Here is a 57,201-nt window from a genome sequence, read left to right as displayed (position 1 = left end):
GGTCGTACTGGCAGAAAAATTGCGTCAGCAATCCCGCGCCGACAACATCATTCTCACCCTCGGGGCGGAAGGCATTCTGGTGCATGCCAAACCTGAAGCAGAGGGAGAAGAGGAATGGCTGACGGACAGATTGCCCGCCTTTAACATCTCACCAAAAGACACAGCCGGCGCCGGGGACAGCTTGATCACCTGCACATCAATGGCTATGGCGGTCGGCGCTGACATTTGGCAAAGCATGTACCTGGGCTCGATTGCCGCAGCCTGCCAAATCAGCCGTGTCGGCAACATCCCCTTGTCCTCTACAGACCTGATGCAGGAATTAAAAGATTTCTCCATCACGGACAAACTTCTTGCCTCGTCCAACCAACTAAAGACGTAACGGATTCTGTTTAATGCACTGATCCCTTGACGATCAGTTCACGAATGATCCGAATCGTATCGATATCCGCCGCTTCATAAGCTGAACGGCGGAACTGGTCGTAAAAGGCTTTTTCAGTACCGGCTTCTTCTTCCGGCGCGCCGTCGTCATATTCAAAACGCACGAACAGCGCCTCTTCCTCTGGCTCCTCAATCGTCATGCTCAGGCTGGATGTGGGGATCTCACCCTGCGCCGGCACGTGATAGTGCACACGTCGCAGCGTTTCATACGTCACGACGTCATGGATGCGCAATTCGCCATAGCGCAGCATGCGCTTGACCGCCGCGTCCGTCTTGTCGGACAGCACGCATTCGTCGAGATGCTCCATGAACAATTGCGGCGCTTCGGCGCGCATGACGAGGCCGCGCCACAGCTGTGCGCGGGTCAGATTGTCGATCAGCGGGTTGAGCGGATCGTTGATTTGAATCAAGTGATTGAATTTCATGCTTCAGGCCTGTTTCGGGATGCCGTTATTGTCCCACAGAAGGCCCGGCCGGGCAGGGCCGGCCTGCTACAATGGCGTGTTATCCCTCATCCCCTCCCCATCGATCCCTGCATGTCTTCCGCCCCCGCATTTGGTCTCAACGCCCCGCAAAGCGAAGCCGTTTTGTACATGAACGGCCCTTGTCTGGTGCTGGCCGGCGCCGGTTCGGGCAAGACCCGCGTCATCACGCAGAAGATCGCCCACCTGATCGAGAACTGCGGCTACGAATCACGCCACATCGCCGCGCTGACCTTCACCAACAAGGCCGCGCTGGAAATGCAGGAGCGCATCGCCAAGCTGCTCAAGGAACCGAAACAGGCCAAGCATCTGACGGTGTCGACCTTCCACTCGCTGGGCGTGAAGATCCTGCGCCAGGAAGCCAAGCACCTGGGGCTGAAGGATCGCTTTTCGATCATGGACAGCGACGATTGTTTTTCGCTGGTGCAAGATCTGGCGGTGACTACCGACAAGCAACTAATCCGCCGGATCCAGAATGCCATGTCGCTGTGGAAAAACGGCCTGATCGATCCCGAGCTTGCACTGAAGAACGCGGTCGATGAAGAAGAAGCCGTCGCCGCGCGCATCTACCGCAGCTATGTCGCCACGCTCTCGGCCTATCAGGCGGTCGATTTCGATGACCTGATCCGCTTGCCGGTCGAGCTGTTCCGCAAGAACGAGGAAGTGCGCGACCGCTGGCAGCGCCGCCTGCGCTACCTGCTGGTTGACGAATACCAGGACACCAACACCTGCCAGTACGAACTGGTCAAGCTGCTGGTCAGCGGCATCGGCAAGAAGCCGATGTTCACCGCCGTGGGCGACGACGACCAGGCGATCTACGCCTGGCGCGGCGCCACCATCGAGAATCTGAAGACGCTTCAGATCGACTTCCCCAATCTGCACCTGATCAAGCTGGAACAGAACTACCGCTCCAGCACGCGCATTCTGCAAGCCGCCAATTCGGTGATTTCCAACAATCCCAAGCTGTTTGAAAAAGCGCTGTGGTCGGAACACGGACTGGGCGATCCGGTCAAGGTGATGGCGATGGACGACGACGAAGCCGAAGCGGATCAGGTCGCGATCATGCTGTCGGCGCATCGTTTCGAGCGCCGTGCGAAATTCTCCGACTACGCGATCCTGTATCGCGGCAATCACCAGGCGCGCATCTTCGAAAAAGCCCTGCGGCGCGAACGTATTCCGTACGTGATGTCGGGCGGCCAGAGTTATTTCGACCGCGCCGAAATCAAGGACATCATCAGCTACCTGCGCCTGATCGCCAACCAGGACGACGACCCTGCCTTCATCCGCGCGGTCACCACGCCGCGCCGCGGCATCGGCCAGGCCACGCTGGAAGTGCTCGGCACGGTTGCCGGCCAATGGCAATGCTCGCTGTTTGAGGCGGTCTACAAGGGCTCCCTGGAAGACAAGCTGCCTGATAAACAATTGCTGCCGTTGCGCCAGTTCTGCGACTTCATCAACAATCTCGAATCGCGCGCCAGCCGCCCGGGCCCTTCCGGCAGCGGCGAGAACGCTGCGCAGGTGCTCGACGACATGATGGAAGCGATCAACTATGAAGGCTACTGCTATGACGCCTTCGACGAGCGCCAGGCGCAGAGCAAATGGCAGAACGTGGTGGAATTCACCAGTTGGCTCAAGGAGCGCGGCTGCGGCGGCAAGGACGGCGACCGCGACGAAAAGAATCTGCTGGAGCTGACCCAGATGGTCGCGCTGATGACCATGCTCGAAGGCAAAGACGAAGAGCAGGATGCCGTGCGCATGTCGACCTTGCACGCCTCCAAGGGCCTGGAATATCCGCACGTGTTTCTGATCGGCGTGGAGGAAGGCATTTTGCCGCACAAGGGCGATCCCGACGCGCCGGCAGAGACCATCGCCGCTCGCATCGAAGAAGAACGCCGCCTGATGTACGTTGGCATTACGCGCGCCCAGCGCAGCCTGCAGATCACCTGGTGCAAACGGCGCAAGCGCGCACGCGAATTCACCGCTTGCGACCCGTCGCGTTTCATCAAGGAAATGAACCTCGATGTCGGCGACGCCGTACCCAAGGAAGAGGAAAAAATCACGCCGCAGAACCGGTTGGCCAACCTGAAGGCGCTGCTGCAACAGCCGCGCAGCACGCCGACGCCGTCCAACGACTGACGCGCCTGCACCGCGTATAATTTTCTGCGGGGCAATGCCCCGGCTGCGAGATGACATCCAGGCATCCGCAGCCTCCGACAACAATAAGGAGGAGAAGACATGCTGTCCATTTTCAGGAAACCGTTTACCCGGTCCTATCGCTCACTACTTGCGCTGCTGACAGTGCTGTTGCTGGCATCTGCCGGCGCACAGGCGAGCAGCATCACCAACGTCGAATTCCAGTCGCCCGCGTTGGGACGCGCATGGAACTACAACGTCTACCTGCCGACCGGCTATGAAACATCCAACCTGCGTTACCCGGTGCTGTATCTGCTGCACGGCAATGACGGCCATCGCAATGATTGGCCGGTCAAGGGACGCATTCAGGCCACTGCCGACGCGCTGATCGCCTCCGGCGATATTCCCCCGGCCATCATCATCATGCCGGACGCCGGCACCACCTGGTTCGTTGACCTCAAGGAAAAAGTCGAGACCGCCTTTTTTGCCGATCTGATTCCACAAGTGCAGAAACGCTTTCGCACCCTGACCGGACGCGACGGTCGCCTGGTTGGGGGGCTGTCGATGGGCGGTTATGGCGCCATGCGTTTTGCGCTCAAGTATCCGGAAAAATTCCAGGCTGCCGCGCTGCTGAGCCCGGCCATCTACAATCCGGAGCCGCCGACCACCTCATCGGCGCGCTTCGTCAAGGTGTTCGGCTCGCCCGACTTTGATCCGGCCATCTGGAAGGCGCACAATTATCCGGCGCTGTGGGACGAATTTCTGAAGAAGAACATCAAAGTACCGATGTACATCAACTCCGGCGACGATGACGACTTCATGATCGAGAGCGAAGCCACCCAGTTCTACGCGCTGCTGCGCAAGAACAAGCAACCGGCCGAACTGCGCATCGTCAACGGCGCTCATGCCTGGCCGGTGTGGGAATCGACCATCGGCGATGCCCTCAAATACATTTTCCAGACCGTCCGACGCCCTGAGCAATAGGCTGCCGGCTTCAGCCTGTCCGCCGTGATACGGCGGACAGGCCCTCGCCCTCCCACATTTGTTGCACATTTTTCAATATCCCCGCATCGAAAACGCGATTGCACCTGATTTTGCGCTGCAAATGGCGTTGAACCGGACCGGAAACGTTTACAATCCTCCCCTTTCCGAAACCCCGGTGCGCTTGCGTAGCGGAGGCTTACCCGGTCCCTGTTTTCATCTGCTGTTCCTATTTTTACAAGGTTGGTCATGAACAAGTACTTCAAGCAATTCGCTCCCGCACTGGCGCTGGTCGCCGCCATCGCCGCACTGTCCGCCTGCGGCAAGAAGGACGAGCCGGCACAAGCGCCCGCTGCTGCTGCCGCCAAGGTCTACCTGGTCGGCGTGGAATCGGCTTACGCGCCGTTCTCGGCAGAGAATGAAAAGAAGGAAGTGGTCGGCTTCGATATCGATGTGATGAAGGCGCTGGCGCAAAAGATCGGCATCGAAGTGAAGTTCGTGCCGACGCCGTTTGAGGGCTTCTTCAACTTCCTGGCGCAGGGCGATCGCGACCTGCTGATCTCGGCCATCACCATCACCGACGAACGCAAGCAGACCGTCGATTTCTCCGAGCCCTACTTCGAGGCGAGCCAGCTGATCGCGGTGCCGGCGGCCGACGCCAAGGTGCAGAAGTTCGACGACCTCAAGAATCTCAAGGTCGGCGTGCAGAGCGCAACTTCGGGCGACGAGATCGTGCAGCAATTGCTGGGCAAGAACAATCCCAACATCAAGCGCCTTGACTCCACCCCGCTGGCATTGAAGGAACTGGAAACCGGCGGCGTTGACGCCGTGGTCGCCGACGACGCCGTGGTCAAGAACTACATCACCAACAACCCGTCGAGCAAGCTGCGCACCGTGTCGGACGCCAACTTCCCGAAAGAGTATTACGGTATCGCCGTGCGCAAGGGCAACACCGAGCTGCTCAACAAGGTCAACAAGGGTATGGCCGACCTGAAGGCCGACGGCACTTTCGACAAGATCAGCACGCAATACTTCGGCGCCAAGAAATAAGTTCGCCGCCTGCCGTAGTGCTACCGCCGCAACCACAGTGCGGCTGCGGCGCTACGGTATAATCCCGACAAATGCGCAGTCCGCCGGATTGCGCATTTTTCATGTCCACCATTCAATTTTCCGCCATGGATTTCCGCTGGAGCATCATCGAAGGCTACGCGCCGCTGTTCATCAAGGGCTTCTTCATGACGCTGGAAGTGGCCGTGATCAGCATTATCGCGGGCACCGTGATGGGCCTCTTGCTGGGCATGCTGCGGCTGGCCGACGTGCAGCACGGCGCGTGGAAATACATCCTGCGCGTGACCAAATGGATCGCGAGTTTTTATGTCGCCTTCTTCCGCGGCACGCCGCTGTTCGTGCAGATCCTGCTGATCCATTTCGCCGTGATGCCGGTGCTGATCCATCAGGACAACGGCCTGCTGATTTCCGGTGAACTGGCGCGCACCATCAAGCAGGATTACGGCGCTTTCGTGTCCGGCATCGTGGCCTTGTCCCTCAATGCAGCGGCGTACATCTCTGAAATCTTCCGCGCCGGCATCCAGTCGATCGAGCGCGGCCAGAGCCATGCCGCGTCAAGCCTCGGCATGGGCTATCGCCTGCGCATGCGTTACATCATTTTGCCGCAAGCGTTTCGCCGCATGCTGCCGCCGCTGGGCAATGAAGCCATCACGCTGCTCAAGGATTCCTCGCTGGTGTCGACCATTGGCCTGGCCGAACTGGCCTATGCCGCACGCACCGTGGCCGGCAGCTACTCGCGCTACTGGGAACCGTACATCACGATTTCGGTGGTGTATTTCAGCATGACGATTTGCCTGGCCATGCTGGTGGCCCGACTGGAAAAGAAATACAGTGCCCCATCCCGCCACTGACCCCGGACTCACGACGTCGGTCGCCATCATCGGCGGCGGTCCGGCCGGCCTGATGGCCGCCGAAGTGCTGGCCATGGCCGGCGTGCAGGTCGATCTCTACGACGCCATGCCGTCGGTGGGGCGCAAGTTCCTGCTGGCCGGCAAGGGCGGCATGAACATCACCCATTCGGAAGACCTCGACGGTTTCCTCTCGCGCTACGGTGCGCGCCGCAATGAAGTTGCCGCATTGCTCAAGGATTTCACGCCCGACGATTTGCGCGCCTGGATACACGGGCTTGGCATCGAGACCTTCGTCGGCAGTTCCGGACGCGTCTTCCCGACCGACATGAAGGCTGCGCCGCTGTTGCGCGCCTGGCTGCATCGCCTGCGCGAAGCGGGTGTGCGCTTCCACATGCGGCATCGCTGGCAAGGTTGGGATGCGGATGGCAAGCTGCGCTTCGCCACGCCCGAAGGTGAAATTTCCACGACCGCAGCCGTAGCGGCCACCATTCTTGCGCTGGGTGGCGGCAGCTGGAAGCGCCTCGGCTCGGATGGCGCATGGATGCCGCTGCTGGCCGAACGCGGCGTCGAGCTGGCGCCCTTGCAGCCATCGAACTGCGGCTTCGACGTCGACTGGAGCGAGCATTTCCGCAGCCGCGCCGCCGGCGAACCGCTCAAGACCATCGCCGCCACCGTCATGCTGAACGACGGCACGCCATTGCGCCGGCAAGGCGAATGCATCATCACCGACACCGGCATCGAAGGCGGCCTGATCTATGCGCTGTCGGCGCCGTTGCGCGACGCCATCACGCCATCGGCGCCGGCCACGCTGTATCTCGACCTGCTGCCGGACTGGCTGCCGGCGCGCGTGCTGAGCGAACTGCAGCATCCGCGCGGCGCCCGTTCGATGTCCAGCCATCTGCAAAGCCGGCTCAAGCTCAAGGGGGCAAAGGCGGCGCTGCTGCGCGAATGCACCAGCGCTGAAGATTTCCAGGACATGCACAAGCTGGCGCATGCTATCAAGGAATTGCCGCTCAAACTACGCGCGCCGCGGCCGATCGACGAAGCCATCAGCAGCGCCGGCGGTGTACCATTCGAGGCGATGCAAGATGCCGGCGAACATCACCTGATGCTGCGTCAATTGCCCGGCGTATTCTGCGCCGGCGAGATGCTGGACTGGGAAGCGCCGACCGGCGGCTACCTGTTGACCGCCTGCTTCGCCAGCGGTCGCAAGGCCGCGCAAGGCGCATTACGCTGGCTGGGCGAAACAGGGGCCAATACAGCGGCCGATACAGCGACCACAAAGGAGAACACACCATGATCGACGAAGAACGTCTGGTCGACATCGAATTGAAACTGACGCATCAGGAAGACACCGTCGATACACTCAACAAGATCGTCTACGAGCAGCAAAAGAAGATCGACGAACTCGAGAAGTTGCTGACCGCGCTGGCGCGGCAGGTGAAGGACGCCGCCAACAGCGCCAGCGAGCCGCGCAGCATCGAGAATGAAAGACCGCCGCATTATTGATGCGCGATGCGACGTGCGGCGATCCGCCGTCCTCAAACTACCCATCTCCGCCTCCTTTTCTTCATGACCGCCAACGCCCGCCGCATTGCGCACCTCGACATGGATGCGTTCTATGCATCGGTGGAGCTGCTGCGCTATCCGGAATTGCGCGGCCGGGCCGTGGTGATCGGCGGGCGCTCCGTGCACCAGCCGGTCATGCGCGACGACGGCACGCGCGAATTCTCCATCCTGCGCGACTATGTCGGACGTGGCGTCATCACGACCTCGACCTACGAAGCGCGCGCGCTCGGCGTGTTTTCCGCCATGGGCATGATGAAGGCGGCACAGCTGGCGCCCGACGCCGTCCTGCTCCCGGTGGATTTCGATTCTTATCGCCACTATTCCCGCTTGTTCAAGAAGGCCGTTGCCGGCATCGCGCCGTTGATCGAGGATCGCGGGATAGACGAAATCTATATCGACCTCAGCGAACATGAAGAAGAAACCCGCGCATTGGCCACGCGCATCAAGAACGCCGTCAACGAAACCACCGGCCTGTCGTGCTCGATCGGCGTCGCTCCCAACAAGCTGCTGGCCAAGATCTGCTCCGACCTGGAAAAGCCCAACGGCCTGACCATCCTGACCATGGACGACGTGCCAACGCGCATCTGGCCGCTGCCGGCGCGCAAGATCAACGGCATCGGTCCGAAGGCGGCCGAGAAGCTGACCGCGCTCGGCATCCTCACCATCGGCGACCTGGCGCGCACCGACGCAGGCCTGTTGCAGGATCATTTCGGCCGCAGCTATTCGGCATGGCTCGGCAATGTCGCGCAAGGCGTCGACGACCGGCCGGTCTCGACCAGTTCGGAGCCGAAGTCGATCAGCCGCGAAACCACTTTCGAACGCGACCTGCATGCGCGCCATGATCGCGACAAGCTGTCCGGCATTTTCACCGCGCTGTGTACGCGCGTATCGGAAGACCTGCATCGCAAAGGCTATCTCGGCCGTACCATCGGCATCAAGCTGCGCTATGCCGACTTCTCGACGGTGACGCGCGACGTCACCTTGCCGGCGTCGGTGAGCGACCCCGCCGCGATCCGCCGCGCCGCCGGCGAATGCCTGCGACGGGTGCCGCTGGAGCAGCGCATACGGCTGCTGGGCGTGCGTGTGGGGGCCTTGTCGAAGAACGACGGTACGCCCGAACGCGAGGATTTTTCGCAGGGTGAACTCGGGTTCGAGTAGCCGAATCAGGCTGCGCGCGGGCTGCGCCAGCGTACGCAGATAAAGTCGGCGGGAATATCGGAGGCCCCGCAAGCTGCGTGTAAAATGGACGCTTTTGCCCGAACGCCATGTGGTTTAAGAACCTTCAGATTTATCGCCTTCCGGCCCCTTGGGCCATCAGCGCCGACCAGCTCGAATCCAATCTCGCTCCGCAGGCGTTCGCCGCCTGCTCCAGCCTGGAAATGCAGTCGCAGGGCTGGGTTTCGCCGCGCGGCAACGAGCGCCTGGTGCATGTCGTCAACCGCCAGTTCCTGCTCAAGCTGGATACCGAAAAGAAACTGCTGCCGAGCACCGTGATCAATCAGGTGACCAAGGCGCGCGCTGCCGAGTTGGAAGAACAACAAGGTTTTGCGCCCGGCCGCAAGCAGACCAAGGAATTGAAAGAGCAAGTCACCGACGAGTTGCTGCCGCGCGCCTTCAGCATCGTGCGCAGCACCTGGACCTGGATCGACCCGGTCAATGGCTGGCTGATCGTCGATGCCGGTAGCCCCGGCAAGGCCGAAGAAGTGTTGAAGCTGCTGCTCAAGGCGATCCCAAAATTCCCGCTGGAAACGCTGCGCACCGTGCGCTCGCCCTTGTCGTCGATGACCGACTGGCTGGCCTCGGACGAAGCGCCGAGCGGCTTCACCGTCGATCAGGACACCGAATTGCGCGCCAGCGGCGACAGCAAGGCGACCGTGCGATTCGTGCGCCACACGCTGGAACCCGAAGACGTGCAGCGCCACATCGAATCGGGCAAGCAATGCACGCGCCTGGCGCTGACCTGGAACGACCGCGTGTCGTTCGTGCTGACCGAAAACCTGAGCGTGAAGAAGATCACGCCGCTGGACGTATTGAAGGAAGACAGCGACGTCACGTCGAAGAACGACGACGAACGCTTTGACGGCGACTTCATGCTGATGACCGGCGAAGTCAGCAAGATGCTGGCCGATCTGGTCGAGGCATTGGGTGGACAATTGCGCGAGAACGACGGTACTGCGGCATTGGCTGCTGCGGCCTGATTCATCTCTGCCAACGGACAACGCCGGGCGATCGCAAGATCGGCCCGGCGTTTTTCATTGTGCCCCGAGAATTTCCAGGCTATTGCACGACACGTTTTTTCTTCGGCGTAACCAGTACCGCATCAAGCGCCTTCATGGCGTGGCAAATAGTTCCGGCCAGACGGTCGCTGCTGACGCCGTCGCGCGCGCTCAGCGACAGGCCGTGCAGGACGGCGGTGTAGAAATCGGCCAGGCCGTCGATGTCGGCGTCGGCGCTCAATTCATTCTGCTCCTGCGCCTTGCGGAAGCGCTTGGCCAGCTCTTGCCGCTTCTTCTGGCGACGCACCGTCATTTCTTCGGCATGGGCGGCATTTTCGGGGGCGCAATTGATGGCCGAGACGACCACCATGCAGCCCTTGCCATTGGCCGGGTCGGCATACAGCGCGACGCTGGTTTGCAACATGTTGTGCAAATCCTCGCGCATGCCCTTGCCTTCTTTCAGCGCATTCATCGGACCGATGGCGGTGGTTGCCGAATAGAAATCGATGGCTTCGCGGAACAGCGCGTTCTTGTCGCCGAACGCGGCGTACAGGCTCGGCGCCTTGACGCCGATGGCGGCCGTCAGGTCGGCCATGGTGGTGCCTTCGTAACCCTTGTTCCAAAAAACCTGCATTGCCAGGCGTAGCGCTTCGTCTCGGTCGAAACTGCGCGGCCGCCCTCTTGTTTGCTGCATGGGAATTCTCCTTTTTTACAACGACTGCGTTGGATATCAGTGTTCAGTGTAGCTTAATATAACTTGAATTACAAAAATACCTTGACAACAATTTCGACCAAAACCTATTATGTAACACGCATTACATAAATACAGACTATGATGATGCGCAGGCTTTCCATCCTCGCAATTGTCTTGCAGGAAAGAATGCCGCCAGGCGAACCAGGGAAGGATTGAAGGCTGGATTTTTAGCCAGCATCAGTCAACCACGGCGAACAGCATAGGATGCCAAAATATGCGCATAATGTGACTCCGCCGCGATTGCTTTCTGCCGGTTCCATCCAACGATGCAACGAAAAGGAAAATGTCATGACACGCAAGACCCGTATAGAACATTACCGGAACATTGGTATCAGTGCGCACATCGATGCCGGTAAAACTACCACCACCGAGCGCATCCTGTTTTATACCGGCGTCAATCACAAGATTGGCGAAGTGCATGACGGCGCTGCGACCATGGACTGGATGGAGCAGGAGCAGGAACGCGGCATCACCATCACGTCGGCCGCCACCACCGCCTTCTGGAAAGGCATGGCCGGCAATTATCCGGAACACCGCATCAACATCATCGACACGCCGGGCCACGTCGACTTCACCATCGAAGTCGAACGCTCGATGCGCGTGCTCGACGGCGCGGTCATGGTGTACGACTCGGTCGGTGGCGTGCAGCCGCAGTCCGAAACCGTGTGGCGCCAGGCGAACAAATATGGCGTCCCGCGCATGGCCTTCGTCAACAAGATGGATCGCGTCGGTGCGGACTTTTTCCGCGTGCAGAAACAGATCGGCGACCGCCTGAAAGGCAACGCCGTGCCGATTCAGATTCCTATCGGTGCGGAAGATCATTTCCAGGGCGTGATCGACCTGGTCAAGATGAAGGCGATCATCTGGGATGAGGAAAGCCAGGGCGTGAAGTTCGAGTACCAGCCGATCCCGGTCGAGCTGGAAGAGACTGCGCGCGAATGGCACGACAAGATGATCGAACAGGCGGCCGAAGCCAATGAACAGTTGCTGGAGAAATACCTCAGCGGCACGCCCTTGACCGAAGAAGACATCAAGCACGGCCTGCGCCTGCGCACCATCGCCGGCGAGATCGTGCCGATGCTGGCCGGTAGCGCGTTCAAGAACAAGGGCGTGCAGGCCATGCTCGACGCCGTGATCGATTACCTGCCGTCGCCGATCGACGTGCCGGCGATCAAGGGTCACGATGAAGACGACAATGAGATTGAACGCCACCCTTCCGACGACGAAAAATTCTCGGCGCTGGCATTCAAGATCATGACCGACCCGTTCGTCGGCCAGTTGGTTTTCTTCCGTGCGTATTCGGGCATGATCAATTCGGGCGACACGGTCTATAACCCGATCAAGGGCAAGAAGGAACGCCTGGGCCGCATCCTGCAAATGCATGCGAACGAGCGCAAGGAAATCAAGGAAGTGTATGCGGGCGACATCGCAGCTGCAGTCGGGCTGAAGGACGTCACCACCGGCGACACGCTGTCCGATCCGGATCACGTGATCATCCTGGAACGCATGGTCTTCCCTGAGCCGGTGATTTCGCAGGCGGTGGAACCGAAGACCAAGGCCGACCAGGAGAAGATGGGCATTGCCCTGAACCGACTGGCGCAGGAAGATCCGTCGTTCCGCGTGCGCACCGATGAAGAGTCGGGCCAGACCATCATTTCCGGCATGGGCGAGCTGCATCTGGAAATCCTGGTCGATCGCATGAAGCGCGAGTTCAACGTCGAAGCTACCGTCGGCAAGCCGCAGGTGGCCTACCGCGAAGCGATTCGCAAGACGATTGAAGATGTCGAAGGCAAATTCGTCAAGCAATCCGGCGGACGCGGCCAGTACGGCCATGTGGTGCTGAAGCTGGAACCGCTGCCGCCCGGCACGGGCTACGAGTTCGTCGACGCCATCAAGGGCGGCGTGGTGCCGCGCGAGTTCATTCCGGCGGTCGACAAGGGTATCCAGGAAACACTGGGCAGCGGCGTGCTGGCCGGTTATCCGGTGGTCGATATCCGCGCGACGCTGACCTTCGGCTCTTACCATGACGTCGACTCGAACGAAAATGCATTCCGCATGGCCGGTTCGATGGCGTTCAAGGAAGGCATGCGCCGGGCCAGCCCGGTGCTGCTGGAGCCGATGATGGCGGTCGAGGTGGAAACGCCGGAAGACTACGCCGGCAGCGTCATGGGCGATTTGTCGTCACGGCGCGGCATGGTGCAGGGCATGGATGAAATCGCCGGTGGCGGCGGCAAGATCATCAAGGCCGAAGTGCCGCTGTCGGAGATGTTCGGGTACTCGACGTCATTGCGTTCGGCGACGCAGGGGCGCGCTACTTATACGATGGAGTTCAAGCATTATGCCGAGGCGCCGCGGCATGTGATTGAGCAGTTGAGTACGGAGAGGAAGGGGAAGTGAGTTTCCTTTAATCGCTAATCTTTCTTAGCTCTTTGTACGACGCAAAAGCCCCGCTTGGTTTGCACCAAGCGGGGCTTTTGCTTTTGTGGGGCATTGGGGCTCGCCCACGTTCCGCGGGCCGCCGATTCGCTTGCAAGCGAATCCCTTCTCGCCCCGCCGAGAGCCGCGCAGGCGGCTCTCTCCGCTCCGCTAGTTCGTTTTCCCTTCGGGAAAAAAGTGACGGCACAAACAAAAATGCCTGCTTAGTTTGCACTAAGCAGGCATTTGTGTTTTGGCGGAGCGGACGGGGCTCGAACCCGCGACCCCCGGCGTGACAGGCCGGTATTCTAACCAACTGAACTACCACTCCAGATCTGGTTTTCAGTCTCGCTGAAAGACCGCAATTATAGCGGAGCTTTTCCAGGAATTCCAGTACTTTTCTACAAATTAGCCCTGAAATTTACCTTCAAACGCCAATTTGCTCAGCGGCTCGCGCGGAGACGGCAGTTCGCGGGCTTGCAGGCCTTCCGGCAGGATCGATTTGTCGCCGATTTTGCCGATCGCAACTGCAGCTTCAATGGCGAAGTCAGCGGGAATGCCCAGCTCGGTGCGGGTTTTTTCCTTGTCGAAACCTGCCATGCCGTGTGCGTGCCAGCCCGACAGGCTCGCTTGCAATGCCAGGTAGGCCCAGGCCGAACCGGCGTCGAAGGAATGCGTCGGCGCAGGGCCCGGCGCAGCGGCGCCAGGCGGCGTGAAGGTAGTCTTGGACAGCACGATGATCAGCACCGAGGCCTTCTCCGCCCAGCTGCGGTTGAAGTCGTTGAGCAGGCCCAGCAGGCTGTCCCATTGCGGCGTACCGCGACGCGCGTAGACGAAGCGCCATGGCTGCGAATTGTAGGATGACGGCGCCCAGCGTGCGGCTTCGAGGAAACTCAGCACGGTTTCTTCGGAGATGTCGGCGCCGGTGTAGGCGCGCGGCGACCAGCGATTCAGGAATTGTGGATCGATGGGATGATCGGCAACGCGTGGGTTGGTTTGCGACATGAAGACTCCTGAAAAATGGGAAAGATGCCCTGCTGCGACATCGGGCAGAGGGGCATCTTAGCAGTTGTTTTCCCGCTCTGCAGGCGGCGTAAAAAAGTACGTCGGCATAGCGCCGGTTTGCATTTCTCAACAGACAAACGAGGCGCGAAAACAGGTCCGGACGTGTGCAGAACGACACATTGATGTGTCGCAAAACCGCCACCGTATTGCGCCGGCAAACCACCGTGCTACCATTCCCACACAAAAATGAGATGGAGACAAACGATGAACATACTCAGAGAAGCCGAACGCGAAGTCTGGGTCGATGGAACGATTTACCAGTTCAAATCGAAAGTGGAAGCCAGCGGCTTCGAAGACATGTGCCGCGCCATCGGCAAGCTGCACAACGCGCTGCAGCTGTATCCACCGGCGGCCATCCTGCAGACTGCGCCGCACGATCGCTCCGAAGAAGTCTGACGCGACACCTTCCCGCTGTTGGCGTCGCCCAGAAAAAAACCCGCGGCCTTGCGGCACGCGGGTTAAATCCAATCCTCAGGGGGGTGATGAATTGGAGGGGAGGGAGTGCTCAAGATAACGTCCCCTTCCCTGTCCACCTATGGTTTTTACACCCTGTAACACTCGTTACAGGATTGTGTTCGCATACTTCTCCGCAGGTCGTTTCCGGTTACTTCCCGATACAGAAACGCGAGAAGATCACACCGAGCAAATCGTCCGGCGTGAACTTGCCGGTGATGCTGCTTAAACGCTCCTGCGCCAGGCGCAATTCTTCCGCGAACAAATCCAATGACTTGTCGCTGGCCTGGTTGTCGACCGAGGCGTGCATGGCGGCGCTTTCCAGATAGTCGCGCGCCGCCTTCAGGGCGATCAGGTGGCGTTCACGCGCGAGGTAGCGTGATTCCACAGTCTGCTGCCAGCCGGCGATGCGCAGCAACTCGCCGCGCAGCAGGTCGATGCCGACCTGATCGGTGGCCGACAGATAAATGTGCGTGGCGTCCGTCATCTTGTCGACTGCCGGCTTGTGGCCGGAGCGGTCGATCTTGTTCCAGATGCGGATGACCGGCACGCCGTCGGGGAAACGCTCGGTGATCTTTTCATCTTCCAGTGTCGGACCGCGGTCGGCGTCGAGCATGTGCAGGATGACGTCGGCCTTGGCGACTTCACCCCAGGTGCGTTCGATGCCGATGCGCTCGACTTCGTCGGGACCGCTGCCATCTTCATCGGCTTCGCGTATGCCGGCTGTGTCGATGATGTTGAGCGGCATGCCTTCGATCTGGATGGTCTCGGTGACCTTGTCGCGCGTGGTGCCGGCAATCGGCGTGACGATGGCGACGTCGGAGCCGGCCAGGACATTCAGCAGCGACGACTTGCCGACGTTGGGCTTGCCGGCCAGGACGACGTTGAGGCCGTCGCGCAGCAGCGCGCCTTGCGAGGCGTGCATGAAGACGTCGTCGAGCGTGGCGCGGATTGCCGCGAGCTGGCCGCGCGCGTCGGATTGCTCAAGGAAGTCGATTTCTTCTTCCGGGAAATCCAGCGTTGCCTCGACCAGCATGCGCAGGTTGGTGACTTTGTTCACCAGATCGTGGATGACTTTGGAGAACGCGCCCGACAGCGATTCCGAGGCCGACTTGGCGGCTGCCTCCGTCGATGCTTCGATCAGGTCGGCGACCGCTTCGGCCTGCGCCAGGTCGAGCTTGTCGTTGAGGAAGGCGCGCTGGGTGAACTCACCCGGTTCGGCCAGGCGCAGGCCGATGTCGATGCCCGCTTCAAGGCAGCGCGCCAGCAGCATTTGCATGACCACCGGGCCGCCGTGGCCTTGCAGCTCCAGCACATCTTCGCCGGTATAGGAATGCGGCGCCTTGAAGTAGATCGCCAGGCCCTGGTCGATCAGGCTGCCGTCGGCACGTTTGAACGGCAGGTAGCTGGCGTGGCGTGGCGCCAGCGTGCTTTCATCCTTGCCGCAGATGGCCTGCACCACCGGCCACAGATTTTTACCGGAGAGACGGACCACGCCGATGCCACCGCGTCCGGGGGCGGTGGCGATCGCGGCGATGGGAGAAGTATCGAGAGTCATGATGCGCACTACTTTTCAAAAAATAGGAAAACAGGGACGAAAAAAAAGCCCGTGAAAATCATGCCACGGGCTTTTTCGACTAACAAGTGACTTACAAGCAGGTCGTTAAGCCTTGCCTGTCTGCATCTTTCTGGTGATGACCCATTGCTGCGTGATCGACAGGACGTTGTTCACGACCCAGTACAGCACGAGGCCGGACGGGAAGAAGAAGAACATCACCGAGAACACGATAGGCATGAACATCATGACCTTGGCCTGCACCGGATCCGGAGGAGTCGGGTTGAGCTTGGTCTGGATGAACATCGACACCGCCATCAGCACCGGCAAGATGTAGAACGGGTCAGGTGCGGTCAGATCGTGGATCCAGCCCAGCCATGGCGCGCCGCGCATTTCGACGCTGGCCAGCAGCACCCAGTACAGCGAAATGAACACCGGGATCTGGATCACGATCGGCAGACAGCCACCCAGCGGATTGATCTTCTCGGTCTTGTACAGCGACATCATTTCGCGGTTCATCGCCTGCGGATCACCCTTGTGACGCTCGCGGATCGCGGTCATCTTCGGCGTGACGGCCTTCATCTTGGCCATGCTGCGATAGCTGGCGGCCGACAGTGGGAAGAACACCGCCTTGATCAGCATGGTCAGCAGGATGATGGTCCAGCCCCAGTTGCCGACGTAGGCATGGATATGGATCATCAGCCAGAAGATCGGCTTGGCGATGATGGTCAGCCAGCCATAGTCCTTGACCAGTTCCAGGCCCGGTGTGGTCTTTTCCAGCACGGACGATTCTTGCGGACCGGAGTACAGGCGCGCGTCCATGGTGACGCTGGCGCCCGGAGCAACCGCGCCCAGCGGCAGGATGTTGCCGACGGCGTACAGGTTGGTGCCGATCTTCTTGGTGAAGATGTCGCGCTGCGCTTTTTCAGGCGGAATGATGGCCGACACGAAATAGTGCTGCACCAGCGCGATCCAGCCGTTGTCGGCCTTGTTGGCGTGCTGTTCCTTGCCTTCTTCGATCTTCTCGAAGGTCAGCTTCTGGAATTTGTCGGTATCGGTGTACACGGCAGGACCGGTAAAGGTGCTGTAGAAGTGCGATTCGCCGCCCGGCTTGTTGCCGTCGCGCACCAGTTGCAGGTACAGCGAAGGATTGATCGCTGCGGCGCTGTCATTGGTGACGGTGTGCTTCAGGTCGATCGAATAGTCGCCGCGCTTGAAGGTGTAGGTCTTGGTCAGCTTGACGCCGTTTTCCTGCGCTTCCAGCACCAGTTGGACTTCGTTGCCGTTGTCCAGCGCGCGTGCGCCCGGCTTGGCGGTGAAGATCGACTTGTGGGTCGGGAACGGGCCGCCGATCAGGCCGGATTCAGCCAGATAGGTGTGGCCGGCGCTCGAATCGAACAGGACCAGGTTCTTGGTCGGGTCGACGGTGTCGCGGTGTTTCAGCAGTTCCAGACGCTTGAGCTCGCCGCCGACGGTATCGATGTCGGCTTTGACGACGTCGGTCGTGATGGTGATGGTCTCACCCTTGGCGGCAGGCAAGCCGCCTGCAACGTCGGCTGCACCTGCAGTCGTGCCTGCAGCTTGCGGCACGGAAGACTTGGACGGGTCAGCGCCGGCGGCAGCCGGAGTCGCCTCTTGGGTCGTCGTCGGGAAAAACATCGACGGCTTGCCGTTATGACGTTGCCAGCTATCCCAGAGCAGCAGCAGGGAAAACGAGAAGACAACCCACAGGACGGTACGTTTGATATCCATAAGAGTATTGACCAATAAATCAGGAGTGGCTGCAGCCGCCAGCGGCAACAGTGGGAGAGGAGGAATCTGATGTGGAGGACTCAGGTACCGGATCGAGTCCGCCGGGATGCCAGGGATGGCATTTGCACAGGCGCTTGCCGGCCAAGACGCTGCCCTTCCATGCGCCGTGGAGGCGGATGGCTTCGGCGGCGTAGTCGGAACAGCTGGGATAAAAACGGCAATTCTGCCCGAGATAAGGGCTGACTCCCAGCTTGTAGGCGCGTAACAGCAGGAGTAAAGGCGTTTTCATCACGTATTTTCCGGCTTCCTGGCAAACGCGGTCGCGTTCAGCAAAAATGCAAACAACTGTGACAACTCGTCGCGCAATTCCGCTTTGAGTCTGGCGTTGGTCGCCGGTCCGCTCTTGCTGTTGACCGGTTTCGACAAACGCACGATGCAATCTATCTGGGGCAATGCCAATGCCGTTTGCCGGAACAATTCGCGGGTAACGCGCTTGATCGTGTTCCGGGTGACCGCGCGCGGCGCCATGCGTTTGGCGGCGACGACACCCAGACGCGCTAGCGGCAGGTCGTTGTTGCGCGCGTACAGGACGAAATGGGCAGTCCGATACACCGGTCGCAAACGAAAAACGGATGAAAACTCATCCGTTTTAACGATTCGCTGATCGCGTGAGTAGAGATAGGAACGATCGCCTGTCACACAAACAGCAGTGCTCTGCGCCGGCTATGTATCAAGCAGCCAGACGCTTGCGGCCTTTTGAGCGGCGTGCGTTGATGACAGCGCGGCCACCACGGGTTGCCATACGGGCACGGAAACCATGGGTACGCTTGCGACGCACGACGGAAGGTTGGTAGGTACGTTTCATGTTGGACTCGCTTACTTAATCAATAATCGGCAAAAATACATCGGAATCTCCGCGGAATTTCTGTTTTCTGCGCGTGCCTCTTCTTGTAGATCAGAGAGGCATTTAAGAGCCGAAACCGCAAGGCCACAGCACGAACGCAATTCAACGGATGGTGAACCCTGAATTAGACTGCATTTTTCACTTGTTTGTCAATGACTTATCTACTCCGGGCTTTCTCGGCAGATGGCTTGCGAACGCCCTCGGGACGGGGTCGGGGGCGTTTTCCCCAGCAAGTTCATCGAGGCCATCTATCAAAAAGATCGCAAAGCTTGCTGGAAAGCTATCGAGTTAGGCGTTGCGAAGTGGTCACATGGTAAAAAAGCAACGTTTCAGGCATGCAATTGAAAAAAGATTTCGGCGCCATTTTGGCCGATACCGCATCGGCTCCTATTTCCATCCTGTCGATGGGGTATTTCCCGGCATCAAACTTGCACTGCCTCTTGCGACGGTTTTCGATGCTAAAAAATGCGCGCCGGGCGATGTCCGCCGACCTCATCCGACAAGCGCGCAAAGCCTGCCCCGATTCGCTTGCAAGGCCGCACGCCTGAATTACGTAACAAGGTCAACCGCAGATGACGCTCAACCATTTAATGAACAGGGGAATAGCAAAAACTACGGCGCACAATTTCGATGCTTTTGCATATCGAAAAGCTGGCTCCGAAAACGGCAGTTGTTTTCGACTACGGGAAAATCATTTAGCAGTACGCTGAAACAAAAGCAGCACAATGACTTCAGAAAAAAAGGAATAGAATAAAAACGAAAATTTTGTTTTCCGGTCCAAGTTCATAAGGACGCGTGCAGCTTCACTGCGTTGCAAAACGCATGGCGAACGCATTGAAAATTTCAATGCCGCGCATGATCGTAAAGCCTGCTGAAAGTGGTCAGGAGCTGACGCTCAGGAAACCGCGGTCGATAACTCTAAAAACATAACGCACGTATTCAATTTGTTGTCTCATTGAAGTTACGGAGGTGGTATGGATATCTACAGCAGCTTTGCGAGTCGCTTTGACAAAACCAGAGAAGAAGAATTTTCGCTTGAAGAGTATCTGAGTCTTTGCAAGAACGATCCGGCTGTGTACGCATCGGCCGCAGAACGCATGCTGATGGCGATCGGCGAACCTGAGAAAGTCGACACACGCGAAGACCCCCGCTTGTCGCGCCTGTTCGCCAACAAGGTGATCAAGGTCTATCCCGCCTTCAAGGAATTCTACGGCGCGGAAGAAGTGATTGAACAGGTGGTCGCCTATTTCCGCCATGCCTCGCAAGGCCTGGAAGAAAAGAAGCAGATCCTGTATCTGCTGGGCCCGGTCGGCGGCGGCAAGTCGTCGATCGCCGAGCGCCTCAAACAGCTCATGGAGCACATCCCCTTCTATTCGATCAAAGGTTCGCCGGTCAATGAATCGCCGTTCGGCCTGTTCGATTACGAAGAAGACGGACAGATCCTCGAAGAGCAGTTCGGCATCCCGCGCCGCTACCTCAAATCCATCCTGAGCCCGTGGGCCGTCAAGCGCCTGCATGAATTCAACGGCGACATCCGCCAGTTCCGCGTGGTCAAGCGCTATCCGTCGATCCTGCGCCAGATCGCGATTTCCAAGACCGAGCCGGGCGACGAAAACAATCAGGACATTTCCACGCTGGTCGGCAAGGTCGACATCCGCAAGCTCGAGCAATACTCGCAGGACGATGCCGACGCCTATAGCTATTCCGGCGGGCTGTGCCTGTCGAACCAGGGCCTGCTGGAGTTCGTCGAAATGTTCAAGGCGCCGATCAAGGTGCTGCATCCGCTGCTGACGGCAACCCAGGAAGGCAACTTCAAGGGCACCGAAGGCTTCGGCGCGATTCCGTTCGACGGCGTCATCCTGGCCCACTCCAACGAATCGGAGTGGAAGGCCTTCCGCAACAACAAGAACAACGAAGCGCTGCTTGATCGTATCTATATCGTCAAGGTGCCGTACTGCCTGCGCGTGTCGGAAGAAATCCGCATCTACGAGAAGCTGCTGCGCACCTCCTCGCTGGCCAAGGCCATTTGCGCGCCGGGTACGCTGAAGATGATGGCGCAGTTCTCCATCCTCACCCGTCTGGGCGAGCCGGAAAACTCCAGCCTGATTTCCAAGATGCAGGTGTATGACGGCGAGAATCTCAAAGACACCGATCCCAAAGCCAAGTCGTATCAGGAATACCGCGATTACGCCGGCGTTGACGAAGGCATGACCGGCATCTCGACACGTTTCGCGTTCAAGATCCTGTCGCGCGTGTTCAACTTCGACACCACCGAGATCGCGGCCAATCCGGTGCACCTGATGTACATCTTGGAGCAGCAGATCGAGCGCGAGCAGTTCCCGCCAGAGCAGGAGCAAAAATACCTGTCCTTCGTCAAGGACACGCTGGCCTCGCGCTATGCAGAGTTCATCGGCAAGGAAATCCAGACCGCCTATCTGGAGTCGTATTCGGAATACGGCCAGAACGTGTTCGACCGCTACGTCACCTATGCCGACTTCTGGATCCAGGATCAGGAATTCCGCGATCACGACACCGGCGAGAGCTTCGACCGCGCCTCCCTGAACGCAGAGCTGGAAAAGATCGAGAAGCCGGCCGGCATCAGCAATCCGAAAGACTTCCGCAACGAGATCGTCAACTTCGTGCTGCGTGCACGCGTCAACAACGGCGGCAAGAACCCGCTGTGGACCAGTTACGAAAAGCTGCGCGTGGTGATCGAGAAGAAGATGTTCTCCAACACCGAGGATCTGTTGCCGGTGATTTCCTTCAACGCCAAGGGTTCGACCGAAGAGATGCAGAAACACGAAGACTTCGTCAATCGCATGGTCAGCAAGGGTTACACGCCGAAGCAGGTGCGCTTGCTGTGCGAATGGTATTTGCGCGTACGCAAATCCTCTTGAACCAGGGAAGCGGGTTGCCGATGACAGAACGCGTCAATGAATAGCAACCCGTCTTTGGACCTGTTTTCGATCCAAGCGCGAGACCAACAGCCGGTGTCGGATCAAGGGCTCGCAGCGAGATCCAAAGCAGGTCCCCACTAGCGGGAGAAGCACTTGCTCCACCAGATCATCGACCGTAGGCTAGCTGGCAAGAATAAAAGCATCGCCAACCGGGAGCGTTTCCTCAGGCGCTTTCGCAGCGATATCCGGCGTTCCGTTACCGAAGCAGTAAGGGATCGCAGCATCAAGGACATCGAAAGTTCGAAAAGCATCACCATTCCGCGCAAGGATATTTCCGAACCGGCCTTCCACCACGGCCGCGGCGGCAAGCGTGAGATCGTGCATCCCGGCAATCAGGATTATCTGCAGGGTGACCGCATCCCGCGTCGCAGCGGCGGTTCCGGCGATGGCGGCAGCACCGCCAGCAATGAAGGCGAGAGCCAGGACGAGTTCACCTTCGAGTTGTCGCGCGAAGAATTCATGCAGTATTTCTTCGAAGACCTGGAGTTGCCGCGCCTGATCCAGACCAACCTGATGTCAATCCCCAACTGGAAGAACATGCGCGCCGGCTATTCGGTCGACGGTTCGCCCGCCAACATCGACATCGTGCGTTCACTGCGCAGCTCGCTGGGTCGGCGCATCGCGCTGGGCGGGCCGCTGACTGCCAAGCTGCGCGAGCTGGAAGAACAATTGTGCGACCTCAAGAAGGATCCAGACGACCGGCGCCCGGAAATCCTGTTGCTGGAAGAAGAGATCCATCATCTCAAGGGCCGCATCTGGCGCATCCCCTTCATCGATCCGTTCGACCTGCGCTACGTCAACCGCGTGCGCCAGCCGCAGCCGTCGAGCCGCGCCGTAATGTTTTGCGTGATGGACGTATCCGGGTCGATGGACGAGCAGCGCAAGGATTTGTCGAAGCGCTTCTTCATCCTCTTGTATCTATTTTTGACGCGCAATTACGAACACATCGAAGTGGTCTTCATCCGCCATCACACGCGCGCCGATGAAGTCGATGAAGAGACCTTCTTCCACTCGCAGGAAAGCGGTGGCACGGTGGTCTCCAGCGCGCTGGAACTGATGCAGGACATCATCAGGACACGCTATCCGTCGAGCGAATGGAACATCTACGGCGCCCAGGCCTCCGACGGCGACAACTGGAACGACGACTCGCCGAAATGCCGCAGCATCCTGGAGGAAGCGATTCTGCCGATGTGCCGTTACTTCGCCTATATCCAGGTGGCCGAGCCGGAACAGAACCTGTGGACGGAATATACGCAGCTGCTGCACGAGCATCCGCACTTTGCGATGAAGAAGGTGCAGTCCTCGTCCGAGATCTACCCGGTCTTCCGCGAACTTTTTGAAAAGCAGGTCCATGCATGAATACGCGACTGAACACGCCGCCTGTGCCGCCGACTGCGCCGCCCAAACATGATCCCCTGCCCTGCCCGTCGGATTGGAGCTTCGAGCTGATCGAACGCTACAACGAGGAAATCGCCAAGGTGGCGGCGAGCTACAAGCTGGATATCTATCCGATCCAGCTCGAAATCATTTCCGCCGAGCAGATGATGGACGCCTATGCCTCCTCGGGCATGCCGGTCAATTATCGCCACTGGTCGTTCGGCAAGCATTTCCTCGCCACCGAGCGCGACTACAAGCGCGGCCAGATGGGGCTGGCGTACGAGATCGTGATCAACTCCAACCCTTGCATCGCGTATCTGATGGAAGAGAACACCATGACCATGCAGGCGCTGGTGGTGGCGCATGCGGCGTATGGGCACAACTCCTTCTTCAAGGGCAACTACCTGTTCCAGCTGTGGACCGACGCCAGCGCCATCATCGACTATCTGGTCTACGCCAAAGGTTACATCGCCGAATGTGAAGAGCGCCACGGCTTCGATCGTGTGGAAGAGCTTCTCGATTCCTGCCACGCGCTGATGAACTACGGCGTTGATCGCTACAAACGCCCGCAACGCATGTCGCTGGCGCAGGAACGCGCGCAGCAGAGTGAGCGCGAAGCCTATGCGCAATCCCAGGTCAACGAATTGTGGCGCACCCTGCCGGCGAAAAAGGAAACCGCGGCGGCACAGGTGGATGAGCGCTTCCCACCGGAACCACAAGAAAACCTGCTGTATTTCGCCGAAAAGAATGCGCCGCTGCTGGAGTCGTGGGAACGCGAAGTCATCCGCATCGTACGCAAGGTCGGACAGTATTTTTATCCGCAGCGGCAGACCCAGGTCATGAATGAAGGCTGGGCCACGTTCTGGCACTACACACTGCTCAACACCATGTACGACCAGGGCAAGCTGACCGACAGCTTCATGATGGAATTCCTGCATTCACACAGCAACGTGGTGTTCCAGCCGCCGATCACCAAGCCGTATTACAACGGCATCAATCCGTACGCGCTGGGTTTCTCGATGATGAGCGATATCCGCCGCATCTGCGAACACCCGACCGCCGAAGACAAGCAATGGTTTCCCGACATGGCCGGCAGCAACTGGCTGGACACACTGCACTACGTGATGCGCAACTTCAAGGACGAGAGCTTCGTCGCGCAATACCTGTCACCGAAGCTGATGCGCGACATGCGCATGTTCGCCGTACTCGACGATGAAAGCCGCAGCGAGCTGGAAGTCTCGGCCATCCACAACGACAGCGGCTATCAGTACGTGCGCCAGGCGTTGTCGCGGCAGTACGACATCAACCACCGCGAACCGAATATCCAGGTCTGGTCGGTCAACACGCGCGGCAACCGCAGCCTGACCTTGCGCCACTTCCGCAGCGACGGCCGATCGCTGGGCGACAGCACCAACGAAGTCCTGCGCCACATGGCGCGGCTGTGGCAATTCGACGTCTACCTGGAAAGCGTCGACGACAACGGCTACATCGTGCAGCGCTATGAGTGCATCAGCGACAATCGTTACGTTTTGCGCACTTAGAGCGGCGCTCTTAGGAAATTACAAAGCATCACCTCACTATATGGAAACCATCCCGCTTTTCCCGCTAGGCTCGGCGCTGTTTCCGGACGGCCGCCTGCCCTTGCAGATCTTCGAAGTCCGTTATCTGGACATGATCAACAAATGCATCGCCAACGGCACTTCGTTCGGTGTGGTCGCGCTGACGGCCGGCAACGAAGTGCGCAAACCCGGCCTGGTCGAGAGCTTCGTGCCGGTCGGCACGCTGGCGCATATCAAGGAGTGGTCGGCGCCGGTGCAGGGATTGCTGCGTATCTCTTGCAACGGGACGTCGCGCTTCCGCATCGCCGCCAAGGAGCAGCTGAAGCACGGGCTGTGGATGGCGCAGGTAGAGCCGCTCGAGAACGATCAGAGCGTTGCGATTCCCGAAGAGTTGCAGAACACCGTCACCGCGCTGATGAATTTGCTGGCGTCGCTGAAGAACCATTCCATACCGGAAAGCGACATCCCGGTGGCGGCCCCCTATCGCCTCGACGATTGCGGCTGGGTCGCCAACCGCTGGAGCGAAATGCTGCCGATGAGCGTGGAGCAGAAGCAAGGCCTGCTGGCGCTCGACAACCCCGTGCTGCGGCTGGAACTGGTGCAGGACCTGCTCGGCGAGCGCGGCCTGCTCCATTGAACATTGTTACGGCGGCAACATCCCCGTCTCCACCAGCAAACCGGTGAATCCCGACCAAAAAATCTGGATGCCGATGCACAGCAGGATGAACGCTGACAGCCGCAACACCACCATGGTGCCGAGACGACCGAGCAGGCTGACGATCTTGTTGGCCGAGCGGTAGCACAGGTAAATCACCAGCACCGTCAGCGCCGAGCCCAGCGCCGCGCTGCCGATCGACATGACCCAATCCACCAACCGCGCCGGCGTATTCGCGCCGAGCGTGATCGACGCCGCAATCGTGCCGGGACCGACGGTGAGCGGGAAGCTGATCGGATAGAAGCTGCGCGCCTTCAATTCTTCGTTCGATTCGTCGTCGTAGGCCTTGGCCACCTGCTTGGGAATCGCCGCGTCGTTGCCGCCGTCGCTGAGCAACTTCCAGCCCGACACTGCCACCAGGATGCCGCCGCCGATACGCACGATCGGCAGCGAAATGCCGAAGAATGCCAGCACGTGCGAGCCGATGAAGATTGCCCCCACCAGCAGGAACCAGCAATTGATCGCCACCTGGCGCGCCACGCGGTTTTCGATCTGGCGCGGCACGTCGCCAAGCAGGTTGGCGAACACCGGGGCGATGCCGAGCGGATTCAGGATAGGCAACAGCGTCACCGGGATCAATATCACGGCTTTGAGGAAAATGATCAGCATCTGGGGCCCAGGGAGAGCAAGAGAAAAGCAGGCGGTCGCCTGCATTCCCCGTAGCGTAATGCAGGAGCGCCGCCAAATCAAACCGGCGACGCTCCCGGGGCTTTGCCTTTCAGGCGCCGGCGGTCTGCAAACCGCCACTGCCGCCGTTGTCGTTTTTATTCTTTCTATTGCGCAAGGTGCGTCGCAGCAGGAACATGCAGATGCTGAAGTTGAGCAGGTTCCACAGGATGCCGTTGACGAAGGCGGCATGGTAGGAGCCGGTCAGGTCGAAAATCTGTCCCGACATCCAGCCGCCCAGCGCCATCCCGAGCATGGTGCACATGATGACGGTGCCGACCCGGCCGCCGGCTTCGGAGGCCGGGAAATATTCGCGCACGATGATCGCGTAGGACGGCACGATACCGCCCTGGAACAGCCCGAACATGGCCGAGATGACGTACAGCGACGCCAGTCCGTCGAACGGCAGGAACAGCAGCAAGGCGATCCCCTGCAGCATCGAACCGAGCATCAGCGTGCGCAAGCCACCGATGCGGTCGCAGATCAATCCGGACACCAGCCGACTCACCACGCCGCACGCCAGCATCAGCGACAGCATCTGCGCGCCGCGCGCGGCGCCGTAACCGAGGTCGCCGCAGTAGGCGACGATATGCACCTGCGGCATCGCCATCGCCACGCAACAGGCGATGCCGGCCACGCACAGCAACAGTTGCGCCTTGCCCATCGGCAGACCGAAGGGTCGCTCCGAGGTCAGGCTGACGCCGTTGCGCGCAGCCGCCGCAACCGCTACCGGCGGACGCTTACGCATCAGCAGCGCCAGCCCGCCCATGACGATGAAGCACACCACACCGAGGCCGAAATAAGTCTGGCGCCAACCAACCGTGTCGACGAAATGCTGCACGATCGGCGGCCAGATTGCACCGCCAAGATAGTTGCCGCTGGCGCACACCGCTACCGCAATCCCGCGCCGACGCACGAACCACAGCGAGGTGTCGGCGATCAGCGGCGAGAAGGTCGCCGAGCTGCCGCACAAGCCGATCAGCAAACCATGCGCGAGCGTGAAGACGATGATGTTGGGCGCCATGCCGGCCAGGATGAAGCCAAGGCCCAGACAAACCGCGCCGACCAGCAACGGAATCATCACGCCGAAACGGTCGGCCAGCTTGCCCATCAGCATGCCGCCGATGCCGAAACCGATCATCGACAGGGTGTAGGGCATCGACGCCACGCCGCGCGCGACGCCGAATTCCGCCTGCACCGCCGGCAACACGACGGCGACCACGTACATGCCGCTGGCGCCGATCACCATCAGCACCAGCGTGATCAGCAGGCGCACCACCGCATAGGATGAATCGGCGCCGGATTGATTTTCTGGATCGTTTGTGGAAGTGGAATGTGCTGCAGGGGTGGAAGTCACGCGCGGGTTCTCCGTCTCGTTCAGGAATAGTCTTTTGTCTCCCGCTGTTGACTTGCGACGGCATGGTCAATGCAACAACACTATCGTCAATTTAACAGCGGAGGACAGCCTAACACGAGACGCGCGGGCATGCAGACGAGGTCAAAAAAGCAATGCTGCAAAAGCAAACGGAGAGAATAATCTCTCCGTTTTCAAGCTGTCGACACGTATCCGAAGACCACCTCAGACCAGGCGATAGCCGCCTTTTTCTTTCTTCTGTGCGATCTTCCGGATCATCTGGAAGCCGGCTTCCTGGTCATTGACCACGGTCACACGACCGCCGCCGCGCGCCTGCGGTTTGCCGGTCCAGCATTGCGTGACGATCCAGTCGCCCAGCAAATCCTGGGTCAGGTCAGCGACGAACAGCCGCGCCAGCTCGGGCTGGTCGGTGAAGAAGTTCAGGCGCATCGGCCCGGTGACGGGCAACATGTGGGTGACGTTGTCGGCGGAATCGATCATGGCGCAAGAATAAAAAACGGAATGGACAAAAGGGTAAGTGAAAACCGCGATCAGGACAAGTTCGGCGCCAGCCAGCGCTCGACCTCTTCCTTGGCGACGCCGCGGCGCTCGGCCATGTCGGTGACCTGGTCGTCGCCGATCTTGCCGACCACGAAGTATTTCGATTCCGGATGCGCGAAGTAGAAGCCCGACACCGATGCGCCCGGGAACATCGCGTACGACTCGGTGACCGTCATGCCGATCTCGTCGCATTGCATGACCCTGAAGGCCTCGGCCTTGACCGTGTGCTCCGGGCAGGCCGGATAGCCGGCGGCAGGACGGATGCCGACGTATTTTTCCTTGATCATTTCTTCGGCGCTCAAGGACTCCTGCGGCGCGTAGCCCCACAGATCGGTACGCACGCGCTCGTGCAGATATTCGGCGAAGGCTTCGGCCAGACGGTCGGCCAGCGCCTTCAGCATGATCGATGAATAGTCGTCGTGCGCATCTTCAAAGCGTTTTTCGTACTTCTCGATGCCGAGACCGGACGTGACGGCGAACATGCCGATGTAGTCGGCAATGCCGGACGCCTTCGGCGCGATGAAGTCGGCCAGGCACTGGTTGGGGCGGGCCACGCCGTCAATCACCGGCTTCTCGGTCTGCTGGCGCACGCCGTAGTAAGTCAGCGCCACTTGCGTGCGCGTATCGTCGGTATAGATTTCGATGTCGTCATCGTTGACCGTATTGGCCGGCAGCAGCGAGACGATGCCGTTGGCGGTCAGCCAGCGGCCGTCGATGACTTTCTTCAGCAGGGCCTGGGCCTCTTCGAAAACCTTGCTGGCGGCTTCGCCGACCACTTCGTCTTTCAGAATCGCAGGATACGGACCGGCCAGGTCCCAGGTCTGGAAGAACGGACCCCAGTCGATGTATTTGGCCAGCGTCGCCAGGTCAACGTTCTTGAACACGCGGCGGCCGATGAACTTCGGCTTGAGCGGTGCAAATTCGAGTTGCATCTTGTTGTCGCGCGCGGCGGCGATCGTCACCAGCGGCACCGCCTTCTTGTTGGCGTGCTGCTCGCGGATGCGTTCGTAGTCGGTGGCGATGTCGGCGATGTACTGATCCTTGTGCTCGGGCGTCAGCAGCGATTGCGCCACCGAGACGGCGCGCGAGGCGTCCGGCACGTAGACCACCGGGCCGGAGTAATTCGGCGCGATCTTGACGGCCGTGTGGGCGCGCGAAGTCGTGGCGCCGCCGATCAGCAACGGCATCTTGACGCCACTGAAGTAGCTGTCGCGCTGCATTTCCTTGGCGACGTAGGCCATTTCTTCCAGCGACGGCGTGATCAGGCCGGACAGGCCGATGATGTCGGCCTTCTCTTCCTTGGCCTTGGCCAGGATCTGCGAACACGGCACCATCACGCCCATGTTGACGACTTCGAAGTTATTGCATTGCAGGACCACCGAGACGATGTTCTTGCCGATGTCGTGGACGTCGCCCTTGACGGTGGCGATGACGATCTTGCCCTTGGGCTTGGCGACGACGCCGGTCTCCTGCTCGATCAGGCGTTTCTCTTCTTCAATGAAGGGAATCAGATGCGCTACCGCCTGCTTCATCACGCGTGCCGATTTGACCACCTGCGGCAGGAACATCTTGCCTTGGCCGAACAGGTCGCCGACCACGTTCATGCCGTCCATCAGCGGGCCTTCGATCACGTGAATCGGACGGCCGCCGCTCTTCAACATATTCTGGCGCGCTTCCTCGGTATCTTCGACGATCCATTGCGTGATGCCGAGCACCAGCGCATGCGCGAGTCGTTTTTCGACCGGCTCGCTGCGCCATTCCAGCGTGGCTTCTTCCTTCTTGTCGCCTGCCTTCATGGTCGACGCGATGTCGATCATGCGCTCGGTGGCGTCCGGACGACGGTTCAGCACCACGTCTTCGACAGCTTCGCGTACATCCGCCGGCAAGTCGTCATAGACGCCGATCATGCCGGCATTGACGATGCCCATGGTCATGCCGGCCTTGACGGCGTGGTAAAGGAACACGGTGTGAATCGCTTCACGGGCCGGGTCGTTGCCGCGGAAACTGAAACTGACGTTGGACACGCCGCCGCTGATCTTGGCGTAGGGAAGATTTTGATGGATCCAGCGCGTCGCCTCGATGAAGTCGACGGCGTAGTTGTTGTGCTCTTCGATGCCGGTGGCGACGGCGAAGATGTTCGGGTCGAAGATGATGTCTTCCGGCGGGAAGCCGACCTTGTCGACCAGCAGGCGATAGGCCCGTTCGCAGATTTCGATCTTGCGCTCGTAGGTGTCGGCCTGGCCGACTTCGTCGAAGGCCATGACGATCACGGCGGCGCCGTAGCGGCGGCACAGCTTGGCTTCGTGCAGGAATTTCTCTTCGCCTTCCTTCATCGAGATGGAGTTGACGATGGACTTGCCCTGCACGCACTTGAGGCCGGCTTCGATGACCGACCACTTGGACGAGTCGATCATGACCGGCACGCGCGCGATGTCCGGCTCGGATGCGATCAGGTTGAGGAAACGCGTCATGGCGGCCAGCGAATCGAGCATCGCCTCGTCCATGTTGATGTCGATGATCTGGGCGCCGTTCTCGACCTGCTGGCGTGCAACGGCCAGGGCTTCGTCGTATTGCTCGTTGAGGATCAGGCGCGCGAACGCCTTGGAGCCAGTGACGTTGGTGCGCTCGCCAACGTTCACATACAGCGATTGATCGTTGATGATGAACGGTTCCAGACCCGACAGCAGCATCTCGTGCTTGCCTTCCGGCAGCTTGCGCGGCGCAATCGTGGCGACCGTGTCGGCGATCGCCTTGATGTGCGCAGGCGTGGTGCCGCAGCAGCCGCCGGCGACGTTGACGAAGCCGCTTTCGGCGAAATCTTTCAGCAGCGACGAGGTGACGTCGGGCGTTTCGTCGAAGCCGGTGTCGCTCATCGGATTGGGCAAACCCGCATTCGGATAAATGCAGACGAAGGTGTCGGCGATCTTGGACAACTCTTCGGCATAGGGGCGCATCAGCGCTGCGCCCAGTGCGCAGTTCAGGCCGACGGTCAGCGGACGTGCATGACGGATCGAATGCCAGAAGGCCGGCACGGTCTGGCCGGACAGGATGCGTCCCGAGGCATCGGTGACGGTGCCGGAAATCATGATCGGCAAACGCGCATTTCCTTTCGCCTCGGATTCTTCGAAGAACACGTCGATGGCAAACAGCGCGGCCTTGCAATTGAGCGTGTCGAAGATGGTTTCGACCAGCAGCACGTCGGCGCCGCCTTCGACCAGCGCGCGCGTTTGTTCCAGGTACGAGGCCACCAGTTGATCGAAAGTGACGTTGCGGGCGGCGGGGTCGTTGACGTCCGGCGAAATCGAGGCGGTCTTCGGCGTCGGGCCGAGCGCGCCGGCGACGAAGCGTGGCTTGTCGGGCGTCGAATACTTGTCGCAGGCGGCGCGCGCGAGCTTGGCCGACTGCACGTTCATCTCGTAGACCAGATGCGCCATGTGATAGTCGTCCTGCGCCACGCCGGTGGCGCCGAAGGTGTTGGTCTCAACCAGGTCGGCGCCGGCGGCCAGGTATTGCTCGTGGATTTCCTGGATGATGTGCGGCTGGGTCAGGCTCAACAGTTCGTTATTGCCCTTGACGAACAACTCCTTGCCCGGCACGCTGAAGTCCTTGAAGCGCTCGCCGCGATAGTCCTCTTCCGTCAGTTTGTACTGCTGGATCATGGTGCCCATGGCGCCGTCCAGAATCAAGATGCGCTTCGACATCAGGTCGCGCAACAGCAGTTCGGTTTGGCACAGATCGTTTGGCTTCATGGCGAGAATCTTCAATGTGGAATAATGCAAGCCGAATGCAAAAACCCGGTCACGCAACATGCCGGGTTCATCCAATCGGTTAAGACTTGAAATTATACGTGAAACGCCTGCCAAACCCTTGGCGGACCGACACGCTTCCCACCCAAACAACGGATATCGAGAAGTTGCAATGACACAAAAAATCCTGGTGCTGACCGCCCTTGCCTCGGAACTCAACGCCGCAGCCGCTCCAGCCGGTGTGGACGTAATCTATACCGGCGTGGGCAAAGTCAACGCCGCCTCGACCGCCACAGCGGCGATTCTGCAGCACCGGCCGCAGCTGGTGATCAATTTCGGCACGGCGGGCAAGATCAATCCGGACCGCGACGGCCTGCTCGACATCGCCAGCGTCATCCAGCGCGACATGCTGGCCATTCCGCTGGCCGCGCGCGGCGTGACGCCCCTGTCGGACGAGCCGAGCTGCTACACCTCCGGCTACGGCGATGCCCGCTGCGGCACCGGCGACAGCTTTGTCACCGCCGCCGATCCATGGCTGGTCCAACAAGGCGTGGATGTTGTCGATATGGAACTGTTCGCCATCGCCCACACCTGCCATCGATATGGCGTCCCCTGGCGGGCATTCAAGTTCATCACGGATGCTGCCGACGGCAACGCGGCCGATCATTGGAACGACAACGTTCACCGTGGCGCCGAGCTGTTTTGGAAGGCGTTTGCACAAATTCGCGGTGATTGACGCAATTTGTGAAGGCACCGTTGGAGTTTTAGAATAGGCAAACCCACGAATACATTGGTTTTTCCCCTGAATTCGAGAGGATTCAGGGATAAAAAGCGTGAGAAACTGGCTCATCTTGCAGTTCCATCCGGATAACCCAGCAAAGTCATGGCCAAAACACCCTTGTTCTCCATCGTGATCACGACGCACAAACGACCGCAAACGTTGACACGTGCGCTAACCTCGGTCCTCGCCCAGACCTTCACCGACTTTGAAATTGTCCTGGTGGCCGACGAAGGCAGCCTGGAAACCAAGGAAACCGCAGCCCGGTTCCTGCGTGAAGACGATATTTTCCTGGTCCTGCCGCATACCAAAGGCCCCGCGGAGACGCGCAATGCCGGCGTCCATCACGCCAGAGGCAATTACATTTTGTACCTCGACGACGACGACAGCTATCGTGAGAATTTCCTTGCAGACCTGACCAATGTGCCGGGCTTTCGCAACGACGCAATCAATTACGTCAACTACACGCAATTGAAGGAAATCCGCACACCGCATGACATGCAGACGATTTCATCGACCGAGATGCCACTCGGCACAACGGAGATCAGCACCCTGCTGGTCAGCAACTTCATTCCCAACAACGCCATCGTCCTACCGGCCTCGATGGCGAAACAGAACCGTTTCGACGCCAACCTGGACAGCCACGAAGACTGGGAATACCTGCTGTCGCTGGTGTTGAAACACGATTTCAACTTCCTCGACATCTCCGGTCCGGTGGTTCATATCAATACGGGCGAGAGCCGCAACAACGACGCCAAGACCAGCGGCTCGATCGCTTTGGACTTCTTGTCGATCTATCGCAAATGGCCGATCCCTGACGACGATGTCAAAGCGCGCCGGAAAGACATGCTGCGGCAGCTGGGTCTCGATTTGCCGCAAGAATTGCTTTGATCACTTAGCCTCATCGTCAGGCCGTGGGTCGGCAGATGTCGACCATGAGCAACATCCGCTTCTCGTCCCGCACCGGAAAGCCTCCAGGCAATCCATCTGTGCAAATTCCGCACATATCTTGTGACGCCGCGCTACTGTTGGCGCGGCGCTTGTTCACCTACTCTTCGTCCTGTCGCTTTCAACCCAGGAGAAGAACATGTCCCACCCCACCATCCGCACCATCGCGGGCGCTGCTGCACCGGTTGCGCTGCAAGCCGCCAGCACCGCGCTGCTGGTCATTGATTTTCAGAACGAATACTTCAGCGGCAAGATGCCGATCCCCGACGGCATGGCGGCAATGAACAACGCCAAACGCCTGATTGCCTTTGCCGATCGCCACAGCATGCCGGTGTTCCACGTCCAGCACGTGACACCGTCCGGCACGCCGATCTTTGCGGTGGACGGCGATACCGTCGCCATCCACAAGGATATCCAGCCGGCCGCCCACCATCGCGTGGTGCAGAAGAGCTCGGTCAGCGTGTTCCCGACCACCGACATCGACGCGCAACTGAAAGCCGCCGGCGTCAAGACGCTGATCATCGCCGGCCTGATGACGCATGCCTGCGTGGCCGGTGCCGCACGCGATGCGGTCCCCGCGGGCTACGACGTGATCGTCGCCGCCGACGCCTCGGCCACACGCGACCTCGATGCACCGGGCGGCGGTGTGATCACGCACGACGTCCTGCATCGCGGTGCGTTGACGACCATCGCCGACACTTTCGGCGATGTGCTCGATACAAGCGCCATTCTTGAACTGCAAGTGCAGTAACTCTTTGCCGTAAATCCCCACATTCAAAGGAACACCATGAAACGCATCGCAATCGCCTTGCTGTTGCTGGTCGCCGCCGGCGCCAGCTTCGCAGACAACAACATCAAAGCCGGCAAGCCTGCCGTCCAGCCGCTGGTTTCCTTCCCGGCCGCCGACCTGAAGTGGCGCGAACTGCCCGGCACCGGCGGCATCAAGGTGGCCGACGTGCGCGGCAGCATCACCGGCAAGGGTGCTTACGATGCCTTCGTCATCTTCCCGGCGGGCAAGGACAATCCTTACCACCTGCACACGCAAAACCTGCCGACCGTGGTGTTGAAAGGTACGTTCTACGCCGTCATCGACGGCAAGCGCATCGAGTATCCGGCCGGTTCGTTCTACAACCTGCCGGCCAACATGCCGCACTACAGCGGCTGCGCCAAGGGCGAGGACTGCCTGTTGTTCCAGTACCAGGCCGATCACTTTGACCTGGTGCCGGTCGAGAAGAAGTAATCGATGAAGAGTAAATTCGCTGCATGAATGAAAAAAAGGCTGCACCTTTGCGGGTGCAGCCTTTTTCGTCTGGGCGTCTGCCTATACGGGCCAGCGCGGCGTGGCGTAATAGTCCGCCAGGAAATCGACGAACGCGCGCACCTTGGGCGAGAGATGATGGTTCTGCGGATACAGCACATACAGGTCGCGCGACTGCAGGCGATATTCGGGCAGCACTTCCACCAGCGCGCCGCGCCGCAGATCCTCGTGCACGACGAAGGTGGCCGATGCCGTGATGCCCATGCCGGCGCGGGCGGCAGCGCAGACGATCAGGCCGGTGTTGGCCTGGACATTGCCGCTCAGGCTGACCAGCTGCTCGCGGTCGTCGGGACCGGTGAACACCAGCTCGGTGGTTTGCAGCGCGAGCGAATACGCCAGGAAATTGTGCTGCTGCAAGTCCTTGGGTTCGCGCGGCGTACCGTGTTTTTCCAGATAGGCGGGCGTCGCCACCAAAGCCATGTCGCTGACCGTCAGCCGCTTGGCCACCAGCGTCGAATCGGGCAGCGCGCGCGTGATGCGCAGACCGACGTCGAACTCTTCGCTGATGAGGTCGACGAAGCGGTCGTTGCAGACCACGTCGACTTTCAGCTCGGGATACGCCTGCATGAATTGCGGCAGCCAGTTGGGCATTTCCAGCGTGCCGAACACCATCGGCGCATTGATGCGCAGGACGCCGGCCGGCCGCGCATGATGATGCGAGACCACGCGCGCGGCGTCTTCGACCTGGTCGATGATGTCGATGCAGCGCTGGTAATAAAGCTGGCCGACTTCGGTCAGCGAGAAGCGCCGCGTGGTGCGGTTGAGCAACTGCGCGCCGAGCAGCTCTTCGAGCTGGCGCACCTGGCGCGACACCACCGTGTGCGAGATGTCGAGCGCGTCGGCGGCGGCCGAGAAACCACCGCTTTCCACCACGCGCCTGAAGATGCGCATTGCCGCCAGTTGATCCATTGCCCCTCCGCGAAAAACTGCCTTGTCTACCCTATAGGAACGTGCCGTCTGCCAGTGCAAATCCCTTGAGGAATTCTGCCACCGGCAAACGCTTGCCGCCGGGTTTTTGCAATTCCGTAATGTGCAGCACGCCGTCGCCGCAGACTACCTTGACGCCGTCGTGCGCATTGGCGGCGAGGATGCTGCCGGGCGCCGCTGCCGTCTTTTCAGTCAGCGCCTGCGCCTGCCACAGCTTGACGGTGACATCTCCTGCAGATGTTGGAAACTGCGCCGATGCGCCCGGGAAAGGATTGAATGCGCGGATCTTGCGCGCCAGCACTTCAGCCGGCTGGGTGAAATCCAGCGCGGCTTCTTCCTTGCCGACCTTGGCGGCGTAGTTGGCGCCTTCGTCCGGTTGCGGCGTGGCCGGCAACTCACCCAGTTCCAGCTTGTGCACCGCGTCGACGATCATCTTGCCGCCCAGCGCCGCCAGCTTGTCGTGCAGGCTGGCGGTGGTGTCGTCGGCAGCGATCGGCAGCGACTCGATCAGCAGCATCGGACCGGTGTCGAGTCCTTCTTCCATCTGCATGATGGTAATGCCGGTTTCGCTGTCGCCGGCTTCGATGGCGCGATGGATCGGCGCCGCGCCGCGCCAGCGCGGCAGCAGCGAGCCGTGGATATTGATGCAACCCAGGCGCGGAATATCCAGCACGCTGCGCGGCAGGATCAGGCCGTAGGCGGCGACGATCATGAGGTCGTGCGGCGTGTTGCGCAGCAGCTCATGCGCCTCGCGTGCGACGTCCGGATATTTGCCGTCCAGGCGCAGCGACACCGGCTGCGCCACCGGCGTGCCGTGCGCCAGCGCACATTGCTTCACGGGCGAGGCATGCAACTGCATGCCGCGGCCGGCGGGGCGATCGGGCTGGGTCAGCACCAGGGTGATGTCGTGGCCTGCGGCATACAGCGCCTCCAGCGCGACGGCGGCGAATTCGGGGGTTCCGGCGTAGATGATTTTCATGGTCTTGCTCGTTCAGGGATTGCGTTTCTTGTGCGGCGCTTTGGAAAACGCGAAGTCGTACACGCTGTTGGGTAACAGACGCAGCAGTTTGGCGACCACACCCATCTGCCACGGGATCACGCGATAGCTGTCGCCGGCGGCGATCGCGGCCAACGCGCGCGCCGCGAATTTCTGCACCGGCATCAGGAAGGGCATGCGGTAGTGATTGACCTGCGTCATCGGCGTATCGATGTAGCCGGGCGCAATCGTCACTACCTTGATGCCGCTGGCGCGCAACTCGATGCGCAGCGATTCGCAATAGCTGATGACCGCCGCCTTCGATGCACTATACGCCTCGGCGCCGGGCAGGCCGCGGATACCGGCCACGCTGCCGATGCCGACCAGCCGGCAGTCCTGCGGTCGCGGCTGGCGCTTCATTGCGGCGATGAACGGATGGAAGGTCGCGACCGTGGCCGTCACGTTGGTGGCGATGATGCGCTCGAACACCGGGATGTCTTCGGCAAACTCGGTCAGCGTGCCTTGCGAGATGCCTGCGTTGGCGATCACCACCTCAATGCCGCCGGTTGCGGCGATGAAGTCCTGCGCCGCCTGTTGCAACGCGGCGTGGTCGGTGACGTCGAGCACGTACAGGTGATGGCGCTCGGGATTGGCGAGTCCGACGCGCAACTGCTCGAGCATGTCGCGGCGGCGTGCGACCAGGCCCAGCACGGCGCCTTGCTGTGCGTAGGCTGAGGCCAATGCGGCGCCGATGCCGCTTGATGCGCCGGTGATGAAGACTCGCTGCATGCAACCCCTTCCGTTCAATTGTGATCCGTATGCGCCAATAAAAACGGTCCGTCCTCTCGCGAGCGACGGACCGTGTTCAGCGCGGTGAAGCTTATTTCTTCTTGGCAGGCTTGGCTGCTTCGACTGGTTTCTCGGCGCCTTTTTCCGCCGCCAGCTTGGTCAGCAGATGATCCATCACCTGCAGCGATGCGGCTTGCTGCATGGACTCGGGCTGGTTGGCCATGGAGGCGCCGGCGATCGACGGTGAGGTCAGGTAACGACCGTCGATGGCGATGGTCGGCACGCCGTCGATCTTGTACGCTTCCTGCAGCTGCGAGGCGCGACGCACCTTGGTCTGAACACCGAAGGAGTTGTACAGGTCAGTGAATTTCTGCTTGTCGATGCCCTGCTTCTCGATGAACTCCAGAATGGTCTTGTCGGTGTCGACGCGTTGGCGGTCAACGTGGATGGCCTGGAAAATCTTCGGATTCATTTCCGCGGTCTTGCCCATCGCTTCGAGCGCGTAGTACAGCTTTTGCTGAGGGATGAACGATTCGCGGAAGGCGACCGGCACTTGCTTGAAGACAATCTTGTCGCCCTGCTTCTTGACCCACGCCGTCAGCGCCGGATCAAAGGCCGCGCAATGCGGGCAGCTGTACCAGAAAAATTCGGTGACTTCGATCTTCTTGCCCGACTCGGTCGGCTGGGCTTGCTCCAGCGTACGGTAATCGGTGCCGTTCTGTGGATTGGCGGGTGATGCGCCGGCCGAGATGGCCAGCAAACCCAGACTGATGGCAGCGAGAGCATGACGGAACAAACGCATAATTCTTAACCCCTTCTCAAGGTATTCGACAATAAATATGATGGCGGACCGCCATGCCGCGGCATTTGAATCGCGGCAACAACGGCCCTTATTTTGGTATGCGGACGATGGCGGCATCGACGCCGTTATCAGACAACTTGCTGCGCATGCGGTTCACTGTCTCTTGCTGGCCGATCGGGCCAATCCGTACACGGTACAAGGTGCCGTTATCGGAAGGCCGCTCGCTGACCTTGGCTTCAAAACCGAGCAGCGCCAGCTTGGCGCGCGCGTTTTCGGCGTCGGCCTGTTCACGGAAGGCGCCGGTCTGCAGGAAATACGTCCATTTGTCATCCACCGCGGTCTCGGCTTTGTCGGCCTTGGCCGGCTGTTCCTTGGTGATGGCTGCCAGCTTGTCCTTGTCCTTCGGCACATCGACCTTCGGCGTGTCGGGCTTCTTGGCTTCCGGCGCAGGCTTGTCCTGGTCGGGAGCCTTCGGCGCCGGCGGGGCTTCCTTGGCGACGTCCTTGTTGCCGTACAGCGGCTTGTTCGGATCGGAGGACTGGCCCGGCGACAGCTCGGTACGCTCCTGCTTGGTGACCTTGTTGACGAATGGAATCGGCGACTTGGTGATCATCAGGGCGACGACCACGGCAATGCCGAGACCGACGATGAGACCGAGGATCAGGCCCAGGAAAGTACCGCCGGCCTGCTTGCGTAAAAACGGATGATGTTGTTTCACTTGTGTCTTCATTACAGGTTTACATTCTTGTCGGGGCGGAGACGCCGATCAATGCCAGGCCGTTGCGCAGCACCTGGCGGGTCGCACTCATGAGCGCCAGGCGCGCCATCTTGGTTGGGACATCGTCGACCAGCACGCGTTCAGCATTGTAGTAGCTATGCAATTCGCCTGCCAGATCGCGCAGGTAGAAAGCCACCTGATGCGGTCCGAGCTCCTGCAATGCATGGGCCAGCGCTTCCGGATATTCGGCCAGCTTGGCCAGCAGGCTGACTTCGCGGGGGGCGGTCAGCGGCGCCAGATCCTGCACCTGATCCAGCGTCGCTTCGTCGCCGCCCCACTGGTTCAGCACCGAGCAGATGCGCGCGTGGGCGTACTGGACGTAATAGACCGGGTTTTCATCGTTGCGAGTCAGCGCGACATCGACGTCGAAGACGAATTCGCTGTCGGCCTTGCGCGAGATCAGGAAGAAGCGCACGGCGTCGCGGCCGCGCGTCAAATCACCCGCTTCTGCTTCGGTGCCGTTGGACCATTCGATCAGATCGCGCAGCGTGACGTAGGAACCGGCGCGCTTGGAGATTTTCACTTCCTCGCCGTTCTTCATCACGGTGACCATCTTGTGCAGCACGTAGTCGGGATAGCCTTGCGGGATGCCGACGTTGGCCGCCTGCAGGCCGGCGCGCACGCGCGCGATGGTGCCGTGGTGGTCGCTGCCCTGGATATTGATGACCTTGCCGAAACCGCGTTGCCACTTGGTGATGTGATAGGCGACGTCGGGCACGAAGTAGGTGTAGGTGCCGTCGCCCTTCTTCATGACGCGGTCCTTGTCGTCGCCGTAGTCGGTGGTCTTGAGCCACAGCGCGCCGTCCAGTTCGTAGGTCTTGCCGGCCTTGATCAATGCGTCGACCGCGGCGGCAACCTTGCCTTCGGTGTACAGCGAAGATTCCAGGTAATAGTTGTCGAACCTGACGCCGAAGGCCTGCAAGTCCAGATCCTGCTCGCGGCGCAGATAGGCCACGGCGAAGCGGCGGATCGATTCGATGTCGTCGACGTCGCCGCTGGCGGTAGCCGGTTCGCCGTCGCTGGCGGAGACTGTCTTCTTCGCCTTGAAATCCTCGGCGATGTCGGCGATGTAGTCGCCGTTATAGGCCGACTCGGGCCAACCCGCGTCGCCCGGCTTGAAACCCTTGGCGCGCGCCTGCACCGACGTCGCCAGTGTGGCGATCTGCACGCCGGCGTCGTTGTAGTAGAACTCGCGCATGACGTCGTAGCCCTGCGACTGCAGCAGCGCCGACATGGCGTCGCCGAGCGCGCCCTGGCGGCCGTGGCCGACGTGCAGCGGACCGGTCGGATTGGCTGAAACGAATTCGACCAGCACCTTCTTGCCGGCGCCTGCCTGGCTCTTGCCGTATTGCGCGCCTTCGGCCAGCACCACCTTTACCACTGCCTGCTTGGCGGCTTCGGCCACGCGCAGGTTGATGAAGCCGGGGCCGGCGATGTCGGCGGAGGAAATCAGTTCTTCGCGGCCGGGCTGCGACAGCACCCCGTCCACCAGCGCCTGAGCAAGTTCGCGCGGATTCTTCTTGAGCGGCTTGGCCAGTTGCATGGCCAGGTTGCAGGCGATGTCGCCATGCGACGGGTCGCGCGGACGCTCCAACGTAATCGTCGGCGTCAGGCCGGAGCCCTCGATCAGCGGCGCCATGGCGGCCTGGAATAATTCGGTGATGCGTTGTTTTTGTTGGGCGAGCATGGGAACAGAAGGGGTCGGCGGCCGCGCTGACAACGCCAGCCGCACATTGATGAATATATAAACCCCGGATTATACCGGCTTGCCGCGCTCGGATTGAAGCCGATCTTGTAAGCACTCGTGAGTATTGCTCGAGCCTCAGGCGGCCGCTTGTGCTGCCGGCGACTGCGCCTGGCGATAAAGATGCACGATGCGCAACAAACGGCCCATCGGGACGCCCATGAACAGGCCGTACAGCAGGCTGAGCGCCAACGTGAACACGGCGCCCTGGGCGTAGCCGGAATGCATTGCCTTGAGCACCGCCACGCTGTATTTGACCGCAAACACGCTGACCATCATCAGCAAGGGCAACCAGCTGCCGCGCAACCAGACCGTGCCGCGCCCGGGATAGGGTGCAATATTCGACGCCACGGCGGCGCGGCCGGCCGCCAGCCAGCTCAGTACGCCGCTACCCACCGCAGCCAGCACGGCGGCTGCCAGCGCCGGCGCATCGGCGTGCGATTGCTCATACAGACCGTGCAGCGACAAGGCCAGCAGCAACAGTGGAATCAGCGCTACCTTGAACAGCGGGATTTCGCGGTCGGCACTGGCGGACCAGCCGCGATAGACCAGAAAGGCCAGCATGGCCCAAACCCACAGCGGCGTATGAATAATGATTTGTTGCAACATGACGACTCCTGAAACAATGAGGAAAAGGAATGCCGCCATGTTAGGCAAGCCCCGCGCGCGTTCCCAGCGCCGTGCGACGAACGGCGCAAAGACGGCGGGCTGCGGAGGGATTTGATGCGATGAGTGGATGCGCCGGATGGGGCGCACCGGGCTCAGATATCGACCGGATCGACTTCCAGCGACCATTTGGCGCGCGTCTTCATCTGGCGCAAGACTTCCATCCAGTCGCGCAGGAAGGCCTGCAAGGCGGGCCGCGATGGACATTCAATCAACAACTGGGCGCGTTCGACGTTGGCCACGCGGGTCATGGTCATCGGAATGGGATCGTTGATGGTGATGCCGGCATGCTCTAGGCAGCCCGCCGCATCCTGCAGGAAAGCCAGCGCGATATCGAGTTCGGCCGCTTCGGCGCGCAGCAGAGCCTGGTAGAGGAACGGCGGCAACGCCGCCTGCTGGCGCTCTTCGAGCAACTGCGTGGCGAAACCATCGTAATCGTGCGCGGCCACCGCGCTGTACAGCGGATGATGCGGATAGCGGCTCTGGATCAGTACTTCGCTGGGCGAACCGCCCTCTTTCTGGCCGGCGCGTCCGGCGCGGCCGGCGACCTGCATCAGTTGCGCGAAGAGGCGCTCGCCGGCGCGGTAATCATGCGAAAACAGCGCGGTGTCTGGATTCATCACTCCCACCAGCGTCAGGCGCTTGAAGTCATGTCCCTTGGCGACCATCTGCGTGCCGATCAGGATGTCGACGTCGCCGCGATGCACGCTGTCGAAAGCGTTCTGAGCCGAACCCTTGAGACGTGTGGAATCGGCGTCGATGCGCAGGATGCGCGCCTCCGGGAACATCGCCTGCAAGCCCTCTTCCACGCGCTGGGTGCCGCGCCCCAGCGGCTGCAGGTCGACGTTGCCGCAGGTCGGGCAAGCTTTGGGGATGTACAGCTCCAGGCTGCAATGGTGGCAACGCAGGCGTCGCTCGGGCTTGTGCAGCACCATGAACGAGGTGCAGCGCATGCAGTTGCTGATCCAGCCGCAGGCGTCGCAATTGAGCACCGGCGCATAGCCGCGCCGGTTGAGGAACAGCAGCGATTGCTCGCCGCGCTCCAGGCGCAGCTTGAGCGCCGCCACCAGCATCGAGGTCAGGCCATCGTTGGGACGGTCGCGCTCCATGTCGATCATCTTGACCTTGGGCAGTACGGCGTCGCGCACCGCGCGCTCGCGCAGCTGCAGCTTGCGGTAGCGGCCGGCCTGGGCGTGCTGCCAGGTTTCCAGCGAGGGCGTGGCCGAACCCAGCACCACCGGAATCGCCAGCTGGTGCGCGCGCCAGACCGCGAGGTCGCGCGCCGAATAACGCAGGCCTTCCTGCTGCTTGTAAGAAGGATCGTGCTCTTCGTCGATCACGATCAGTTTGAGATGCGGCAGCGACGACAGGATCGCCAGCCGCGTGCCCAGCACGATGCGCGCCTTGCCCTCATGCGCCGCCAGCCAGCTGAGCGTGCGCTCGCCTTCGGCCAGGCCGCTGTGCAGGCTGACCACGTGCACACCGGGAAAGCGCGCGCGGATATTCGATTCGAGCTGCGGCGTCAGGTTGATTTCGGGCACCAGCACCAGCACCTGCGCGATTTCGCCGGCCGCTTCGTGCTGCGCCAGGATGCGCGCCGCCGCCTGCAGGTAGACCTCGGTCTTGCCGCTGCCGGTCACACCGTACAGCAGCAGCGGCGCAAAACCCTGCGCACCTGCGATGGCGTCGACGGCTTCCTGTTGTTCAGGCTTCAACTGCGGCGTGTTGACCGGACTGCCGTCGTGGCCGGCATCGAGCTTGGCCAGTTTCTTGAGCGCACGGTCGAGCGCCGTCGTGGTCAGGGTGCGCAGGTTCTTGGGCAAGCCGGGCAAAGCCACCTCTCCCAACGGGCGCTGGTAATAATCGGCGGCGAAACCGCACAGCGCCAGCCATTGCGGCGGCAACGGCGCCAGTTGGCTGCGCACCGCCAGCACGTCCTTGAGCTTGCCTTCCGGCACGTCGGTCTGTTCGGCCAGGCCGATGATCAGGCCCGCGACCTCGCGACGGCCGAACGGCACGATCGCCAGTTGGCCGATTTGCGGCAGCGCCTCGTCGCCGTTGCGGACCCAACGGTAATCGAAGGTCCTGTCAAGCGGGGTATCGAGAACGATCTGAAGGATGCGTTGTTCCACGAACTTAATGTGATTCCTGAAAAGATGACCTAAGTGACGGTTTCGTAACTACTTTTTAGGCTATCCACAAAACCTGTGGATAACTTTGTGCATAACTCGGGCTTGACAGCGTTTTTCCCAGTCTGGATGCGGGTTTCAATAAATTGCCCAAATCAAAAGCAAAATCTAAACCTATAAAAATCAATGACTTGCAAAAGAGACCAGCGCCCATGAAATTTATTTTTAAATTTTTATTATTGCCTCGCACAAAAGCTTTTTTGTGCATAAGTCTGCTTTTTCGCACCGAAAAGGTATCGCCGCAAGATCGTGCGCACTACTTTCTGTCAAGCAAATCTTGTCGGAGAGCATCCGACAGCAAGGTAGGATTCCGCGTCGGTTTCTAAAGTAAAACGTTAAAAAAGCGCGTAACTCACGGTTTCATAAGTGCTTTTTCAACTATCCACAATTCCTGTGGATAACTTTGTGGGCAACTACCTATTGACAGCCCCGAAGCCCACGTTTCATGCGGGTCTCGATAGTTTGCTCAAATCCCGCGCAAGAAACAAATTCCTTAAAAATCAACAACTTGTAAAATTTCAAAATCCACCGCTTAACAAATATGGATATGAATGATTCCCACTAAGGAAAGCCCCGTTCATGTGCATAAGTGCGCATGCGGGCGGGCACGATGTGCACCGCGTCGCATCCCGAAGAGTATGGTGTTTGTTTTCAGCGGCTTATCGATTTCCGCCGGGCTCAGGATCAGCCGCGCAGTTCCCGGCTGATCCGGTGGACCGCTTCCACCAGTGTCGTGACCGACTCCGGCGGGGTGAACTGGGAGATGCCATGACCGAGGTTGAACACATGACCGGTGCCAGCTTCGGGCTTGCCAAAGGATTCCAGCAGCTTGCGCACTTCAGCCTCGATCTGTACCGGGCCGGCAAACAGCACGTTGGGGTCAAGGTTACCCTGCAGCGCCACCTTGGCGCCGACGCGACGACGCGCATCAGCCAGGTTGACGGTCCAGTCCAGTCCCACGGCGTCGGCGCCGATATCGGCGATCTGCTCCAGCCACAATCCGCCGCCCTTGGTGAAGACGATCGCCGGAATCTTGACGCCGTCCTTGTCGCGCTTGAGCTGGCGCATGACTTCGCGCATGTAGTCCAGCGAAAACGTCTGGTACACACCGTCGGCCAGCGCCCCGCCCCAGGTATCAAAAATCATCACGGCCTGGGCGCCGGCGTCGATCTGCGCATTCAGGTAGGCGGCGACAGCGGCGGCATTGGTCCTGAGGATGTGGTGCATCAGGTCGGGACGGTCGTACAGCATGGTCTTGACGGTGCGGAAGTCGTCGGAGCCGCCGCCTTCCACCATGTAGCAGGCCAGCGTCCATGGGCTGCCCGAGAAGCCTATCAGCGGCACGCGGCCGTCCAGCTCGGTGCGGATCTGGGTGACGGCGTCGAACACGTATTGCAGGCTGTCCAGTTGCGGCGCCTGCAGCGCCAGCACGGCTTTTTCGTCGCGCAGCGGACGCTCGAACTTCGGTCCCTCGCCGTCGGCGAAGAACAGGCCCAGACCCATCGCGTCCGGCACGGTCAGGATGTCGGAAAACAGAATCGCCGCGTCCAGCGGATAGCGCTCAAGCGGCTGCAGCGTGACTTCAGTGGCGTAATCGGGATTCTTGGCCAGGCCCAGGAAGGAACCGGCGCGCGCGCGCGTGGCGCGGTATTCGGGCAGATAGCGACCAGCCTGGCGCATCAGCCACAACGGCGTGTAATCGGTCGGCTGGCGCAGCAAGGCGCGCAGGAAGGTGTCGTTCTTGAGCGGAGCAAATTGAGGCATTGGCGTTCTGGAGCAGTCTGGACTTCATGTGGGCCACATCGGCAATCTTCTATTATCTCATCCAAACCGCAAAACAACCGCGCGCGATTGATGCCCGGGGCCTCTGGTGATATCGTCTTTGCTTCACAAAAATAATCAGGAGACGATATGACGAAATACCTCAAAAAACACCTCAAAACGTGGCTGTTGCCGCTCACGCTGCTGTGCGCAGGCCTGGCGATGCAGACCGCCGGCGCCGCCGAAAGCAGCCGCCTCGACGAGGTGATCAAGTCCGGCAAGTTGCGCGTGTGCATGACCGGCGATTACAAGCCGTTCACCTATTTCAAGACCGACAACACGTTTGAAGGGATGGACGTCGACCTGGCGCAATCACTGGCCAAGTCGCTGGGCGTCGAAGTGCAGCTGGTCAAGACCACCTGGACCAACCTGATGACCGACTTCCTGGCCAAATGCGACATCGCCATGGGCGGCGTATCGGTCACGCTGGATCGCCAGAAGAAAGCAGCGTTTGCGGTCTCGCACATGGTCGACGGCAAGTCGCCGATCGTGCGCTGTGCCGACGTCGCCAAGTTCCAGACGCTGGACATGATCGACCAGCCCACCACCCGCGCGATCTTCAATCCGGGCGGCACCAATGAGCGCTTTGCGCGCGCCAATTACAAGCGGGCGCAGCTGATCCTGCATCCGGACAACGTCACGATCTTCCAGCAGATCATCGACGGCAAGGCCGACATCATGGTCACCGACGCCAGCGAGACCCTCTGGCAGGCGAAACAGCATCCGGAACTGTGCCCGGTGCATCCGGACCAACCTTTGCAGTTCTCGGAAAAAGCCTTCATGCTGCCGCGCGCCGATGTCGCCTTCAAGGAATATGTGGATGCGTGGATGCATTTGCAGAAAGCCACCGGCGACTACGACCGCGTGCTCAACAAGTGGCTGCATTGATGCGTTGAGAGGTTTTTGCCGTACGACGCCCGCCGATGATGCGGGCGTTTTTATTTCAGTCCGCGCAAGCCCTCAATGGCGGCCTGCGCCAGTTGCTGCCCCCAGACACGCGCACCGGCAGCGGATGGATGATAGCCGTCATGCGCCATCAGGCTGCGTTCGCGCGCATCGCTGCGCACCGGCACGTAAATCGCCTGCGGCAGCTCCCTCGCCAACTGCTGCGCGCTGCGGCTGAGCGCGGCGGCCTTCATGCCGAGCACATGACGCAAAGGTTGCGGCAAAGCCGGGAACAGATGCAGCGGCGGCGCGCCGGAAATCAGCAGCAAGGTCGGCGACAGTTGCTGCTGCAACGCGCGCGCCAACGCAGCGAGGTCGCGGCGGTAACGGCTGCTGCTGTGGAAGGCGGTGCTGTCGTTGACGCCGAAGGCAATCAGCACGATGCGCGTTTCTCCGGTTTGCTGCGCCGGCACGTGCTGAAGCTGCGGCAAGACTTCACGACCGGCGTCGGCGACCGTGGCGCCGTTCTTCCCGAAGGCCCGCCATTGCACCGGCCGCTTGAGTTCAAAGGCAAGTTCCTGCGCAAATTGGGCGGTGACGGCTTGCTCCTGACGCTCCACACCCACGCCGGCCACCGGCGATTCTCCGATCGCGATGAGTACGACCGGAGCGATGTCTGCGATCTCGCCCGGTGTGCATAATCCTTCACGCGCGCCATCCGCTTCGGGCAAGCGCGGCGTGATACGACGCGTGCGCTTACCTTGCGCATACAACCAGGGCAACAGCGGCAAGGCCAGCAGTTCGGGCAGCCAGCGACGCATGCCTATTTCACCTTGAGACCGGCGAGTTCCTTCTTGGCCGGAGGGAACGCCAGTTTCATCGCCTGCAAAGTCTCCAGCACCACGCCGGCAATAGCCAGGTTGCGATGCGTCTTGGAGTCGGACGGGATCACGTACCACGGCGCGTGATCGGCATCGGTGGCCTGGATCGCCTGGCTGTAGACCTTCTGGTAGTCGTCCCAGCTCTTGCGCTCCTCCAGGTCCTGCAGCTCGAATTTCCAGTGCTTGGTCGGATCGTCGACGCGTTCCTGCAGGCGCGCGCGTTGTTCGTCCTTGGAGATGTGCAGGAAAAATTTCAGCACCACGGTGCCGGTTTCACTGAGCAGGCGCTCGAAGTCGTTGATCTGCGCGTAGCGGCGCTTGCACTCGGCCGCGTCGATCCAGTCGTGTACACGTGTGATCAATACGTCTTCGTAGTGGCTGCGATTGAAGATGGCCAGTTCGCCTTTTGCCGGCACCTGCTGATGGATGCGCCACAGGTAGTCGTGCTGCAGTTCGAGCTGGCTCGGCGCCTTGTAGCTGACGATGCGCAGGCCTTGCGGATTGACGCCGCCGAACACGCCGGCCACGGTGCCGTCCTTGCCGCTGGTGTCCATGCCTTGCAGCACCACCAGTACTTTGCGCTCATGCTGCGCGAACAGCATTGCCTGTTGCTCGGCGATCTGCGCCGCCAGTGTCTGGACCTGCAATTTGTCGGCGGCCTTGTCGCCGCTCGAGAGCGGTTTGGCGCCGGCGTTCTCGTCCTTGATTTCCTGCTTTTTGGTGGCGCGGAATTGTTCGCGTATACCTATACCCATCGTGACGATCTCCTGTGTGCCTTCCGGCGCAATGAAAGCGATTGGACTACAGCACGCCGTGAGTAATTCCCATGGCGTGATCAACCTTGATGCAGCGATCCATGATGACTTTCAGGCCGGCGGCTTCGGCCTTGGCTGCGGCCGCATCATTGACGATGCCTTGTTGCATCCACACGCAGTCGGCGCCGATGGCGATGGCCTCGTCCACCACAGGTGGGATATCCGCCGACTTGCGGAAGCAATCCACTATGTCGATCTTGACCTGGCCGGCCAGCGCCTGCGCGGCGTCGGTCAGGCTGGCATAGCAATGCTCACCGAGGATCTGCTCACCGGCGTACATGGGATTGACGGCGACAATGCGATAACCCTGGCGCTGCATGTAGGCGGTGACATCGTAGCTGGGGCGATCGGGACGATTGGACAGGCCGACGACGGCGATGACTGGCTTGGCGCTCATGAGGCAAACTCCTGTATCAAAAAACTGCCGACGCCTGCACGAGGCGACGTCGGCGACTATTCGTGAACATTCACTTTAACCGATCGGGCGTCAGGGCGTCGCGTGCCGACATCGCAGCAGCATCCTGAACGCCGCCATCGCCAAAATCGCAGGCAATAAAAAAGGCAGCCGAAGCTGCCTTTTTTAATGATGCTGATGATGCCGTTTGCTGCAGAGCGCGGGGAATTAACGCTTCTGACGCAGTTTCGCGATCGCGGCCAATTGCGCCACTGCAGTCGCCAGTTCGGCTTGTGCAGCTGCGTAATCGATTTGGGAGTCACGATTCGCCAGGGCTTCTTCCGCGAGTTTCTTCGCGGTGGTGGCCTTGGCTTCGTCCAGATCCGAGCCGCGGATCGCGGTGTCGGCCAGAACGGTCACGGTGTCAGGCTGCACTTCCAGCAAACCACCGGCGACGAATACGAACTCTTCTTGCGCCTGGCCAGGAATCTTGATGCGTACCGCACCTGGCTTGATGCGCGTGATCAAGGGAGTGTGGCGAGGATAAATCCCCAGCTCACCCGATTCACCCGGCAACACGACGAATTCCGCCTCGCCGGAGAAAATTTCTTCTTCGGCGGAGACTACGTCAACGTGAATAGTATGTGCCATATCGTTTCCTATCCGGTCAGCCGTCTTGCCCGGACTTCAGGCAACAACGGCTTCGCGAGAATCAAGAGATCTTAGTTGATCTTCTTGGCCTTTTCGATTGCTTCTTCGATCGTGCCAACCATGTAGAACGCTTGTTCCGGCAGGTGATCAAGTTCGCCGCTAGCGATCATCTTGAAGCCCTTGATCGTGTCTTTCAGCGAAACGTATTTACCTGGCGAACCGGTAAACACTTCAGCAACGTGGAACGGTTGCGACAGGAAACGTTGCATCTTGCGAGCACGCGCGACCAGCAGCTTGTCTTCCGGAGCCAATTCGTCCATACCCAGAATCGCGATAATGTCGCGCAATTCCTTGTAGCGTTGCAGGATGCCTTGAACAGCGCGGGCTGTTTCGTAGTGTTCCTGACCGACGACTTGCGGGTCCAGCTGGCGCGATGTCGAGTCCAGTGGATCGACCGCAGGGTAGATACCCAGCGAAGCGATGTCACGCGACAGAACGACGGTCGAGTCCAAGTGGGCAAACGTGGTTGCAGGCGACGGGTCGGTCAAGTCATCCGCTGGAACGTAGACGGCCTGGATCGATGTGATCGAACCAGTCTTGGTCGAAGTAATACGCTCTTGCAGTTGGCCCATTTCCGAAGCCAGCGTAGGCTGGTAACCCACGGCGGAAGGCATACGGCCCAACAGCGCGGAAACTTCAGTACCGGCCAGTGTGTAACGGTAGATATTGTCGACGAAGAACAGCACGTCTTTACCTTCGTCACGGAAACCTTCAGCGATCGTCAGACCGGTCAGCGCGACGCGCAGACGGTTGCCCGGCGGTTCGTTCATCTGACCGTAGACCATGGCGACCTTGGAGTTCTCCGGAGTTTCCAGATCCACAACCTTGGCGTCAGCCATTTCGTGATAGAAGTCGTTACCTTCACGGGTACGCTCACCAACACCGGCGAACACGGACAAGCCGCTGTGCGCCTTGGCGATGTTGTTGATCAGTTCCATCATGTTCACGGTCTTGCCCACACCCGCGCCGCCGAACAGACCGACTTTACCGCCCTTGGCAAACGGGCACACCAGGTCGATAACCTTGATGCCGGTTTCCAGCAGTTCTTGCGACGGCGACAGTTCGTCGTACGCAGGAGCCTTGCGGTGAATCGAGGCCGTTGTTGCGTGGCTCACCGGACCGCATTCATCGATCGGGTTGCCCAGCACGTCCATGATACGACCCAGTGTTGCTTTACCGGTCGGCACCATGATTGGCTGGCCTGTGTTCTTGATTGTCATGCCGCGGCGCAAACCGTCGGAGGTACCCAGCGCAATGGTACGGACTACGCCGTCGCCCAGCTGTTGTTGCACTTCCAGCGTCAGTTCCGAGCCATCCATCTTCAAGGCGTCGTAAATCTTAGGCATCGCGTCACGTGGGAATTCAACGTCCACCACAGCGCCGATACACTGAACGATTTTGCCATCAGCCATTTTCGTTCCTTCAATATATAAAATTAAGTTCTGTTAAGCGCAGTTTGCGCGTTACACCGCAGCCGCACCGGCAACGATTTCCGAGAGTTCTTTGGTAATCGCAGCTTGACGAGTCTTGTTGTAAACCAGTTTCAATTCGCCGATCACGTTACCTGCGTTGTCGCTAGCCGACTTCATCGCCACCATCCGCGCCGATTGCTCGGACGCCATGTTTTCTGCGACAGCCTGATAAATCAGCGCTTCCACATAACGCACCAGCAATTCATCGATGACGCTTTGCACATCCGGCTCGTAAATATAGTCCCAGGAATGCGAACCTGCTGCATCAGCAGCTTTACGATCAGCCTCAAGACGATCAGCTGACAACGGCAGCAATTGCTGCAGCATCGGCTCTTGCTTCATCGTGTTGATGAACTTGGTGTACACCAGATAAACCGCGTCGAGGCGACCTTCCTGATAAGCATCGAGCAGTACTTTCACTGGCCCGATCAGCTTGTCCAGATGTGGCGTGTCGCCCATTTGCACGGCATGCGCAACGACGTTGGCGCCGATCCGGTTAAGGAAACCCAGACCCTTGTTGCCGATCGCTACTGCTTGAACCTTGTTTCCTTGTCCTTCCAGCTCACGCAGTTTCGCGGTCAGCAAACGCAAGGAGTTGGTATTCATGCCGCCGCACAGACCTTTGTCTGTGGTGACGACGATGAAACCAACGTTCTTGGAGTTGTCCTGCTTAACCATGAACGGGTGCGTGTACTCTGGATTGGCTTGCGACAAGTTAGACGCGATATTACGAATCTTTTCACTGTAGGGACGTGCCGCACGCATCCGGTCCTGCGCTTTGCGCATTTTGGAGGCAGCAACCATTTCCATCGCCTTGGTGATCTTCTTCGTATTTTCTACGCTCTTGATCTTGCTGCGTATCTCTTTACCTGTAGCCATTCCGTGCTCCAGTTAAATTAAGCTACGAACGATTTTTTGAAATCAGCAACGGCAGCAGACAATGCAGCTTCACCATCTTTGTCGATTTGCTTGGTTTCTTCGATCTTTTGCAGCAAAGGCGCGTGGCTGGTCTTCATGAAATTGTGCAGACCGCTTTCGAACGGCAGTACCTGCTTGACTTCGATGCTGTCCAGGAAACCCTTGTTGACGGCGAACAAAGTCACAGCCATCAGCGAGATCGACAACGGCGAGTATTGCGCTTGCTTCAGCAGTTCAGTAACGCGTGCGCCGCGGTCCAGTTGCTTGCGGGTCGCTTCGTCGAGGTCGGAAGCGAACTGCGCAAACGCAGCCAGTTCACGATACTGCGCCAAGTCGGTACGGATACCGCCGGACAGGCTCTTGATGACCTTGGTCTGAGCAGCACCACCGACGCGCGACACCGAAATACCGGCGTTGATCGCAGGACGGATACCAGCGTTGAACAACGATGTTTCCAGGAAGATCTGACCGTCGGTGATCGAAATCACGTTGGTTGGAACGAAGGCGGAAACGTCGCCTGCTTGCGTTTCAATGATAGGCAGTGCAGTCAGCGAACCAGTCTTGCCCTTGACTTCACCCTTGGTGAAATCTTCGACGTACTTTTCGTTCACGCGTGCTGCGCGCTCCAGCAAACGGCTGTGGAGGTAGAACACGTCGCCAGGATAAGCTTCACGGCCTGGTGGACGGCGCAGCAGCAGGGATACCTGACGGTATGCAACAGCTTGCTTGGACAGATCGTCATACACGATCAGCGCATCTTGACCACGGTCACGGAAGTATTCACCCATTGCGCAGCCGGAGTAGGCCGACAGGTATTGCATCGCAGCCGACTCGGAAGCCGATGCGGTAACAACGATGGTGTACTCCATGGCGCCGTGTGCTTCCAGCGAGCGCACGATGTTCTTGATCGACGATGCTTTTTGACCGATCGCAACATAGATACATGTCACGTCCTGGCCCTTTTGATTGATGATCGCATCAATCGCAACAGCAGTCTTGCCGGTTTGGCGGTCGCCGATGATCAGTTCGCGTTGACCGCGGCCGATAGGCACCATCGCGTCGATTGACTTGATGCCGGTCTGCATTGGCTGCGAAACGGATTGGCGGGCAATAACGCCTGGCGCGATTTTTTCAATCGGGGCTGTCAGCTTGGTGTTGACCGGACCCTTGCCGTCGATAGGCTGGCCCAGTGCATTGACTACACGGCCGCGCAGTTCCGGACCGATCGGCACTTCCAGGATACGGCCGGTACATTTGACTGTATCGCCTTCGGAAATGTGTTCGAAGTCACCCAGAATAACGGCGCCAACGGAATCGCGCTCGAGGTTCAGCGCCAGGCCGAAAGTGTTGCCTGGGAATTCCAGCATCTCACCTTGCATCACGTCAGACAGACCATGGATACGGCAGATACCGTCGGACACGGAAATAACCGTGCCTTGATTGCGAATCTCAGCGGTATCGCCAAGGCCTTGAATCCGGCTCTTGATCAGCTCGCTGATTTCAGATGCGTTGAGTTGCATACTAACTCCTAAAAATTTTTCTATCGCTTAGGCTCTTACGCCAAGGCCCAGGTTTTATGCAGCCAAGGCAACATGTAACTGTTGCAGCTTCGCGCGCACCGAGGTATCGAACACTTCGTCACCGACAACCACACGCACGCCGCCGATCAAAGCATTGTCCACCTTGACGGTTGGCGTCAGCTTGCGACCGAATTTCTTTTCCAGCGTGGCGACCACATCCTTCAACTGCGCATCGGACAATTCGAACGCGCTGGTGATTTCTGCATCAGCGGCGCCTTCCTGTGCGTTTTTCAGCGTATGGAATTGTGTGGCGATTTCAGGCAACAGCGTCAGACGGCCGTTCTGCACCAGCGCGCTGACGAAGTTCTTCGCTTCGACGCTCAATGGTGTTTTCAGAACGGACGAAAACGTGGAAACGACTTGCTCATCCGTCAGTGCCGGATTTTGAGCCATGTCTTTCACGTCATGATGCGCTGCAGCTTGCGCCATCTCGGAAACAAGATCAGCCCAAGCCGACAAACTGCCGGCTTTGGCTACACGAAACAGGGCTTCTGCGTAAGGGCGAGCGATCGTTGCGAGTTCGGCCATATTACAGCTCTGTCTTCAGTTGGGTCAGCAAGTCGGCATGCGCCGCTGCATTGACTTCACGCTTCAGAATCTGTTCGGCGCCCTTGACCGCGAGGGTCGCTACTTCGCCACGCAGATCTTCACGCGCTTTGGTCACTTGCTGCTCTGCATCCGCCTTGGCGTTGGCGATGATGCGCGCTGCTTCTTCGGAAGCGGTTTTCTTCGCTTCTTCGATAATCAGCTGAGCACGCTTTTCAGCGTCGCCAATACGTTTCTGGCCTTCGTCGCGTGCTGTCGACAGTTCTGCCTGAACGCGCTTTTCAGCAGCCGCCAGGTCAGCCTTGCCGCGGTCAGCCGCAGCCAAGCCGTCCGCAATCTTCTTCGCACGCTCGTCGAGCGCCTTGATCAACGGCGGCCAAACGAATTTCATCGTAAAGCCGGCGAGGATGAAGAAGACCACGAACTGCGCAAACAATGTTGCATTTAAGTTCACGGTAATTTCCTTCTCAGAATATCGTGTGCCGGATCAGTCAATCCGGCAAAAGTGAGAATCGGCTATGCCGCCCGAATTACTTCGCGATGAACGGATTTGCAAATGCGAACAACATGGCGATACCAACACCGATCAGGAACGCAGCGTCGATCAGACCGGCCAGCAGGAACATCTTGGTTTGCAGTGTGTTCATCAGTTCTGGCTGACGTGCAGACGCTTCGAGGTACTTACCGCCCATGATTGCGATACCGATACAAGCACCGATAGCACCCAGGCCAATGATCAAACCGCAAGCCAAAGCAACGAAAGAGACATCAGTCATGACAATTCCTTAGAAAGTTAAAGTTAATACGAAAATCAAAAAACAAACCAAAAAGCTAAAACCGTACAGCAGCCTTGTTAGTGCGCCTCATGCGCCTGGCCGAGGTAAACCAGTGTCAACATCATGAAAATGAATGCTTGCAGCAGCACGATCAGGATGTGGAAAATTGCCCAGATCGAACCTGCGATGACGTGGCCGACAAAGCCGAACGCCGTAGCAGCCGAACCCAGCAATGCGATCAGCAAGAACAACAGCTCGCCCGCATACATGTTGCCGAACAACCGCATGCCAAGCGACACGGTCTTTGCAGCAAATTCAATGATATTCAACAGCAGATTGAAAGGCGCCAGCCAGATGCCGAACGGCGCCGCAAACAGTTCATGGATGAAGCCGCCCGCGCCCTTGATCTTGACGCTGTAGTACAGCATCAGCGTCAGCACGCCCAGGGCGATGCCCAGCGTGCCGTTCAGGTCGGCGGTAGGAACGATGCGATGATGGATTTCTTCCATGCCGAACAGGCGCATGATGCCCGACACCAGATCGACCGGCAGAAAGTCCAGAGAGTTCATCAGGGCGACCCAGACAAACACGGTCAGCGCCAGCGGTGCGATGAAAGTACGGTCGCCGTGGACGATGGCCTTGGACTGGTCTTCGACCATTTCAACAACCATTTCGACGAACGCCTGGAAGCGACCCGGCACGCCGGACGTTGCCTTGCGCGCCGCCAGGTACATGAACAGGCAGCCGACCACGCCGCAGAACACCGACCAGAACACGGTATCCATGTTGATGATCGAGAAATCGACGATCTTGTCTTGGTGTTGCGAAGAGAAATGTCCCAGATGGTGGACGATGTATTCTGAAGCAGTAGGTGCGTGCGCAGCAGCAGTCATGGTCGATGTCTAAACAGTAAAATTAAGTAACTTTTAAGCACCACGATGAAGCTCAGCACAAATGCGAGCCAGTTCACACCGCGATACAACCAAACAACTGCGCCCATGAGCGCAAGAGTCGTAGCAATCTTGATAAATTCCCCGAACAAAAACGTCATCGGGTCAGCCCCACCGGGCTTGCGAGTACTTGTATAGAGACGCAGGGCGAACAGGCCGTTGGGAATGAAGCAACACATCCCGCCCAGCAATGCCGACCATAACGCAGATACCCCGCCCAGCAAACCAGCAATACATGCAGCGACGACCATGGCCACAAGCTGCAAAAGGATGATGCGCAGCATATATATCCAATATCGTGCAGGCCGCACTCATTATGAGCAGACGGCGGTTTAGAAGCCCGGCGATTATAAAGGCTTGCGTCCGAATCCGTCAAACTTTTAACGCACGATTACAGTGATATATCGTCAAGTTGCAGGTCAGTTGTCGGCTTTAACATACAGCTGCATTGTGAGCCAAAATCGGGCAATCGACGATTACCTGCAAGGTAATGCAAACTACAACCAAACAAACTTCGGAATGCTGTCATCGGACTGACAAAAACGCGATCCGGATGGGCAAAAATGCACAAAAACCACGGCGGGACTGGGATGAAACGAGGAACGACAAATATGGTGCGGCTGGCGGGGATCGAACCCACGACCCTTGGCTTCGGAGGCCAATACTCTATCCACTGAGCTACAGCCGCTTTGGGACGAACGTCGAAGAGGGATGAAGGATACAGTTTTTCCCCCGCCCCGTCCACGGCGGGCAACTATTTTCCGTTCCCAATGAATTACATTGTGTCTATAATCTAAGGTTGGGCGAGACAGCGCTTCTCTAAACAGTAATAAACACCGATTTTCCAAAAAATTCGGGTCAACGCTTTCGAAGAATATTGCACTGAGGGAACTATGAGCGACGCACATAACGAACACCACGAATCCGCAATCAAAACGCCGAAACAGTTGATTGCTGCTGTATTGGCAGGCTTTATTATCCCCATCATCTGTATCGTGCTGCTGGTTGAGTACGTCACCAACGGCCAGACGACCGGCGCCGGTTCCGCCGGCCAGACCCCCGAGATGATCGCCGCGCGCATCAAGCCGGTTGCCTCCGAAGGCTTCACCTTCCGTGATTCCAACGCGCCCAAGCAATTGCTGAGTGGCGAAGAAGTCTTCAAGTCCACCTGCGCAGCCTGCCACGGCGCCGGCATCGCCGGTGCACCGAAGGTCGGCGATCCTGCCGCCTGGAAAGCACGCATCGGCGAAGGCTACGACAAACTGCTGGCGCACGCCATCAACGGCCTGAACGCCATGCCTCCGAAAGGCGGCAATCCTGATCTGGACGACGTGGAAATCGCCCGCACCGTGGTCTACATGGCCAACCAGTCCGGCGCCAAGTTCAAGGAACCGGAAGTGAAGGCTCCTGCGGCTGCTCCTGCTGCCCCGGCCGACGCTGCTGCTCCAGCTGCTGCCGCCCCCGCCGAAAAGAAGTAAGCAGTCTGAAACAGGCGCCGCTGATATCGAAATATCCGGCGACGCACCCATAGAAAAAGCCCCGCAATGCGGGGCTTTTTTATTGCCTCAACAAACCCGGATCAGCGCTGCTGCGGCTCCGCCACGAAGATTTCAACGCGGCGATTTCTGGCCCGGTTTGCTTCGGTGTTGTTGTCCACCAGCGGCTCATGCGAACCACGTCCGTCGATGTGGAAGCGGCCCGGCGAAACACCGCGCGCAGTCAGGTAATCGCGCGTACGGGCTGCGCGCTCCATCGACAGCGGATTATTGACGGCGTCGCTGCCGGTGCTGTCGGTATGGCCGATGATGTTCACCGTGGTCGCCTGATTTTCATTGAGCGTGGCGGCGAATTTATCCAGCACGGCGCGGAAGTTCGGCTGGATATCGGCGCGACCGGTATTGAAGGAGATATCGCTCGGGATCTCGAGCTTCAGGCGGTTGTCCTGGGTCTGCGTCACTTGCACGCC

At 59.5% G+C, this 57,201-nt stretch carries 56 protein-coding genes and 2 tRNA genes (2 of these 58 running past the window's edge); 22 read left to right on the top strand and 36 right to left on the bottom strand.

Annotation, left to right across the window (positions count from 1 at the left end; all coding sequences use genetic code 11):
- Positions 1–379, top strand: partial view of a PfkB family carbohydrate kinase gene (locus E4P32_RS09525; RefSeq protein ID WP_116434424.1) — the 3' portion only. 1,166 nt of this gene lie to the left of the window's left edge; only the last 379 of its 1,545 coding nucleotides appear in the window; its start codon lies off the left edge, out of view; it ends in the stop codon at positions 377–379.
- A 10-nt stretch (positions 380–389) separates the two neighbouring features.
- On the opposite strand, the gene E4P32_RS09520 is transcribed toward E4P32_RS09525, so the two are convergent.
- Complete coding sequence (locus E4P32_RS09520) at positions 390–863, bottom strand: SRPBCC family protein (protein ID WP_116434425.1); 474 nt, start codon at positions 861–863, stop codon at positions 390–392.
- A 111-nt stretch (positions 864–974) separates the two neighbouring features.
- Here E4P32_RS09520 and E4P32_RS09515 point away from each other — a divergent pair, with 111 nt between their 5' ends.
- From E4P32_RS09515 to E4P32_RS09480, 8 genes are all read left to right on the top strand, one after another.
- On the top strand, positions 975–3,056 hold the full coding sequence (locus E4P32_RS09515; RefSeq protein WP_116434426.1) for a UvrD-helicase domain-containing protein: 2,082 nt from the start codon (positions 975–977) through the stop codon (positions 3,054–3,056).
- Positions 3,057–3,155: 99 nt separating this feature from the next.
- A complete protein-coding gene (locus E4P32_RS09510) occupies positions 3,156–4,037 on the top strand; it encodes an alpha/beta hydrolase-fold protein (RefSeq protein WP_167735665.1) in 882 nt (293 codons plus the stop codon).
- Between the two features lie 246 nt (positions 4,038–4,283).
- Positions 4,284–5,084 (top strand): basic amino acid ABC transporter substrate-binding protein, encoded by an 801-nt coding sequence (locus E4P32_RS09505; RefSeq protein ID WP_116434427.1) that lies wholly within the window; start codon positions 4,284–4,286, stop codon positions 5,082–5,084.
- Between the two features lie 125 nt (positions 5,085–5,209).
- Complete coding sequence (locus tag E4P32_RS09500; protein WP_116434653.1) at positions 5,210–5,953, top strand: amino acid ABC transporter permease; 744 nt, start codon at positions 5,210–5,212, stop codon at positions 5,951–5,953.
- On the top strand, positions 5,934–7,253 hold the full coding sequence (locus E4P32_RS09495) for a TIGR03862 family flavoprotein (protein WP_116434428.1): 1,320 nt from the start codon (positions 5,934–5,936) through the stop codon (positions 7,251–7,253). The genes E4P32_RS09500 and E4P32_RS09495 overlap by 20 nt, the downstream gene beginning before the upstream one ends.
- Positions 7,250–7,462 carry a SlyX family protein gene (locus E4P32_RS09490; protein ID WP_116434429.1) on the top strand — a complete coding sequence of 71 codons (213 nt, stop codon included), beginning with the start codon at positions 7,250–7,252 and terminating at the stop codon, positions 7,460–7,462. Before E4P32_RS09495 ends, E4P32_RS09490 begins: the two co-directional genes overlap by 4 nt.
- Positions 7,463–7,525: 63 nt before the next feature.
- Positions 7,526–8,680 (top strand): DNA polymerase IV, encoded by a 1,155-nt coding sequence (gene dinB / locus E4P32_RS09485; RefSeq protein WP_116434430.1) that lies wholly within the window; start codon positions 7,526–7,528, stop codon positions 8,678–8,680.
- A gap of 107 nt (positions 8,681–8,787) precedes the next feature.
- On the top strand, positions 8,788–9,720 hold the full coding sequence (locus E4P32_RS09480) for a recombination-associated protein RdgC (RefSeq protein ID WP_053195444.1): 933 nt from the start codon (positions 8,788–8,790) through the stop codon (positions 9,718–9,720).
- 79 nt (positions 9,721–9,799) lie between these two features.
- Here E4P32_RS09480 and E4P32_RS09475 read toward each other — a convergent pair whose 3' ends face one another.
- Positions 9,800–10,432 carry a TetR/AcrR family transcriptional regulator gene (locus E4P32_RS09475; RefSeq protein ID WP_116434431.1) on the bottom strand — a complete coding sequence of 211 codons (633 nt, stop codon included), beginning with the start codon at positions 10,430–10,432 and terminating at the stop codon, positions 9,800–9,802.
- Between the two features lie 348 nt (positions 10,433–10,780).
- On the opposite strand from E4P32_RS09475, the gene fusA reads away from it, so the two are divergent.
- A complete protein-coding gene (fusA, locus tag E4P32_RS09470) occupies positions 10,781–12,889 on the top strand; it encodes an elongation factor G (protein WP_116434432.1) in 2,109 nt (702 codons plus the stop codon).
- Between the two features lie 272 nt (positions 12,890–13,161).
- On the opposite strand, the gene E4P32_RS09465 is transcribed toward fusA, so the two are convergent.
- Together E4P32_RS09465 and E4P32_RS09460 are read right to left on the bottom strand one after the other, a co-directional pair.
- Positions 13,162–13,238, bottom strand: a tRNA-Asp gene (locus E4P32_RS09465).
- A gap of 77 nt (positions 13,239–13,315) precedes the next feature.
- A complete protein-coding gene (locus E4P32_RS09460; RefSeq protein WP_116434433.1) occupies positions 13,316–13,912 on the bottom strand; it encodes a nitroreductase family protein in 597 nt (198 codons plus the stop codon).
- A gap of 264 nt (positions 13,913–14,176) precedes the next feature.
- Here E4P32_RS09460 and E4P32_RS09455 point away from each other — a divergent pair, with 264 nt between their 5' ends.
- Entirely contained in the window at positions 14,177–14,368 is a 192-nt protein-coding gene (locus E4P32_RS09455) for a hypothetical protein (RefSeq protein WP_053195427.1), read from the top strand.
- Between the two features lie 208 nt (positions 14,369–14,576).
- Here E4P32_RS09455 and mnmE read toward each other — a convergent pair whose 3' ends face one another.
- From mnmE to rpmH, 5 genes are all read right to left on the bottom strand, one after another.
- Positions 14,577–15,983: a tRNA uridine-5-carboxymethylaminomethyl(34) synthesis GTPase MnmE gene (gene mnmE / locus E4P32_RS09450; protein WP_116434654.1), complete on the bottom strand. Its 1,407-nt coding sequence runs from the start codon at positions 15,981–15,983 to the stop codon at positions 14,577–14,579.
- A 105-nt stretch (positions 15,984–16,088) separates the two neighbouring features.
- Positions 16,089–17,732 carry a membrane protein insertase YidC gene (gene yidC, locus E4P32_RS09445; RefSeq protein ID WP_116434434.1) on the bottom strand — a complete coding sequence of 548 codons (1,644 nt, stop codon included), beginning with the start codon at positions 17,730–17,732 and terminating at the stop codon, positions 16,089–16,091.
- Positions 17,733–17,751: 19 nt separating this feature from the next.
- On the bottom strand, positions 17,752–18,021 hold the full coding sequence (gene yidD / locus E4P32_RS09440; RefSeq protein ID WP_083457568.1) for a membrane protein insertion efficiency factor YidD: 270 nt from the start codon (positions 18,019–18,021) through the stop codon (positions 17,752–17,754).
- A complete protein-coding gene (gene rnpA, locus E4P32_RS09435) occupies positions 18,021–18,431 on the bottom strand; it encodes a ribonuclease P protein component (protein WP_116434435.1) in 411 nt (136 codons plus the stop codon). The genes yidD and rnpA overlap by 1 nt, the downstream gene beginning before the upstream one ends.
- 31 nt (positions 18,432–18,462) lie before the next feature.
- A complete protein-coding gene (gene rpmH, locus E4P32_RS09430; RefSeq protein WP_116434436.1) occupies positions 18,463–18,597 on the bottom strand; it encodes a 50S ribosomal protein L34 in 135 nt (44 codons plus the stop codon).
- Positions 18,598–18,946: 349 nt separating this feature from the next.
- On the opposite strand from rpmH, the gene E4P32_RS09425 reads away from it, so the two are divergent.
- From E4P32_RS09425 to E4P32_RS09405, 5 genes are all read left to right on the top strand, one after another.
- Positions 18,947–19,390: a hypothetical protein gene (locus E4P32_RS09425; RefSeq protein ID WP_135008729.1), complete on the top strand. Its 444-nt coding sequence runs from the start codon at positions 18,947–18,949 to the stop codon at positions 19,388–19,390.
- 220 nt (positions 19,391–19,610) lie between these two features.
- Entirely contained in the window at positions 19,611–21,533 is a 1,923-nt protein-coding gene (locus tag E4P32_RS09420; RefSeq protein ID WP_116434438.1) for a PrkA family serine protein kinase, read from the top strand.
- A 153-nt stretch (positions 21,534–21,686) separates the two neighbouring features.
- A complete protein-coding gene (locus tag E4P32_RS09415) occupies positions 21,687–22,952 on the top strand; it encodes a YeaH/YhbH family protein (protein ID WP_116434439.1) in 1,266 nt (421 codons plus the stop codon).
- Positions 22,949–24,511 (top strand): SpoVR family protein, encoded by a 1,563-nt coding sequence (locus E4P32_RS09410; protein WP_116434440.1) that lies wholly within the window; start codon positions 22,949–22,951, stop codon positions 24,509–24,511. Before E4P32_RS09415 ends, E4P32_RS09410 begins: the two co-directional genes overlap by 4 nt.
- Positions 24,512–24,551: 40 nt before the next feature.
- Positions 24,552–25,166: an LON peptidase substrate-binding domain-containing protein gene (locus tag E4P32_RS09405; protein WP_116434441.1), complete on the top strand. Its 615-nt coding sequence runs from the start codon at positions 24,552–24,554 to the stop codon at positions 25,164–25,166.
- Between the two features lie 6 nt (positions 25,167–25,172).
- Here the strand turns inward: E4P32_RS09405 and E4P32_RS09400 are convergent, their stop codons facing one another.
- The 4 genes from E4P32_RS09400 to metH form a co-directional block, all read right to left on the bottom strand.
- On the bottom strand, positions 25,173–25,853 hold the full coding sequence (locus E4P32_RS09400) for a MarC family protein (RefSeq protein WP_116434442.1): 681 nt from the start codon (positions 25,851–25,853) through the stop codon (positions 25,173–25,175).
- A 109-nt stretch (positions 25,854–25,962) separates the two neighbouring features.
- The gene (locus E4P32_RS09395) at positions 25,963–27,159 is read right to left on the bottom strand and encodes an MFS transporter (RefSeq protein WP_233526657.1); all 1,197 of its coding nucleotides are present in this window, start codon (positions 27,157–27,159) and stop codon (positions 25,963–25,965) included.
- A 330-nt stretch (positions 27,160–27,489) separates the two neighbouring features.
- Positions 27,490–27,765, bottom strand: a complete 276-nt coding sequence (locus E4P32_RS09390) for a hypothetical protein (RefSeq protein ID WP_116434444.1) — start codon at positions 27,763–27,765, stop codon at positions 27,490–27,492.
- 50 nt (positions 27,766–27,815) lie between these two features.
- Positions 27,816–31,574: a methionine synthase gene (gene metH, locus E4P32_RS09385; RefSeq protein WP_116434655.1), complete on the bottom strand. Its 3,759-nt coding sequence runs from the start codon at positions 31,572–31,574 to the stop codon at positions 27,816–27,818.
- A gap of 169 nt (positions 31,575–31,743) precedes the next feature.
- On the opposite strand from metH, the gene E4P32_RS09380 reads away from it, so the two are divergent.
- From E4P32_RS09380 to E4P32_RS09365, 4 genes are all read left to right on the top strand, one after another.
- Positions 31,744–32,307 (top strand): 5'-methylthioadenosine nucleosidase, encoded by a 564-nt coding sequence (locus tag E4P32_RS09380; protein ID WP_116434445.1) that lies wholly within the window; start codon positions 31,744–31,746, stop codon positions 32,305–32,307.
- A 147-nt stretch (positions 32,308–32,454) separates the two neighbouring features.
- Positions 32,455–33,240: a glycosyltransferase family A protein gene (locus E4P32_RS09375; protein WP_116434446.1), complete on the top strand. Its 786-nt coding sequence runs from the start codon at positions 32,455–32,457 to the stop codon at positions 33,238–33,240.
- A gap of 196 nt (positions 33,241–33,436) precedes the next feature.
- On the top strand, positions 33,437–34,048 hold the full coding sequence (locus tag E4P32_RS09370) for an isochorismatase family protein (protein WP_116434447.1): 612 nt from the start codon (positions 33,437–33,439) through the stop codon (positions 34,046–34,048).
- A 36-nt stretch (positions 34,049–34,084) separates the two neighbouring features.
- Positions 34,085–34,537, top strand: a complete 453-nt coding sequence (locus tag E4P32_RS09365) for a cupin domain-containing protein (RefSeq protein ID WP_116434448.1) — start codon at positions 34,085–34,087, stop codon at positions 34,535–34,537.
- A gap of 81 nt (positions 34,538–34,618) precedes the next feature.
- Here the strand turns inward: E4P32_RS09365 and E4P32_RS09360 are convergent, their stop codons facing one another.
- From E4P32_RS09360 to hemE, 9 genes are all read right to left on the bottom strand, one after another.
- Positions 34,619–35,524, bottom strand: coding sequence for a LysR family transcriptional regulator (locus E4P32_RS09360; protein ID WP_116434449.1), 906 nt, complete (start codon positions 35,522–35,524; stop codon positions 34,619–34,621).
- Positions 35,525–35,555: 31 nt separating this feature from the next.
- Positions 35,556–36,521 carry a methionyl-tRNA formyltransferase gene (fmt, locus tag E4P32_RS09355; RefSeq protein ID WP_116434450.1) on the bottom strand — a complete coding sequence of 322 codons (966 nt, stop codon included), beginning with the start codon at positions 36,519–36,521 and terminating at the stop codon, positions 35,556–35,558.
- A gap of 12 nt (positions 36,522–36,533) precedes the next feature.
- On the bottom strand, positions 36,534–37,307 hold the full coding sequence (locus E4P32_RS09350; protein ID WP_116434451.1) for an SDR family oxidoreductase: 774 nt from the start codon (positions 37,305–37,307) through the stop codon (positions 36,534–36,536).
- Positions 37,308–37,398: 91 nt separating this feature from the next.
- Positions 37,399–38,109 carry a thiol:disulfide interchange protein DsbA/DsbL gene (locus E4P32_RS09345; RefSeq protein ID WP_116434452.1) on the bottom strand — a complete coding sequence of 237 codons (711 nt, stop codon included), beginning with the start codon at positions 38,107–38,109 and terminating at the stop codon, positions 37,399–37,401.
- 88 nt (positions 38,110–38,197) lie between these two features.
- Positions 38,198–38,839 (bottom strand): SPOR domain-containing protein, encoded by a 642-nt coding sequence (locus tag E4P32_RS09340; RefSeq protein WP_116434453.1) that lies wholly within the window; start codon positions 38,837–38,839, stop codon positions 38,198–38,200.
- A gap of 7 nt (positions 38,840–38,846) precedes the next feature.
- Entirely contained in the window at positions 38,847–40,574 is a 1,728-nt protein-coding gene (gene argS / locus E4P32_RS09335; protein ID WP_116434454.1) for an arginine--tRNA ligase, read from the bottom strand.
- Positions 40,575–40,709: 135 nt separating this feature from the next.
- Positions 40,710–41,240, bottom strand: a complete 531-nt coding sequence (locus E4P32_RS09330) for a DUF6622 family protein (RefSeq protein WP_116434455.1) — start codon at positions 41,238–41,240, stop codon at positions 40,710–40,712.
- Between the two features lie 152 nt (positions 41,241–41,392).
- The gene (locus E4P32_RS09325; protein ID WP_116434456.1) at positions 41,393–43,429 is read right to left on the bottom strand and encodes a primosomal protein N'; all 2,037 of its coding nucleotides are present in this window, start codon (positions 43,427–43,429) and stop codon (positions 41,393–41,395) included.
- 741 nt (positions 43,430–44,170) lie between these two features.
- Positions 44,171–45,250 (bottom strand): uroporphyrinogen decarboxylase, encoded by a 1,080-nt coding sequence (hemE, locus tag E4P32_RS09320; RefSeq protein WP_116434457.1) that lies wholly within the window; start codon positions 45,248–45,250, stop codon positions 44,171–44,173.
- Between the two features lie 219 nt (positions 45,251–45,469).
- Here hemE and E4P32_RS09315 point away from each other — a divergent pair, with 219 nt between their 5' ends.
- Positions 45,470–46,195 carry a transporter substrate-binding domain-containing protein gene (locus E4P32_RS09315; protein WP_233526658.1) on the top strand — a complete coding sequence of 242 codons (726 nt, stop codon included), beginning with the start codon at positions 45,470–45,472 and terminating at the stop codon, positions 46,193–46,195.
- 50 nt (positions 46,196–46,245) lie between these two features.
- Here E4P32_RS09315 and E4P32_RS09310 read toward each other — a convergent pair whose 3' ends face one another.
- The 13 genes from E4P32_RS09310 to E4P32_RS09250 all read right to left on the bottom strand — a co-directional run bounded on the left by E4P32_RS09310 (position 46,246) and on the right by E4P32_RS09250 (position 55,923).
- Complete coding sequence (locus tag E4P32_RS09310; protein WP_116434459.1) at positions 46,246–47,013, bottom strand: SGNH/GDSL hydrolase family protein; 768 nt, start codon at positions 47,011–47,013, stop codon at positions 46,246–46,248.
- Between the two features lie 2 nt (positions 47,014–47,015).
- Entirely contained in the window at positions 47,016–47,828 is an 813-nt protein-coding gene (locus E4P32_RS09305; RefSeq protein ID WP_116434460.1) for a PPK2 family polyphosphate kinase, read from the bottom strand.
- A gap of 46 nt (positions 47,829–47,874) precedes the next feature.
- The gene (locus E4P32_RS09300) at positions 47,875–48,285 is read right to left on the bottom strand and encodes a CoA-binding protein (protein ID WP_116434461.1); all 411 of its coding nucleotides are present in this window, start codon (positions 48,283–48,285) and stop codon (positions 47,875–47,877) included.
- Between the two features lie 225 nt (positions 48,286–48,510).
- Positions 48,511–48,933 carry a F0F1 ATP synthase subunit epsilon gene (locus E4P32_RS09295; RefSeq protein WP_116434462.1) on the bottom strand — a complete coding sequence of 141 codons (423 nt, stop codon included), beginning with the start codon at positions 48,931–48,933 and terminating at the stop codon, positions 48,511–48,513.
- A 71-nt stretch (positions 48,934–49,004) separates the two neighbouring features.
- A complete protein-coding gene (gene atpD, locus E4P32_RS09290; protein ID WP_116434463.1) occupies positions 49,005–50,405 on the bottom strand; it encodes a F0F1 ATP synthase subunit beta in 1,401 nt (466 codons plus the stop codon).
- Positions 50,406–50,456: 51 nt separating this feature from the next.
- Entirely contained in the window at positions 50,457–51,344 is an 888-nt protein-coding gene (gene atpG, locus E4P32_RS09285; RefSeq protein WP_116434464.1) for a F0F1 ATP synthase subunit gamma, read from the bottom strand.
- Between the two features lie 17 nt (positions 51,345–51,361).
- A complete protein-coding gene (atpA, locus tag E4P32_RS09280) occupies positions 51,362–52,903 on the bottom strand; it encodes a F0F1 ATP synthase subunit alpha (protein WP_016835149.1) in 1,542 nt (513 codons plus the stop codon).
- A 54-nt stretch (positions 52,904–52,957) separates the two neighbouring features.
- Positions 52,958–53,491, bottom strand: a complete 534-nt coding sequence (locus tag E4P32_RS09275; RefSeq protein ID WP_116434465.1) for a F0F1 ATP synthase subunit delta — start codon at positions 53,489–53,491, stop codon at positions 52,958–52,960.
- A 1-nt stretch (position 53,492) separates the two neighbouring features.
- Complete coding sequence (locus E4P32_RS09270) at positions 53,493–53,963, bottom strand: F0F1 ATP synthase subunit B (protein WP_116434466.1); 471 nt, start codon at positions 53,961–53,963, stop codon at positions 53,493–53,495.
- A gap of 76 nt (positions 53,964–54,039) precedes the next feature.
- Positions 54,040–54,285, bottom strand: a complete 246-nt coding sequence (atpE, locus tag E4P32_RS09265; protein WP_006461334.1) for a F0F1 ATP synthase subunit C — start codon at positions 54,283–54,285, stop codon at positions 54,040–54,042.
- Positions 54,286–54,362: 77 nt separating this feature from the next.
- On the bottom strand, positions 54,363–55,178 hold the full coding sequence (gene atpB, locus E4P32_RS09260; protein ID WP_116434467.1) for a F0F1 ATP synthase subunit A: 816 nt from the start codon (positions 55,176–55,178) through the stop codon (positions 54,363–54,365).
- On the bottom strand, positions 55,175–55,519 hold the full coding sequence (locus tag E4P32_RS09255; protein WP_116434468.1) for an ATP synthase subunit I: 345 nt from the start codon (positions 55,517–55,519) through the stop codon (positions 55,175–55,177). The genes atpB and E4P32_RS09255 overlap by 4 nt, the downstream gene beginning before the upstream one ends.
- Positions 55,520–55,847: 328 nt before the next feature.
- A tRNA-Arg gene (locus E4P32_RS09250) sits at positions 55,848–55,923 on the bottom strand.
- Positions 55,924–56,128: 205 nt separating this feature from the next.
- Between E4P32_RS09250 and E4P32_RS09245 the strand changes: the two genes are divergently transcribed.
- Entirely contained in the window at positions 56,129–56,713 is a 585-nt protein-coding gene (locus E4P32_RS09245) for a c-type cytochrome (protein WP_116434469.1), read from the top strand.
- 101 nt (positions 56,714–56,814) lie between these two features.
- Here E4P32_RS09245 and E4P32_RS09240 read toward each other — a convergent pair whose 3' ends face one another.
- Positions 56,815–57,201, bottom strand: partial view of an OmpA family protein gene (locus tag E4P32_RS09240; protein WP_116434470.1) — the 3' portion only. It continues 270 nt past the right edge of the window; the window shows 387 of its 657 coding nt (coding positions 271–657); its start codon lies off the right edge, out of view; it ends in the stop codon at positions 56,815–56,817.

The sequence above is a fragment of the Herbaspirillum sp. 3R11 genome, from assembly GCF_004563925.1.
Taxonomy (GTDB): domain Bacteria; phylum Pseudomonadota; class Gammaproteobacteria; order Burkholderiales; family Burkholderiaceae_D; genus Herbaspirillum.
This window is presented reverse-complemented; position numbering and strand designations above follow the sequence as displayed.

Coding starts and splice junctions, on each gene's coding strand:
- E4P32_RS09520 (WP_116434425.1), bottom strand. CDS start 863: ATGAAATTCAATCACTTGATTCAAATCAACGATCCGCTCAACCCGCTG.
- E4P32_RS09515 (WP_116434426.1), top strand. CDS start 975: ATGTCTTCCGCCCCCGCATTTGGTCTCAACGCCCCGCAAAGCGAAGCC.
- E4P32_RS09510 (WP_167735665.1), top strand. CDS start 3,156: ATGCTGTCCATTTTCAGGAAACCGTTTACCCGGTCCTATCGCTCACTA.
- E4P32_RS09505 (WP_116434427.1), top strand. CDS start 4,284: ATGAACAAGTACTTCAAGCAATTCGCTCCCGCACTGGCGCTGGTCGCC.
- E4P32_RS09500 (WP_116434653.1), top strand. CDS start 5,210: ATGGATTTCCGCTGGAGCATCATCGAAGGCTACGCGCCGCTGTTCATC.
- E4P32_RS09490 (WP_116434429.1), top strand. CDS start 7,250: ATGATCGACGAAGAACGTCTGGTCGACATCGAATTGAAACTGACGCAT.
- dinB (WP_116434430.1), top strand. CDS start 7,526: ATGACCGCCAACGCCCGCCGCATTGCGCACCTCGACATGGATGCGTTC.
- E4P32_RS09480 (WP_053195444.1), top strand. CDS start 8,788: ATGTGGTTTAAGAACCTTCAGATTTATCGCCTTCCGGCCCCTTGGGCC.
- E4P32_RS09475 (WP_116434431.1), bottom strand. CDS start 10,432: ATGCAGCAAACAAGAGGGCGGCCGCGCAGTTTCGACCGAGACGAAGCG.
- fusA (WP_116434432.1), top strand. CDS start 10,781: ATGACACGCAAGACCCGTATAGAACATTACCGGAACATTGGTATCAGT.
- E4P32_RS09460 (WP_116434433.1), bottom strand. CDS start 13,912: ATGTCGCAAACCAACCCACGCGTTGCCGATCATCCCATCGATCCACAA.
- E4P32_RS09455 (WP_053195427.1), top strand. CDS start 14,177: ATGAACATACTCAGAGAAGCCGAACGCGAAGTCTGGGTCGATGGAACG.
- mnmE (WP_116434654.1), bottom strand. CDS start 15,983: ATGACTCTCGATACTTCTCCCATCGCCGCGATCGCCACCGCCCCCGGA.
- yidC (WP_116434434.1), bottom strand. CDS start 17,732: ATGGATATCAAACGTACCGTCCTGTGGGTTGTCTTCTCGTTTTCCCTG.
- yidD (WP_083457568.1), bottom strand. CDS start 18,021: ATGAAAACGCCTTTACTCCTGCTGTTACGCGCCTACAAGCTGGGAGTC.
- rpmH (WP_116434436.1), bottom strand. CDS start 18,597: ATGAAACGTACCTACCAACCTTCCGTCGTGCGTCGCAAGCGTACCCAT.
- E4P32_RS09425 (WP_135008729.1), top strand. CDS start 18,947: ATGGTAAAAAAGCAACGTTTCAGGCATGCAATTGAAAAAAGATTTCGG.
- E4P32_RS09420 (WP_116434438.1), top strand. CDS start 19,611: ATGGATATCTACAGCAGCTTTGCGAGTCGCTTTGACAAAACCAGAGAA.
- E4P32_RS09410 (WP_116434440.1), top strand. CDS start 22,949: ATGAATACGCGACTGAACACGCCGCCTGTGCCGCCGACTGCGCCGCCC.
- E4P32_RS09405 (WP_116434441.1), top strand. CDS start 24,552: ATGGAAACCATCCCGCTTTTCCCGCTAGGCTCGGCGCTGTTTCCGGAC.
- E4P32_RS09400 (WP_116434442.1), bottom strand. CDS start 25,853: ATGCTGATCATTTTCCTCAAAGCCGTGATATTGATCCCGGTGACGCTG.
- E4P32_RS09395 (WP_233526657.1), bottom strand. CDS start 27,159: ATGGTGATCGGCGCCAGCGGCATGTACGTGGTCGCCGTCGTGTTGCCG.
- E4P32_RS09390 (WP_116434444.1), bottom strand. CDS start 27,765: ATGATCGATTCCGCCGACAACGTCACCCACATGTTGCCCGTCACCGGG.
- metH (WP_116434655.1), bottom strand. CDS start 31,574: ATGAAGCCAAACGATCTGTGCCAAACCGAACTGCTGTTGCGCGACCTG.
- E4P32_RS09380 (WP_116434445.1), top strand. CDS start 31,744: ATGACACAAAAAATCCTGGTGCTGACCGCCCTTGCCTCGGAACTCAAC.
- E4P32_RS09375 (WP_116434446.1), top strand. CDS start 32,455: ATGGCCAAAACACCCTTGTTCTCCATCGTGATCACGACGCACAAACGA.
- E4P32_RS09370 (WP_116434447.1), top strand. CDS start 33,437: ATGTCCCACCCCACCATCCGCACCATCGCGGGCGCTGCTGCACCGGTT.
- E4P32_RS09365 (WP_116434448.1), top strand. CDS start 34,085: ATGAAACGCATCGCAATCGCCTTGCTGTTGCTGGTCGCCGCCGGCGCC.
- E4P32_RS09360 (WP_116434449.1), bottom strand. CDS start 35,524: ATGGATCAACTGGCGGCAATGCGCATCTTCAGGCGCGTGGTGGAAAGC.
- fmt (WP_116434450.1), bottom strand. CDS start 36,521: ATGAAAATCATCTACGCCGGAACCCCCGAATTCGCCGCCGTCGCGCTG.
- E4P32_RS09350 (WP_116434451.1), bottom strand. CDS start 37,307: ATGCAGCGAGTCTTCATCACCGGCGCATCAAGCGGCATCGGCGCCGCA.
- E4P32_RS09345 (WP_116434452.1), bottom strand. CDS start 38,109: ATGCGTTTGTTCCGTCATGCTCTCGCTGCCATCAGTCTGGGTTTGCTG.
- E4P32_RS09340 (WP_116434453.1), bottom strand. CDS start 38,839: ATGAAGACACAAGTGAAACAACATCATCCGTTTTTACGCAAGCAGGCC.
- argS (WP_116434454.1), bottom strand. CDS start 40,574: ATGCTCGCCCAACAAAAACAACGCATCACCGAATTATTCCAGGCCGCC.
- E4P32_RS09330 (WP_116434455.1), bottom strand. CDS start 41,240: ATGTTGCAACAAATCATTATTCATACGCCGCTGTGGGTTTGGGCCATG.
- hemE (WP_116434457.1), bottom strand. CDS start 45,250: ATGCCTCAATTTGCTCCGCTCAAGAACGACACCTTCCTGCGCGCCTTG.
- E4P32_RS09315 (WP_233526658.1), top strand. CDS start 45,470: ATGCAGACCGCCGGCGCCGCCGAAAGCAGCCGCCTCGACGAGGTGATC.
- E4P32_RS09310 (WP_116434459.1), bottom strand. CDS start 47,013: ATGCGTCGCTGGCTGCCCGAACTGCTGGCCTTGCCGCTGTTGCCCTGG.
- E4P32_RS09305 (WP_116434460.1), bottom strand. CDS start 47,828: ATGGGTATAGGTATACGCGAACAATTCCGCGCCACCAAAAAGCAGGAA.
- E4P32_RS09300 (WP_116434461.1), bottom strand. CDS start 48,285: ATGAGCGCCAAGCCAGTCATCGCCGTCGTCGGCCTGTCCAATCGTCCC.
- E4P32_RS09295 (WP_116434462.1), bottom strand. CDS start 48,933: ATGGCACATACTATTCACGTTGACGTAGTCTCCGCCGAAGAAGAAATT.
- atpD (WP_116434463.1), bottom strand. CDS start 50,405: ATGGCTGATGGCAAAATCGTTCAGTGTATCGGCGCTGTGGTGGACGTT.
- atpG (WP_116434464.1), bottom strand. CDS start 51,344: ATGGCTACAGGTAAAGAGATACGCAGCAAGATCAAGAGCGTAGAAAAT.
- atpA (WP_016835149.1), bottom strand. CDS start 52,903: ATGCAACTCAACGCATCTGAAATCAGCGAGCTGATCAAGAGCCGGATT.
- E4P32_RS09275 (WP_116434465.1), bottom strand. CDS start 53,491: ATGGCCGAACTCGCAACGATCGCTCGCCCTTACGCAGAAGCCCTGTTT.
- atpE (WP_006461334.1), bottom strand. CDS start 54,285: ATGACTGATGTCTCTTTCGTTGCTTTGGCTTGCGGTTTGATCATTGGC.
- atpB (WP_116434467.1), bottom strand. CDS start 55,178: ATGACTGCTGCTGCGCACGCACCTACTGCTTCAGAATACATCGTCCAC.
- E4P32_RS09255 (WP_116434468.1), bottom strand. CDS start 55,519: ATGCTGCGCATCATCCTTTTGCAGCTTGTGGCCATGGTCGTCGCTGCA.
- E4P32_RS09245 (WP_116434469.1), top strand. CDS start 56,129: ATGAGCGACGCACATAACGAACACCACGAATCCGCAATCAAAACGCCG.